The organism is Nocardia sp. NPDC047648 (assembly GCF_040642815.1).
GTDB lineage: Bacteria > Actinomycetota > Actinomycetes > Mycobacteriales > Mycobacteriaceae > Nocardia > Nocardia gamkensis.
Genome location: NZ_JBEYSX010000014.1, coordinates 56,757 through 114,427 on the forward strand (window position 1 = coordinate 56,757; position 57,671 = coordinate 114,427).

A 57,671-nucleotide genomic window follows, 5' to 3' on the forward strand; every position below is an offset into this window, starting at 1 on the left:
GATACAAGGGGCAGGCGGGACATCGAAGCCTCCAGCTCGAACAAGATGGTACCGATCGGTGCCGAACTTGGACGGTACCGATCGGTTCCGTATTGGTCAAGTCGGATGGTACTGATCGGTTCCGTTCTGCTATCGTGACCTCATGGCAACTCAGGCCAAGCAGCGTTTGCTCACCACGGCGGAAGAGCTCTTCTATGCCGAAGGCATTCGAGCCGTCGGCATAGATCGCCTACTCCAGGAGTCCGGCGTGGGCCGCGCGTCCTTCTATCGCCACTTCGCGAGCAAGGACGAACTTGTCGTCGCGGTGCTGGAAGATCGTGACCGCCGGTGGCTGAGCTGGCTGCGGGAATCGGTCGAGGCGAAGACCGGCGATCCGGCCGCCCGCCCGCTGGCGGTCTTCGACGCCCTCGCCGACCGATTCGCCCGCAAGGACTTTCGCGGCTGCGCGTTCATCAACACCATGGTCGAGGTCGCCGATCGCGAGAGCGCCGCCCATCAGGTCGCCGATCGGCACAAGCGGCGGGTGATCGATTACCTGTCCGAACTTCTCACCGAGGCGGGTTGGCCGGATGCTTCGGGAATGGCCGCGCAACTCGCGTTGCTGGTGGACGGAGCGATCGTCACCGCTGTTCGCGAGGGAAATCCGGATGCGGCCTCCCGCGCGCGTGCGATCGCGGAGCGTTTGCTCGCCGCGCGGTAGAACTTCCGATCGCCGCCGGTGCGATGCGGCGACTCGGGCGGCACTGGGCTAACGCTGGACGTCGACCACCAGATGATCCCAGGGACTCCCGTCAGGCCGAATGGAGACTACGCGCGGTGGGTGAGGTTTCGGTCGTGGCCGGGTCGGGATAGGTGCCGAAGAGGCGGTCGGCGGTGCCGGAGCTGGTGACCGTGAACCAGTAGTGCTCGTTCTTGTAGTGGTGATGGCGATGGTTGCGCCACACCGCCCGGTAGAGCGAGCGTTTCGGCTTGTAGTCGGTGTGGATCAGATAGTGCGTCCACTCGTAGCCGAGGCCGAGCAGGGTGATGGTGATCAGGAAGGTCAGTCCCAGGCCCGCGCGGGGGAAGGCGAACGCCGCCAGCGCGATCAACACGACGACCAGCACCGCCAGCGTCTTGGTCGGGATGAAGATCAGCGGAATGTCGCGCGGATCCACGTGATGCTCGCGGTGCTTGCGAGCCAGTTCGCTGTCGAGCGCGATCGGGCCGAGCCGCCGTGGCCGCCAATGCAGCACGGTGACGTGCACGATCCATTCGAAGACCGGGAATACCGCCAGCATCACGGCGGGCACCAGCAGATCGATGGGCTGCCAGTCGCCGACGACGATCCGGGCGATCAGTGCGCCGACCAGCGTGGTTCCGATCATCCACGGGGAAGGGTGCCGGAGGAATTCCTCGAATGCCCGACCCAGGGTGAGTCCGCGGCGCAGCGCCCGCTCGTCCCTGCGCACCCGCGCCCGCGCGTCGACCGATTCCCGGTCGGATGTCTTGGATTTGGTCATGATGGTTCCTAGCTGTGCGTGACCGGCGGTCCACCGAGGACCTCGATCAGAGCGGTGGTCGCCGGCTCGAGCAGCGCTCGAGCGGTGGTGGCGGCCTTCTGCGGCCGGCCCGCGGCGATGGCGGCGGCCAGTTCGCGGTACGCCTCGACATTGCCCACCTCGGCGGACATGATCGGGGCCAGCGCCGCGAGCGCTGGTTCATAGGCGGCGCGCAACATGTTGAACATCAGCCGGAAAACGATCGAGTCGGCCGCGTCCACGACGTGATCCCAGAACTCCATCGCGTGCCGCTGCTGGGCGATCAGGTCCGGTTCGGTGGCGAGCGCCTCGACCGAGCTCTCCAGCAGCGGGCGAATCTCTTCCGCGCCGACTGCGCCCACCCGGCGCGCGGCCAACTCCGCCACCTTCGGCCCGTTGTGCAGGCGAGCCTCCAGAATGCTGCGCGCGACAGCGGGGTCGAGTTCCCCGGCCTGCACCAGCAACCTGGGCAGCACCTCGAGCCCCGCACCACGCCGATAGTCCAGCACGGTCGTCGCGTCTCCTTGCCGCACGGCCACCAGCCCGGCCGCCGCCAGCCGCTGTAGCGCCTCCCGAACCGCGGGCCGGGACACCCCCAGCGCCTCCGCCAACTGCCGCTCACTGGGCAAGGTCGCCCCCGGCGCCAGCTCGCCACTGAGCACATCCGCGGCGATCTGCTCGAACACCTCCGCCGACACCGACCGCTTGACCACAGGTTGCAACGCCATGCGTCTACTGTGCGCCGAGATGGTCAGGAGGTCAAGTGGTCAGACCAATCAGGCGGCGCTACGGCCGGAGCTTCCGCATACCGCCCAGCCGAAGGCGAATACCGACATGACCTGTGCTCCGAGCAGCCCACCGGGTTCGACGAATTCCGCACCGCAGCTCCGAGGGCTGCCCGGTCAGCGGCCGCTCGTGCTGCTCCTCCGAGTCGGTCGATCCCTGCCGCTGACAGCGACTTCCGTCCGGCGGCAGCACGACCGTTCGCGCATGCTGCCCGAAGCCGTCGCGCACCAGCCGGAGACTTCGCCACTCAGGTGTCCGGTCCGGACACCTGAGCCGTCCGGACCGGACGCCATCTTGCGGCCATGACCTGTGTGTTGGGCCTGACCTGCATGTCGGCCCGCAATTCGGCTCGAGTTGGCAAGCTGCGGGAAATTGTACGGTGGGAGAGCGGCCGACCAGTTCCGAGGACGAAGCAGCGGACTGGCACGTCGCAGGCTCTTGCCGAGCTGTAAGTCGAGTAACGGGGAGTACGGGGAGATGCGCGGATGACTGATGAGGACCGAAGTTCCGGAGCAGCGGGAGACCGCAATGAGCTCGACGATATGTTGAGCCGTCAGGTGGCAGCCGAAACAGTCGAGGTTCCGTTATCCCGATTGCGTTTGGGTTTTTCGCCTCGGAAAGACGGTGAGAGCGAAGCTCATGTCAAGGCATTGGCGGAATCAGCGGATCGGTGGCCGCCAATTGTCGTGCACCGCTCTACGATGCGTGTCGTCGACGGGGCTCATCGCCTGCGTGCTGCCAAATGGCGCGGTGACGCGACAATTCGGGTGCGCTTCTTCGAGGGCCACGAGATCGACGCGTTCGTGTTGGCGGTCAAGGGCAACGTAGCCCACGGCCTGCCCTTGACTCGCGCTGAACGTCTCGCGGCGGCAAGTCGGATCATCGAGAGTCACCCGCAATGGTCGGATCGATTGGTTGCCTCGGCAAGCGGCGTCAGCCCGCGGACTGTGGCGACATTACGAAGTTCAACCGGCGACGAGCAGCAGTTGAACGCGCGACACGGCCGCGACGGCAAGATACGGCCGCTGCACAGCGCCGAAGCGAGACTGCGAGCGAAAGAACTCCTGGAGTCGGATGGGAACCGGTCGCTGCGCGAGATCGCCGAACAGGTCGGCCTGTCGCCGGCGACAGTGGCGGACGTGCGCCGCAGGTTGGCGTGCGGCGAGAACGCAGTGCCCGACGGTGCGCGGTCCCGGCGCAGGCCGGGCCCCTCTCGACGAGATCCTGTCGATTACGGCCGTGTTGTAGGACTGCTTCAACGCGATCCGGCTCTGCGGGCGAGTCAACTCGGCCGCACGCTGCTGCCAGTGCTGAGCCTCGACCTGTCCGACCATTCGGCCAGAGACAACGTGCTCGGACGCCTGCCCGCGCACACCGTGATGTTGATCGCGAAGGCAGCAGGCGGCTGGGCGCAAGTGTGGAAAGACCTCGCCGAAGAACTTGCTGCGGACCTTGATCAGGCTCCCCCCGCATTCGAGGCGGACTCCGGAGCCGCCTGAACGTCATCCATCCACAGGCCTGGAAGTGTCACGATGTCAGCGGCACAGATCGACCGCGAACATAGCGATCTGTATTTGCGATTCAGTTCGAATTCCGAGCGGTAGCACGCTCCCGCTGCCGGAATCAACGGACGGCTTGTCGCGCCGCCACCGAGGCGGTTCAGCTCTCGGGATTCACCATGCCGACTCGGCCTTACCTGTCGAAAATCGCCGGTCCATTTCACGACTGTCGAGTGCGTAAAGTTGGAATATTGACAGACACTTTGGGCCATGTAATCGTAAATATCCTGTGCTGTATCGAAACAGTGCAGAAAGCCATTTCTCGAGGATTTAAGGGGGTGTTAATATGAGCCAGAACAAGAACGATCTGCAGGCCACTCAGGAACGTGCCGGCTTCGCTAAATTCATGGAAGCGATGCGCGAGTCCGATCCGGTCTGGCAGGACCGAGTGGTTACAGCCTTCACGTCCAGCGTTTCGACGCGGGACTGGGCGTTGCTGACCGACGAGATGCGCGCTCGAGATTGACGCGCGAGTTGGCACGGGGGTGCATCAGCCATCCCCGTGCCAGCTATCGGACCCTCTTCCCGAACGCCGGGAAACATCGAATTCCAGCAGAGCGAGAGCGAGTAAGAGATGCAGTCGTTCACAGTAAAGCCTGTGCCTGTGGAGATACGCCACGACGACAATTCTGTGATCGCGATTCTCAAGCTGGTAGGTCAGGCCTGCAACATCGACTGTTCGTATTGCTACGAGCGTCGAAAGCCCGACCAGGCAGGTGCCTTGAATCCCGAACAGGTTCAGCACTTTCTCGATCGGCTGGGCTCCAGGAGTGTGCACTGCATCCTGCACGGGGGAGAACCGCTCCTGCTCGGGAAGCGAAGAATGACACCGATTCTGGAAGTATTGAGGGATTGCCCCACCGTGGAGTCGGTGGCGATCCAGACCAATGCCGTCCGACTCGACGCCTCCTGGCTCCAACTCTTCGACGAGTACTGCCCCGACTTGACCTGGGGAGTGAGCTTCGACGGCTTGGGGCCGCAGTCGAAGTACCGCATCGACTACAACGGAAGATCGACCGATGCGGCCACGCTGGCCGGCATCAGGCTGCTCGGCGATACGGGCCATTCCTTCGGCCTGATCTGTGTTGTTACCGCAGCTCATATCGGTGGTGGGCGCGAGTTCGTCGAGTCGGTGAAGGACTTCGAAGGTCTCGCATCGGTCAAGCTACTGCCCTGCTATGACCAGGACGTGGCTGTGCGCCCTCGTGCCACCGTCAGTGGAAAGCTCATGGAGCTGTACGCGAGCGAGGGGGGCGGTAGTGGCGGCCGGCCCGGCTGGACCATCGACCCCGCCGACTACGCGCAGTTCGTCGAGGATGCCCAAGACGCGTGGATCTCCTCAGGTGCATGGCGGTCGTTCTCGTTGGAGCCCACAGTGTCGATAGCCAACAACCTGTCGGGCCTGGAAGGTACGTACACCGACTACTCGTTGACGAAGGACGGGCAGCTCCTGACGCTCTACCCCGGCGGCAGGGTCGCGGGGCATGACCGCGGACACGAGTTCGCCCTCAACGAGACCACGACCGACCAGATCGATGAATTCCTCGAGACGCAGTTGGATCAGGCCGGTGCCGATTGGGCGCCATTCCTCGAAGAATGCAAGGCCTGTTCTGCCTGGGCCGGTTGCCGCGGCAGTGAACTGTTCATGCGCAAAGTCATGCGTGATGCAGGTCTTTCGGAGGAATTCTGTGATGCTCGCCGAAAAATCGTGAGCAGTGTGGACCGGTTGCTTCAGAGGAGCGAAGAATGAGTGAGATCAGCCGCTTTCTTACGGTGGACGACGAGATTCGGCAATTTCGTACGCGGCGGGCCCGATTCGTCCGGAACGGGCTCGAAAGTCTCGGACTCGACCACCCCGTAATTCGTGGGGATGAACTCGCCGACTACGCGATCGCAAACGAAGTTGCCTTCCACCTCAGGGAATCCATCGAGAACTCCCAGGATAGCGAAATCGAGTTGCGCGCGTCCGCCCATGAGCTACTGGAGCACAGCGCGGGGGCCTTGGTCTCGGTGGATTCGGTCAAGGCATTGCAGTGCACAGGGCTCGACGAGGATCAGTGCATGTTCTCCCGAGGAATTGCCATCGCGAGTCCTTCCTCGCAGGAGCGAGAACTGCTGGGGAACGCCATGCGTGTGCTCGAGCGAACCGGGAACCTGCAGTGCTTCCGCGACACAGTCGGCGTCGTAGCGGTTCTCGGCATCGCGACCCCGGGAGCGCCAACGGCTACGTGGGCTACGGGAGGGCTTCCGTATGTAGTGCACCTGCACCTCATGCCACGAGCCGAGCTTGTCGCTCGCGACTTGATTCACGAGGCGACACATGCCTACCTGAACGACTGGCTGGCCTCGAGGGGGCTGCGTCTCGACCCATACACGCCCGCCTTCTGGTCACCGTGGAAGGACACGAAGCGGCCACTGTTCGGGTTTGTTCACTCGATCATGGCCTTCTCGATCGTGACCGCATTCCTGGCGAGCGTGATGGCGGACGATAGCTCGGACTGGTCCTGGCTGCGCCCGTTCCACGGTGCGGAGAGGGATCGGCTGCGCAGTTGTGAGGAGTCCGTCGCATCCGCCGTGTCGATGCTGCCCGACGACCTCGGCAAGCGCGTCGCGGCCGTCTATGCGCTGGCGGTGGAATAGAACATGTCCGTCGTGGTTTCCCCGTGGGGTGAGTTCAAGCCGGAGTACGGCTACGCGTGCGCCGAGTACGGCCCGGACGGCGCCGAGCGTGCCGGCGCGGATGGCTTGGCGAATCTGGCGGGCAGTGAAAGGTTCACTCTCCAGACCAGAGTGAACTGTGGATCCATCGCGAAGCTGGTGACCGCACACTTCGTGACGCGGCTCTGGAGCAGTCGAGATGATCGTGAGCAACTCCGCATCGGTACTTTGCTTCCCGGACTTCCGGGCCCGTTGCGCGACGTCACTGTCGAGAGTTGTTTGACGCATACCACAGGACTGTGGGACTTTCGGTCGCTGATCCCGCTGTTCGGGGAGAGATCGACCTTCGCATACGGAGTGTCGGATGCCTTCGAACTCGCGATCAAGCAGACGCAGCTGGTGCCGGGCTTCGAGCGGCAATACAGCAATACCAACTATCTCTTGCTCGGGGTGGCAGTCGAACGGGTGACCGGTGCCCCGCTCCAAGATCTCGTGGGGGATTGGCTGGGTGCGGACGTCGGTAACTTTGTCACCAATCCACGAGCAGTTGTGCCTGCGCGGGCTCGGGGCTACGAAGTCGGCGCGAACGATGATGTACTCGAATTCGGCTCGTTCGTTGACGGGAGGGGTTCGACCAACTTCTGGGCCAACGCCCAAGAGTTGGCCACGCTCATCGAGCGCATAACGAATGGCTTCAAGATCCGGCCGGTTTATGGAGGCCTAGCGCTGAGCAGCGATATGTTCTATGCCGCCGGCCAGGACGGCGGATTCCAGGCTGGGGCCGTCATCGACGCGAACAACATGCGCTGCCATGTCGCGCTCACGAACAACCCCGCGCTTACCCCGCTGAATATCATGGCCACGCACACGGGGCTCCGGGTCGGCGGGACAGAGACGACGAGCCGCGCGCGTGAGCACGTGGCCGGTGGTCTGCTTGCATTCGAGGGAACGTTCGCCGCCGCTTCTCTCGGTGTTCAGCTGTCTCTCGCGGGAGCGCCTGACGGCGCACTCGTCGTGACGGCGGGCGACCGAGTGCTCGGCAGACTCGAGCGCGAGACCCCCGGCTCATTTTCGGATGGACACCTGGAGATCGTCGAACGAGGCGACACGATCTATCTGTCTATAAACCACGCGAGGGGAATACCGCTCGATCGCGTGTCCCCTTAATGGCAAGCGGGCTGTCGGCTCGGCAGCAATTCAATTCAGTGGAACGGAAGTGAGTGGGCGTGGCGGAAGTTCAGGTCTCCGCAGATTCGATTATGTCGTTGGAGAGGGAGCCTCTTCCGGCTGCCCTGCGTGAGCTGGGAGCCGGTCTGCTCCGCGAGCACTACAACACGATTGATCGCGATCGATTGTTGTCGGTGTACGGGGAGCTGATGGCCAGTCTTTCGCGGACCGAGCATGGCGCCGTCGTCGAGCTGGGGTGCTACAAAGGTGCGATGTCCGCATGGATGCGGGCACTTCTGGACTTTTGTCGGTCGCCGCGCGAAATCCATGTATTCGACTCTTTCGAAGGCCTGCCACGACCATCCGAGATCGATGGTGACCATCTGAAGGAAGGCGATGTCCGAGCGTCTCCAGAAGATGTGCTGGAGCTGCACGGTCGGTTGCAGCTGAGCCCCCCGATCGTTCACCCCGGCTGGTTCCAAGACACGCTTGCGGAATTGCCTGATCAGATAGCTTTTGCTTATATCGATGCAGATTTCTACGAGTCTATGGCGTGTGCGTTGAGAGCGGTGCTTCCACGGCTGGTACCCGGTGCCACAGTGATTATGGACGACTATGCGGACTTGGCCAAGAATCCGCACGCGTGGGCCGAGATGGCGGGGGTGAAGAAAGCCTGGGATGAAGTCACCGCCGGCCGCCTGGAGCTCGATGTGATTCTCGGCTTCGGTGACCTGGCTTTCGGGGTTCATCGTGCCGGGTGGGACTCACCCCTGGACCAAAGGATGGCATAGCCATGGCTCGTAGCCACGTGCTCGTCGTGGGTACCGCCCTCGCCGCGGATTTCGCTAGGGCGCATCCAGAGGTGCGCACATCGGTTCTCTGTCACAAGCCTGCCGAGCCGACGTCGCCAGGCATTTTCCTTCGCGAAATTCATGTTGAGCGTAATAGTGCACCGACGACGTGGCGCGACAGCGCGAGAGAGGTCGATGAGGCATGTCCTGTCGACCGCGTGGTCGCCTTCGGCGAGAACGAGCAGATAATAGCTGCCATCATCGCCGCGGATCTGGAGCTGGACGGCCACCACAGCGTAGATGTCGCTAGGATAGTCGCCGATAAGATCGAGATGCGCAAAAGGCTTTCAGCCACCGGGCTGGGCACCGTGGAGTTCGCGGAGGCCGCGGATCATCGAGCGATCGAACTGTTCGCTCACGGGCAATCGCAGAATCGCTACCTCGTCAAACCGGCTATGGGGACCGGCAGTCGCGGGGTTTCGGAACTTGTAGACCTACGCCAGTGTGCGGCCGCCTTCAACCGGGCACATGACGTGGCCCACCCTATTGCCGGCACGCAGCGTGTGATGGTCGAGCAGTTCAAGCCGGGGCGTCAGTTGAGTGTGGAGTGCATCTCCGAGGCCGGCGAGCATCGCCCAGTGGCAATCACGCAGAAATACACCGATGAGCGGACCTTCGCCGAGGTGGGCCACTGCGTTCCGGCCGACCTGTCGACGGCGGAGGCCGATGCGGTCGTGGCGGGCACAGTCGCCGCGTTACGCGCACTGGGAGTGCGGTACGGCCCGACTCACACCGAGCTTGTTCTCGGGAAAGCCGGCCGAGTCGATCTCATCGAGACGCACACTCGCCTCGGTGGTCATGGAATCCCTGATCTCGTGGCGGACGCAATCGGTATCGACATGTACGACCTCACGTTCGCTCAGGCGGCGGGCACCTCGGTGATTTCGCGCGTACCCGAGGTCCTGCCCCGCGCTGGATCCAGCCGGGCGGTGTGGTTCGGGTACTCGCCTGTTCGGGGGCGTGTCCGCTCTGTCCATAGTGCGGCGCAGTCCGAAGCCCAAGTCGAGGTGCTGGTCAATCGCGGTGATCTGGTTACCGCGGACATGACTCGTTCCTCGCGGGTGGTAGCCGCACGAGCGTCTGGCCCGACTGAGGCGGACGCGACGAGAAAGGCCTCGCAAGCCGTCTCGGAAGTGACGTTGACAATCGAGTGCTCGATGACCGCGCAGCTTTTGGGCTACTGATGTCCAGTTTGACATTCCAGGCGCCCAGGTCGGACACGCGTCGATGCGCGTCCGGTTCGAGTAGCCGACCGAGGCCTGATAGCAGGCCGGTATATCCAATTGGGTCGAATCCGAGGAGGGAGAGGACAGGTGCCGAGTTCGGGGCAAGAGATACACAGTGTCGAGCAAGCATGCGGACCGCCGGAGGCGGCCGAGCTGTTGCATCTCATGGAGAACTTTATCGGAGCCTCAGACGGAGCATATGTGGCCGACGGCCGCAGAGTCGTTTCGGTGCACGAAATTCCGGGTCATACCGGCAAGGAAGCAGCGGCGATCTATGAGCCGAGGGGCCGTATCGAGTGCGCAGAGATTCCTCCGGCAGTGGAAGAGATACTCGATGACATCTTCGGCAGAAACCTTTCATCGATTCAGTACGTCTACCCGGATGCCGTCCGTAACAATGGGTGGTTCTATGTCGAATATGGCGTCGGTCAGTTCGTCAATCCTCACGTCGATTATCATGGACGGATAGGAGACCCCTGGCCAGGTGTACTGGCGACCGTCTCTTTATCGATTCACAATGCCGACGTAGGCGGGCAGTTCTTTGTCGAGTCGAGTGGCGATAGTTCTGTGTGGGAAGAGCCGCATCGCGCGCGGCGCGGGTTGGACTGGAGCACCCCATCTTTCCGCGATCAGCGCCGCGTTCGCTGGACGGCCCAGCACGAGCCAGGTGACATGCTGATCTGGGGTTCTCAAGTCGTTCACGGGACGGTGCCCGTCCAGGCGGGCCGCTCGTGTAAGTTCTTGACGCAATTACTGACTGCAGAAACAGAGGGAACCGATGTCTGACAAGGCGCCACTGTGTATCGTCATCAATGGGCCATCCGCCGCCGGAAAATCGACGCTCACAGCAGCCATTCAGGATCGTATCGAGGAGCCGTTGCTGCGGTTCGGAGTGGACGAACTCTATCGTATGGTTCCAGATCAGTGGGCTGGTGGTGTACCTAACGCACGTTACGCCGACAGAGGTTTCACTTACCAGGATGTACCCGCCGCTCCAGGGGTGCGTCGAATCCATAACGGCGTCGATGCCATATCCATGCTTTATGCGATGAATTCGGCTGTCGTGGGAATGCTCAGCGCCGGCGTAGGCGTGATCGTAGATGGTCAAGCCTTCGAACCCAGCGTCAACCAGGATCTGGAGAATCGCCTCCGTGAGCTGGAGGCCAAGGGAGAAGCGCGGGTTGCGATCATCGAAATCGGCGCGGCCGACGACCAGTTGGCGGACCGGCAGCGACGTCATGCACATCCCGTTGGGCTATCCCTTCATCACAACACTCTTCCTAAGCAAGCCGCTCGGCCCGATCTGATCGTGGATACGACTCGGATGGCATCCGCTGAGGTAGCCGATCTAGTGTGCGGCTGGATCGAGAAGGAATGCTCCCAGCGTTCGTAGGCTTTACTCGGGGTGGGCGTCGGCATACGGCGGAATGATCTAGTTCATGGCGGTCAGTCGGCCCTTGTGAACTGAACGATACTGATTACAGGCGGGGGCGCACATTCCGGTACGGCATCAACTCGACCGAATTGTGCCCACCGCCGAGCAACGGATGGTCCGCGGAAGCAGGTAAACCGCGTCCATTTTTCGGGGGGATCTTTAAATTGTCAGCCATCGGTTACCCATTCATACTCTCGTCGGGAATTGCTAGCTCGCGGCTCGAAAAAGTCACGCGAAGCATATCCCCAGAGGCCAGTGCGCGCGCAAAGCATTACATGATACAGAATGGTTTCACCATCGTCGGCGAAAATAGTCGAAAGCATGTGATGGGGCGCGGGCCGGATACCTTCTGTAAATCAATGACTCCCGACTCTGCGCACCGTTTGGAAAATTTCTACCCCCTTTTGGAGCGCGCTGTGCTGTCGGCCGGATTTGTGCCGATTCTCCTAGCGATCGACTGCATCGACGATGAGGTCAGTATCGCATACTTCGAGTATGTCCACGGTGAAGGCGGAACTGCGCGCGACACCGCGGATTGTCTCAATATCTATGCGGCATTGCAAGAATCGGCTGCGCGGTACGGCGCCGATTCGACGAGGGTATTGATCGATGCCTGCCACAACGAAGTTTCCACCTGGAGCGAAGAACTTCTACAATCATGGGATCCAGTCCACTGGACCGATCCCAAAATCCTGCACTGGGCGGGGGCCGACGCTCGGGCCATGATCGAAGTCGGCCTTCCGGCGCTCCGATCTGTGGCGAGTCTGCTGACTGCACTCTCACCCGAGGGAATATGCGCCCCGGTGCACGCTGATCTGTATGTAGGAAACTATCTACGCACCTCGACGAATCAGGCCGTTATCTTCGATTGGGACGAGGGGTACTGGGGGCTTCCCGGTATGGGATTGCAAATTCTTGTTCGTGAAGCGATGGACAACGGTATCGGTGGCCTCGACTACAAGGACCTCCTCGAGCTTGCGCCGGCTTGGGTCGAGATGGGAATCAGTGAGTCCGACTTGGCTGTCAGAACGCTCGCCAGCGCAGTCATTGAGATCGCCGGCGTCAGGCAATCGTTGACGGAGTGGCAGAGGCCCCGGGCGCGGCATGCCGCATACCTGGCGGCTTGGGCGTGCCGGTACGAGTGGGTCATCAAGAGGGCGCAGCTGTGCTGAGCGGGCCTGCGCTTGGCTCATCGGATGATCGGCACAGTAGGACCAGTTTTGACGCGCCTGCCATATAGCCCGCGCCGCTGCGGGAACCGTGGCGCAGCGGGCGGCGTATGGGCAACCTACTGGTCAGCCTGCAACTCGAGTACGCAGTTGCGGCGATAGTCGGTGAGCAACATCTTGTTCCGGTGATCCATGAGTAGGTCGCGCGGAGCATCAGGCACTTCGAAATCCCCGTCACGCCCACCGGCGGGAGCGAGGCCGCCGCTCCAGGTCCACCGCACCAGCCAGTCCTGCCCCAGGGCGACTACTTGGCTGTCTGCGTCGACGATCAAGACGCAGTCGAATGCTGTGTGGACAACACGAGGCTTGAACAGGCGGTAGCGGTTCCCGGCCGAGTCGAAGAACTCGTTCCTCCGCCACAGCACGGTGCCGGTCGCAGCATCCACAAGTAGAACGGTGTCCATCTCCGGATCCACGATGACTACCCGGTCGTCGAATGCAGCTGCTTGATGCGGATCGTTCAGACCTGTGACGACCCACGCGGCAATGCCGTCGCAGCCGACCCTGGCTACCCACCCGGAAGCGCTGTCGACAACGAGCAACTCATCGTCGCCCAGCCATCGGCCATCATGAGGGTCCGAGACGGTAAACGAGTCATTGCCCAGGCGCACGACGCCGAACTCATTCTCGATCGAGCCGTCTCGAGCAACAACAATGAACCGCGAATTCAAGCTATCCGAGACAACGAGGCGGCCACCATCCGAAATGCGAGCGCTCCGCGGCCACCTCAGCGCCTCGCTTCGCCCGTCGGCACGTTTCAGCTCGCGAAGCTGCCAGCGCAGGCCACCGTCGTCGTCCACCCCGATGACTCGATTGTTGTTCGTGTCCGCGATGACCAGTTCACCGGTCGCTGCCCGATCAATCGAGCGGGGTCTGGAAAGCACCAGCCCGGTGGCAGCGGGCCCGCCCCAGCGCGCTCGCATGCTCCGCAGATCAGTGCCTAGTTCCAGCACAGAGCGTGCTCCCAGATCCGCGACATAGACCTTGTCTTCGGCGCCGAGGGCGTGCCGGGGATCGATGAGATGCGCACCCTGCTCCGTGCCGCCGAAACTGCCCAGCATGCCTCCATCTCGGTCCAACCGCAGCACACGGTGGTTTCCACTGTCCGTTACCAAGTAACGACCATCCGAAGCGGTCAACCCGGTAGGGGTGTTCAATCCGCGCAGGTCCGAAGCCGGTTGCCCGAAATGTCCGGTGACGCACTCGAGCCGGCCATCGGGGATCAGCCGCATGAGCGCATGTCTGCTCGTGTGCACGAACAGGACGGCACCGGAATCCCAACAGATACCGGACGGGACGAAGTGCTCTCCCTCGGGCGGCCGATACAGCCAATGGAAGGACCCGCTCCACGGGGAGAACGAAGCGATTCCGCCACCTATCTGGCGGCCGTCGGCGCCTTCTACCGAGGCAACGCCGAGGATCAGATCCCCATCATCCGAATAGCACAGGGACATGACGGCGGTGTCGGCCGGTGCTCCTACATCTCGCGTAGAACCGTCCTCGCCAACGTGAAGCAATGCCCATGAGCCGCGGTTGTGGGTTCGACCGAACGCGAAGAACTGGCCGTAATCCGGGTGCCACGTCACATCGAAGATGTAGCTCCCAGCTGGGCCCTCGACCTGCAGGCCCGGTCCGGACGCCAAAGGTGTGATCCACTGCCGGGTGACATCTATTGCGAAAACACGGCGGGAATGCGGTTCTTCGAGAAGCCGCCCGAATCGTGGCAACGAGTTGTCGGCAACCCACCCCACGATGGGCTTGCCCACAAAACTTCGCTGTCTCATTCATCGACCTCCGGTGCGCAGGTGCATCTCCAGCGATGCGACGCCGCGGAGCACGAGGTTGGTGCGGAACCGGACAGGAGCGGCGCTCACGGGCTCGAGCCGGGACCAAAGCGGAAGCATTTCCGCGAAGAGGATCTGGGCCTCCAGCCGAGCAAGTGGCGCACCGAGGCAGTAGTGGATTCCGGTGGAGAAGCTGAGGGGGGCGCCCTCGTCTCGCGTGATCGAGAATCGGTCCGGATCACTGAAGTGGGTTGGGTCCCTGTTCGCAGCGCCAAGGAACAGCAGAACCTGCTCGCCCTTACGAACGACCTGTCCAGATACTTCCGCGTCCTCGAGCGCTACGCGGCCGACCAACTGGACCGGTGCGTCCCAGCGGAGCATCTCCTCGACGGCGAGCGGGATGCCACCTGGGTCGCGGTGAAGCAGTTCTACCGAGCTCGGGTGGGTCAGCAGTGCGTGGAAGCCATTGGCTATCAGGTTCGTGCTGGATTCATAGCCTGCGACGAACAAGAGCAGAAGCATCGAGATCAGTTCTGCCTCGGAGAGCTTCCCGCCCGAATCCTGGACTCCGACCAGGTCGCTGATCAGGTCCTCCTCGGGCTTCGCCCGCTTGCTGCGGATGATGGAGGTGAAGTACTCCTCGACCGATTCGGTCGCCCGGTAGATCTCGTCCAGATTCTGTGAACGCGGTAGCGGGGTATCGAACGCCTGGATGATCCTGCGAATGTGCGGAATCACGTAGTAGTGACCATCGCGTGGAATCCCCAACAACTCGCTGATGACGAGCGCCGGAAGCGGTACAGCCAAATCGGACACCACGTCGAACTTGCCGGTGAGACCTCGCAACAGCTCGTCTACGATGGCTGTTATTCGTGGCCGAAGATTCTCGACGACCCTGCGTGTGAATACATTCGAGACAAGCCCGCGCAAGCGGGAGTGCTCCGGCGGATTCAGCTCCAACATGACAGGAGCGCGCTGCGCGATTCGCGGATATCGCTGTTCGAAGGTCTCGTACTGTTCCGCGGTGGTGAAATCAGCGGGGGTCGTGGCGGGCGCATGTCCGAATCGCCGATTCTTGAGGATGACCTCACAGTCGAGGAAGCGTGTCGCGACAAGCGATCCCATCGCACTGCGGTGCAGGCCAGGCTTGGCCAAGAGCTCGGCATACGACGGGTACGGGTCCTGGCGTCCGCGCTCGGTGGACAGCAAGACAGCGAGTGCGCTATCGAGCGGGTCGAGATCGAACGAGTCGAGGTTCACCATCGCTGCGCTCCCATCTCGTGCAGACTGGTTCTGTCACTGACGACCGGCCGCGTGTGCGACCCCGCCGGCAACCGCCGATCGACGATCTGCATCAGCACCCCGCCTCGATCATCACCGTCGCGGCCAACGACTCGAGCACGCGGCGACCTCCGTCTGGCCAGGAGCACACCAGGTAGTCCCATCCGGCCTCCTGCCAAGCCGCGACGCTGCGACGGACGTCGTCCATGGGTTCGGTAACAGACAGCGTGGAGGCCCGAAGGATCTCCGACGGACTCCTGCCTGCGGCCGTGGCGAGCTCGTCGAGGCGACGCATATACGGCTGCAACGAGGTGGGCGTTCCGTAGGCGTGCCATCCGTCGGCGTGCCAGGCCGTGATGGGGAGTGTGCGCCGTGGCCCGGTGCCGCCGATCCAAAGCGGTGGCCGTGGCACCTGCACAGGTTCGGGAAGCAGGCGGGCTTCGCTGAGCGACGCGCCGACACCGTCGTACGATACCCGCGCTCCGGAGAACAGCCGATTGAGAACCTCGATGGTGTCCGCGAGTAACTCGAATCTTTCAGCGACGCACGGGAACGGTATACCCAACGACTTGTGCTCATCGGCGTTCCATGCGGCGCCAAGCGCCAAGTTCAGGCGACCGCCCGACGCATGGTCCACCGTCATCGCCTGTGCGGCGAGCAGTGCGGGTTGGCGATAGGTGACGGCGGTCACGAGCAGTCCGAGTCTGATTCGATCAGTCACGCCGGACAACGCGGCCAATGTCGTCATTCCCTCGAAGGTCGCGTCTACGTGTTCCTCCGGATTCGAGGCGAGGTGATCGAATCCCCAGGCACAGTCGAATCCGAGTTCCTCGGCAAACCTCACCCGCGACACTACTTCGCTCCACGGCATGTTCTTCTGGGCGATATCGATCCCGAAACGCATTCCGTCCTCGTCTCACACAATCCACGCCCGCCGTCAGGCGCGTGCCAGCTACTCCACGGCGAATATCAACCATTCGATGCCGATTACCGCTTCCCCACATCGCCATCCCGCTGGTTGCCGGCGGGGAGTCTCACAGCGACGCCAGTGCGGGGGCCGACGAAATGCGTATTAGCCGGGACGCGTTCGGCAATGCGGGAACGCTCCCGATTCACCTCGCAGAAGAGAATCACTAGCCGGGCGAATCGGCAGCGTGCATCGCAGAAGACCCCCTGGGTGAGCGGGATGGCCCCGTCCTCGTCCCAATCAGACCAAATCCGCAGTCCGACAGTCAACGTAGTTGCGGTCAGCCCTTTCGCGGCAGCGGTCGGGTGGCGCGTAAGGCTGGTCGCGAGGACGAGCCTTCGTGCTGTCCGGTTGTCGGAACCTGCCGTCCCCCATGTCGGCTGTTCAACCGCTGGTGGTCAGCAGTTGAACAGCTGACGTAGCTGTCGGGTCGGGCATCAGCTAACCGTCCATCTCGCGGCCACTCGGGTTCGACACCTGTGCGACGCAGGCGGCGAGCGCGGACCGGCTTCGCGATCGGTACGGTCCAGGCAATATTCAACGATTCAATTCTTACTTCGTTGACATCGAGCACGCTGCTATGTAATTTTCTGGTAGCACTGGGGAGGCTGAGAGTATATGTTCCGCCAATCGGCGCCACTTTTCCTTCACGAACTCGTTGCCAACGCTGCCGCACAGAACCCGGATAAAGTCGCGGTCGCGGATCGGAACGGTTCATGGACGTATGCGGAGTTGCACAGCCACGCTGTGGAGTACGCGACACACATCGCTGCGGCGGGCGTGCGTGCCGGTGACCGGGTTCTGATCCGCGCTATCGCCGAGCGCTGGGTGATCGCGGCGATCTATGCTTGCTCCCGTATCGGCGCGATGGCCGTACCGCTCAATCCCGATCTGCGACCGGCGCAATGGGAGCAGATCAATCGGGACGCGGAGCCGGCACTCGTGATGAGTGAGCCCTTGCCGACGGCAGGCGTGGCGACGGCATGGAAGCCTGCGTCGCCGGAGAACTTCGATTCCGACGCGGTTGCGCTGCTCCTGTATACCTCCGGCAGCACTGCCGCGCCGAAGGCTGTGGTGTGCGCGCACCGCTCGATACTGTTCGCGACGTCTGCGATCGCCTCCCGCCTGAATTATCGGTCGGACGATGTGGTGCTGTGCAGGCTCCCGCTCTCGTTCGACTACGGCCTCTATCAAACCTTTCTGACAGCCCTCTGCGGCGCGACGCTGGTCCTGTCCGGACCCGGCGACGACGCCGGTCTGCTGGGGATCATGCGCCGCCATGGCGTGACCGTTGCTCCAGTGGTGCCATCCCTCGCGACGATGCTGGCGCGGCTCGCGGTTCGGGGCACGGTGCCCACCATTCGTCTGTTCACCAATACGGGTCAGGAACTGACGCCGCCACAAATCGCTGCGTTGCGCCGGGCCTTTCCGTCCGCAGCCGTTCAACTGATGTACGGCACCACCGAGTGCAAACGGATCACGATCGGGCAGCCCGACGAAGACCTGGCCCTGCCCGGCTCGGTGGGATCGCCGCTACCCGGCACCAGTGTCCGTGTCGTCGACAACGACGCGCGTCCGGTGCCACCGGGGGTGGAGGGCCAGATCACGGTTGCCGGACCACATTTGATGAACGGCTATTGGCGGGACGAGGAGTTGACCGCACGGATCTACCAGAAGGACGCCGTCACCGGCGAACGGGTGCTCCACACCGGTGACTACGGGCACATGGATGAGGGTGGCAACCTGTTCTTCCACGGTCGCCGCGATGAGTTGTTCAAACACCATGGCGTACGCACGAGTGTTGCTGAGATCGAGGCGGCGGCATCCGCGGTGCCGGATGTCGATGAAGCCGCAGTGCTGCCACCGCGCGGTGATGACGAAGCGGTCCTGTTCGCGGTCACCGTTCTGGAGCCTTCTGAAGTCCTGCGTCGGCTGCGCGATCGGCTGGACCCGCTCAAGGTGCCGACGCGCTGCCGGACATTGTCGCGACTGCCGCTCGGGCCGAGGGGCAAAATCGATCGAACGGCGTTGGCCGCCTTGGTAGATGGTGCGAAAGCGCATGCCTCTCATGCCTGATATCGCCAGCCTGACCAGGCAGTATGGGAGCCCGCTCTATATTTACCAACTCGACGCGGTAGCACGGGCTCTCGCGGATTTGCGGGCCGCCCTGCCAACGCAATCGGTCGTCTATTACTCGCTCAAAGCCAATCCGCACGTGATGGTGGCCCGGGAATTGCGGAGGTCCGGCTGCCGAGCCGAGATCAGTTCGCCAGGTGAGCTGGCCGCTGCCCGGGATGCCGGCTTCCGCGGCGAGGACTGTCTTTACACCGGGCCGGGCAAAACCGACTCCGAGATCGATTACGCGATCGCCGAAGGGGTGCGACGCTTCTCCGTCGAATCCGCCGGCGAACTCGATCGCATCGGTCGGGCGGCGCTGGCGCACCACACCGAAGCAACGGTCTTGTTGCGTGTCAACGGCAGCTCTGTCGGAGCGAGCGGGCTTCGGATGACAGGGGCCGAGTCCCAGTTCGGGGTGGATGAGAAGCAGGTGATCGCAGATCCCGGACGCTTCATGAATGTGCCAGGAGCCCGCCTGGTGGGATTGCATCTGTTCCCTCTCAGCAACGCGCGTGACGAGAGCAGCCTGATCGCAGCCTTTCGCGAGAACATCGCCCTTGCCGCACGGTTGCGCGACCGGGCGGGACTGCCGCTGCTCGTCGTCGATCTGGGTGGCGGATTCGCCACGCCGTACGCCCGGCCGGGGCGTCGGCCAGGGTATCCCGGTCTGCGCAAAGCCTTGGACGCCGCGTTGGACGAAGGTTTGCCCGGATGGCGCCATCACGGACTCGAGATAGCCTTCGAGTCCGGCCGGTACCTGGTCGGCGACAGCGGTCGTTTGGTCACCACCGTCCAGGAGATCAAAACGAGCGGAAACAGCACATTCGTGGTGCTGGACTCCGGGATCAACCATCTCGGCGGGATGACCGGGTTGGGCAGGCTGGCTCGGCCGTCGGCCACCCCGGACCATGCCGGTGCTGAGACCGCGACAGTGACACTGGTCGGGCCGCTCTGCACCCCCGCCGATGTACTCGGTCGCGATGTCGAAGTACCCGCCGTAACTCCGGGCGATCTGCTGGTCGTGCCCAATGTGGGTGCGTACGGGTTGAGTGCAAGCCTCGTGGCGTTCCTGGGGCGGCCGGCACCCACAGAGATCGTCCTGGCGCACGACAAGGTGGTGGAAGTGAGGCGGATGCGCCTGACTTATGAAAGCTTTCCCGTAGAGGAGGCGTCGTGACGAAAGCCGCTGCGCTCGCCGCCGAGCTGGCTCCGGTGCTCGCCCAGCACGCTGCGAAGGCTGACGCCGACGCCGAATTCCCCCGAGACAGTGTCGAGGCGCTCCGCGAGGCGGGCCTTTTCGGACTGCTGGTCCCGACCGAGTACGGCGGAATGGGAGGGGACCTCGGAGACATGGTCGAGGCGGCGGCCCTGCTGGCCGGCGGTTGCCTGTCCACCGCCATGATCTGGGCGATGCACTGCCAGCAGGTCGACACCGTCGTCCGCCACGCAGGTGGCGCGCTGCGGGCGGTTCTCCTTCGCCGCATCGCCGTGGACGGGTACTACCTCGCCTCGGTGACCACCGAACCCGGCAAGGGCGCACACCTGTTGACCGCGAGTTCCGCGATTGTCAGCGAGGACCAGCAGCTATTGGTGCGGCGCGACGCGCCCGTGGTGACCGGCGGTGAGTTCGCCGACGGCTTCTTGGTCACCATGCGCGCGAGCGCCGACGAACCACCCAACCGGGTCAGCCTCGTGTATCTGGACCGCAGCCAGGTCGAGGCTCGAACGGTGCGTGACTGGAACGCGATGGGCATGCGCGGCACGCGTAGCGTCGCAATGGTGCTCTCTGGCACCGCCTCCGCCGACCAGTTGATCGGGGCCGCGGGCGGGTTCCGAGCGGTGGCTGTGGACAGCATGATCCCGGCCGGCCATCTCGCCTGGTCGGCGTGCTGGCTGGGGGCGGCTCGGGCAGCCCTGAACTCCATGGCTTCGCTCATCAGATCCTCGGACCGTCCGGCGAGCATCGACATCGACAGCGATCTCGTCCGGCACCGACTAGCCCGCGCTCGCGTCGAACTCGAGCTGTGCGGTGCCTATCTGCTGCACATTCGGAACGAGGTGATGCATCGAAGGCGCGCCGAGCGAGGGATGGATGAGTATGCCTTTCAGATCAAACTCGATACGCTCAAAGTGGCCTCCTCGGAGTTGACGTTCTCGGCAGTGGACCGCCTGGTCCAGCTCGGCGGCGCGATGACCGGCTATCAGCGCGACGCACCGGTGCCGCTGGAGCGGCATTTCCGTGACTTGCGGTCGGCCAGTCTCAACTACTCGAACGACCGTCTACTTACCGCGATCGGCACGCTGACCTTGCTGGATGGAGCCGGATCCCTTGCAGCCGGTATCGAATCCGGCCCAGGTCTCTTTCACCCGGAGTCGGCCGAGAGGGCTTGAGACCAGGAAATATACCGAGTGGCGTAACCGCTACGGCCCGTTCAATCACGGTAACAAAGGAGTTCGCATGAGTCGGCAGCTGTGGGCCGAACCGTTCGAGAAGATTTTGCGCACCTATCTACCTCTCCTGCCGGTGGACACAGAGGTGACTCCGGATATGAACCTCGCTGATCACGGCCTGGACTCGATGGCCACCGTGAGGCTGCTGCTCGACCTCGAGGAGAGCTTCGCTGTCATGATCCCCGACCATCTGCTCTCCGTGAGCACCTTCGCGACGCCTGCCGGACTTTGGGCGGCCATTGATAGCCTGCGGGACGACAACGCGATCCAGTGATGGTCGACCGGCGCAGCTGCGGTCCCCAATGACGTAGCACGGTCTCGGCGTGTGAATAGCACAGCGTTTCCACCGGCAGGGACCGAACTTCCCTGCGCGCATCCACCCAAAGACCGTGAAATGCGGTCCTCACCAATGACATCGCGGCCAAACGTCACGGATCATGCTGCGCGCCAGCGCCCAGGACCTCGAAGAACTTGGCGCGGTAGTTCGATCCCGGCGGCCTAGCGGGGAACCGGTCGACTCTGATCCCCGCCGGGTGGCAATCGATGCATACCTGGTGCGCCCGCTGCGCGGAAACCGCAAAGGCCTGCGGCTGGTCATCGTGGCCCGCCCCCATATTCGTCAGTGGGCCTTGAGAATTGCGCCCGCTGTCCGGTGACCAGGGCACCACGAGTCGCGTAACGAGATGTGGTTCGCACGGTCTTGGGCGAGCCGGGCGGGAACTCCGCTTGCACATTTCAATGCGTACGCCAAACCACGCTGTATCTCTGAGCGCATCGGCGCGTGTGCATTTCCGTCACCCCTGGTCCTGCTCTATCGGCGGGATGTACGAGCACCTGCTTGCGGTTTTACGTTTATCCGTACTCATCGGCTCAGACAGCTGTCATCGGTACATATATGGCCGGCGTTGCCGACGCAGTGCGATTTGTGCGTGAATGTCATCAGGGCCATGTCCGGTCCGGACGGTTATTTCACGCCGTTGTCCTTCGGTTATCTCTGCTCGGTGCGTCGTGGAGATTGCCAGAGCCTCGGTGCGTGCCTAGAGTCGAACGTGAGGGGTTGTTCGCGAGAATTCCTTTCCGCTCAGTAGTCGATGGGAGGTTGGCTATCGGTGTGGATCGTGCTGCCGGCCCGCCTGATTCACTTTATGGCGGCTCCGCGGGAGATGCCGTCGATATCGGGTCGATGAGTTGAAACGAGTGCGTGCTCACGATCCGACAAGCGCGTGGGCACTGGGGGGAATTCCGAAGTGTCGCCATGTTCTCAGGTGAGTTTTCGGATCGCCCGCCGGGGCGTGAAGAAAAGATCCCTTTCCACGACAGCTTCGGAAGGAGGTGAAATCTAATGCAGATCGACTTCGAGAAAGTGAACATCGAGTTCATCGATGATCTCGACCTTGACGACATCGTCGGAGGCCGGGCAGTGCCTTGCGCTGGTTTCTAGTGACGTCCATGTGTTCGTTACGTGCGGCCAGGGGCCCCAGACATGTCTGGGGCCCCTGGTGGTCCCGTTCGGTCGCCGAAGATTCGTTGACTCGAGGTCGTGTATGAAGTTTCCCGTTCTCGCCGGTCAGGCGGACTTGCTAATGTGGCAGGAGAAGGCGGAGCATTCCAGCAGCCCTTTCGGATTCGCGATGAAGTTCCCGCCTCACGTACGACCGGAGCATATCGTCTCGGGAATACAAGCGATTGTACGTGGATTCGCGGCATTGCGGCTACGATTCTCTGGGTCGGCGTCACAGGGGTATCTCCAAGAGATTGATCCGTACGACCGGCATCAGCTGTCCGTCGAATTCCACGATGTGTCGGACGCTACGGCCGATAGGCAAGCGCGCTACGCAAGAAGCATTCTCTACAAAGATACCGTCGAGTGGGATTGGGACCGTCGCGGGGTCTATAATTTCGTAGTCGTCAAAGGTTCGGTCTCCAAATATCAGCTCGTGTTCTCGTTGCAGCATGTCGCAATCGACCGGCTTTCGATCGTGCTGGTGTTGAACGCCCTCCGATCGTCCGTGCTCACCGCCGCGCAAGGCGAAGACCCGGTGATGCCTCCCGACAGGTACGAAGCCGCAGTCGGCGGGGTGCTCTTGACACCTGCGGCCGAAACGGCGGCAAGACGTCACTGGGAACGTGAATTCGATTTACCCGGCGACGCATTCGGCGGGCACCTGGCCGTTCCTCCTGCGCGCCCGCGAACGCACAAGGCGATCCTCGCCGGTGAACCATATGTCGAGCTCAAGCGGACCGCCGCGTCCGGGGCATGGGGCCCCTCCGCGATGTTTCTCGATCGTCTGGTTTCCGCCTGGCGGGGGCACCAGCCGCGGACAACTCTGATCGATGTCGTCTACACGATCCGTTCGGAAGGACTGGCGAACCAAGTCGGCATGTTTTCGACAATTCGTCCAATTATCATCGACTTCGGTGTACGGACTTGGCGAGACAGGATAGCCGGTCAGCTGATTCGTACGGCCGCGCACCAGCAGATCGACAGCCGGGAGCTGCGCAACCTCGAGCTACGACAAGGCATACCGAAGCGCCCCTTTCCGGTGTTCAACTACATCGATGCCTCCAGGCCCAGCAGCCGGAGCAGGCAAGCCGATGTCGTACCCACGGAGAGATTCAATGCGCCGTATGCCCTGGCAAGGCCGATATCTCTGCAGATCAGCGACACCGGGGAGGCTTTCAACATCACTTTGGAGACGAACTCCGCTGCATTCTCCGTCGAAGAGTCGGCGCACCTCTTCAGTCAATTGGCGGGGCAATGACACAGGACATAGCTTCGGAGAAGGATGAAGAAAGCCCGGGTAGACCCCGGTTCCGCAAGCCTTCCCTCGACCGGTACGGCCGCTCCAGCACTTTCGGAGCGGTAGCGTTCCGAGCCGGGCGTGATCCGAACAGGCTAGGTTTCGCCCTCCGGGCCGTCGAGTCCTGCGATGTGCCCTTCTATCCCCAGATGACGGCAGCGGACTGCGGTCCCGCGTGTCTGCGCATGGTCCTTGCCAGCCGTGGCGTTCACATACCCGCTCAGCAACTTCGAGAAGAAGCGGGCAGCGGTCGAAACGGGGTGTCCGCATCGAGGTTGCTGGAGCTCGGCCGGCGACACGGCCTGGACGGCCGCGGAGTGCGCACCAACCTGTCCGGGCTCGCGCATCTGGCGTCCGGTTCTATCCTGTTCTGGCGATTCAACCATTTTGTCGTGCTGGTAAAGGCCACCCGGGCGCACGTTGTGATCATCGACCCGGCGGTCGGACGTCGAGTTATCAGCTGGAGCGAGGCGGATGTCGACTTCACCGGCTTGGCTTTGGAGTTCACAGGCCATACAACAACCGACCGACCTGAAACTGAACCCGCGGGTAAGAGCAGTAGCAGAGCCCTGGCGAAAGCATTTCTTCCTCGAACTCCCAAGTGGCTGGGAGCCCTGGCCGCCTCCGCTTTGCTCCTTGCCTATGCTTTGACCTTTCCTTTTGTTCTGGCACGCATCGTCACGGCTGGTGCCGATACAGCGCAGGGCGGCATTTCAGGCCAGCTGCGATGGGCTGCCATGCTGACTTGCGCGGCTGCTTCTTTCGGAATACTGCACTTCACGCGCTCGCGGTTGATCGTCTCGATACAGAGCCTTCTCGAAGAACGTGCGGCACATCAACTGATGGGACGGCTCAGCCGACTGCCGCTGGAATTCTTTCACGCCCGGCACCCGGGTGATCTGGCGCAGCGGGTCCGGTCCACTGCGCGGCTCAGGCAGATCGTCTCGGTTACCACGGTCGGCGCCGTATTCGACGCCCTGCTGGTCATCGGATACGTGCTGGTCATCGGCTACCGAGAATTCTGGCTATCGCTCGCGATAGTCATCGGCATCGTTTGCTTCGCACTCGTGACGACACTGTCGTGGCAGCGACACCGGCAGCTGGCCTCGGACGTGCTCGAAGCTCGCACCAAGTCGTCCAACGACCTTCACGAGATCCTCACCAATATGACGACCGTGAAGTCGTTGGGTGCCGAAACCATCGCGCATGCCCGATGGCTGAATTCGTTCGCGAACGAACTCACTCACGGGACGAGGCAGCGGCGGCATGCGGGTATGGTCTCGTCGTTCACGGCGACCATACAGTTTGCTGCACCATTGTTGGTCCTGCTCATAGGGGTTTCCGTTGCCGTGCGCAGCGATGCGGGTTTGTCCGCTGCGGTCTCGTTGGGGGCCTTGAGTTCAGGGTTGTTCGCCTCGCTGTCGAACCTGTCGCTGGCATCGGCTGCACTCGTGGAGCTGCTGCCCGACCTGTCTCGGATCGATGACGTGCTGACCAGCCCTGTCGAGCGGGGCGGGCTGCGAGGCATGGCGCAAGAAGATCGGCCACCATGCGTCCGGCTGGAAGGCGTCTCGTACACCTATGCCGGTGCGACCGCGGCATCGGTCCAGGAGGCGACGGCAGAGATTTCCTCCGGTCGGCTGCTGCCGATCATCGGATCATCCGGATCCGGGAAGTCTACGTTGGGAATGCTGATCGGCGGTCTGCTGAGTCCGACAGCGGGGCGGATATTGATCGATGGGATCGATCTGGCCGAAATCGACCCGATCGCGTACCGCAGCCACATCGGCTATGTCGACCAGAACAGTACCTTGATGTCAGGGAGCATTCTGGACAATATCAGATTCAGCTGCCCGGACGCTTCGCTCGACGAGGTGAGGTCTGCCGCACGTATAGCTGAGATCGATGATTTCATTTGCACCCTGCCGATGAAATACGAGACTCTGCTAGGTGCCGGTGGCGCCGGTATTTCCGGCGGGCAGCGGCAGCGGATAGCTCTGGCGAGAGCGCTGGTAAAAAAGCCTTCCCTACTGATTCTGGACGAGTCCACCAGTGCCGTCGACCCCGACACCGAAAGCGCGATCCTCCGCAATATTCAGGATCTCGGAATCACGACGATACTTCTCGGTCACCGGGCGGCGCTGACGGTCGGCGCCTCGAGAATCCTGAGGATGACGGACGGCGTCGGCGAATTGATGGATCTTCCCGGAAATTCTTCGCCCCAGCAAAATATGCCGAATCGGCCGTAACGGAGTCGGCGGCGCGATGCGGAATTCTGAAAGGTTGTGTCCTATGAGTGTGCTCTCGGGCGATCTGGCCGTTGAACTCGAATGGTGCATGTTGAAGCGGCTGTGTGCCACGCCTATCTCTGATGCCACGGAAGGGTGGATAGAAGATTGGCTCTCCCCGCTTATCTCGGGACGAGCCGACAGCATGACCCTTGTAAATATGGCGATCAGGCAGAAGATGGCCGGAGCGCTTGCCACACTGATTGAACTAACCGATAAAAAAGACTTGTTCTATCCGCAAGTCAGGGAATTTCTCAGAACCAACTTGAACGCCAATCGCGTCCGGAATCGCGTGTTGACCTCGAAGGCAATGGAGGTCGCCGGAAAATTGCAGGAGGGAGGCCTTCCGGCGTTGGCGACCAAAGGTGTTGTGCTGCAGTATCTGGTCTACAACGGCGACGGTTCGCGACGGTTGTCGGATATCGACTTCATGATTCATCCACAAAACAAGCATGCCGCCACGTCGGCATTGCTGGATCTAGGATTCGAATTCGGAACCTATGACCGCTACAATCATCGAATCAACCCGCTCAGCAGGGAAAACGAGCTGATCTATCGGATGTACCCCGATCATTTGCCTCATGCGGTAAAGATGCGAGATGACGCTTTGGTGCCATTTGTCATGATTGATGTCGCATTTAGTCTCACCTGGTTCCAGTCGCCCTGGCAGGTTGATATGGGCCGTGCGCTGGCTGATCCGATGACGGTACTTCCTGAAGAGAATTTTGCCTGCGCTCAAGGCTTTCAGGGAACGATCAGTTCACTCTCCAGCCCCTTTCTTTGGCTATTTACCGTTCTTCACCTCTTCCGGGAGACATGGATTGCGCGGGACGCCCTTCAGGGTGGGTCTACACTGGCGCAGTATCGAGATGTCATCCAGCTGTGGAAAATTATGACACCCGAGTCGAAGTCCGAAGCTCGCCGTATCATGAAGGACAGTCGAACAGTGTTTCCTGTCCAGTGGATTTATGAGCACACTGATAAAATGTTCGGGACCACGATATGCGATGAGCTGGACATCGGTGATCCGCTCCCCCAACATCTTCTTGATACCGGCCTCGGCCCGAGCGATACGGTCCTGACCTGGTGTGACACTCTGGAGCACCGGCTATTTTCTGGCCGGGCAGCAGAGTTTGTTCCCAGTGGAACAATTCGGCTCGAAGATCTCGCGTGGTGATCCCGTCGGCGACCTGCCTGCGTGTGGTGCTGCGCGGCCACGGGGATGCGAGGTGGGCAGCGTGAGGTCAAGGATTGGCGTATTCGAAAGAGAATAGCGGCGAATCGCGCCGCTATCGCAAATCCGGCGGCGAGGTATGGCATGTGCTGGGCGTCGGAGGTGTCCCGGTCGGGCTATTACGCCCGGTTCGGGCGTGGTCTCAGCGACCGCGACACCACCGACTCCAGCCTCTATCCAGCTTGTTCAGGCGTCAACCGTATGAGCACCCTGACCACCGGTGCTCTATCCATCATCCAGGCACCGTCACCCGCCGACCGGAGCGGCAATGTCATTGCCCGGTGGCCACGAAAACACGGAGGCTTCGGTATGGTCACACGCACCTCGGTGGCCACGGAGGATCGAGCTTCTCGCAGGGGGGTGGGGATCCCTCGGCAATGTAACTTGCCGTCGGGGTTTGTACTTCTGGTTGTAGTGCGGGGAAATTCAGGAGAGCGATCGGGCCGGTAAGGGTCATTGCTATCAACATGATGATCCCAAAGGGGCGTCCAATATTCCTTCTCATGTACAACTCCTGTCACTCGATTTATCTTCTACTCGTGCGAGTAATGTTGAAACGGCCTCATCATGGGGCTGTGGGTTGGGTTCGGATGGCTGCGCTCACGGCTGAGTCTTTGCCGGATATTCGGGTTCGCGGAGAAGCTGAGCTGGTCGCGCCTCTAGTTCTGCTCTGGCAGATGCGCGGAGGAATGCGGTGGCGATGGTGCTCACTGCGGAGTCGGCATGATGGATTGCGGTGGTCAGCCGGGTGCTTCGATAGAGTAGGCCAGGGTCTCGGCGGGCGGCCGCCCATTCCGCGGCGTCGTCTTCGATGCGCTGTCGCCAGATGAGTTGTGACCGATTCTCGGTGATCCAGCCGCGCAGCCGATCCCACTCCAGCAGTGCGTCGTGCACGAGGTAGGCATGCTGGGACTCCAAGGTGATCAGCCGCGCATCCACCAAGCGGTGAACAAGCTCGGGACCGGTGCTGGTGCGAGCGGCGATGCGGGCGAGTTCCTTGGTCGGTGTCCGGCAGCGGGTGACGGTGCTGTCGCGATGGACGGTCACCAATGCGAGCAGAATGTGGCGCGTATCGCGCTGTTCTGCCGGCGTCGCCGCCTCCCAGATCTGTTCGGCTATTCGACCAACCACTCCGGCCACGCCTCCGACGCGATGATAGGCCGCGAGTTCCAGTCGACTTCCGTACTGACAGGCCCACATCGATCGCATGGTCGCCGACAGCACAGGTAGGACGCCGGCGTTGATGGTAGGCCGGTCGCTGCCCGGTCGGCCTCCTTCGAGTTCGGTGACAAGTAGTTCCGCCACAGCGGGATCGACTGCGATTCCGCGTGTGCGTGGTGGCCCGACGATGGCCGACATCAGCTCCTGACGACGTGGGTGGTTCAGTGTGAAGCTGTTGTGCTGTACGGCATGCGCAAGCCACGGACATTGCAAACAGTTGACGAGCTGGTCGGAACGCACCGCAACGAGGACCGACGCGAATGTCGACACCTGCTTCAACCAGATCAGGAACGCCTCGCGGTCCGTGGCATCGACCTCGGGCTGGTACAAATGTTCGAATTGGTCGACGATCAGCAGCAGCCGACGGTCACCGGCCCAACGCCGCACGGCATCGAGATCAGCACCCGATCCGCCGAAACTATCCGTGGCACGGAATATGCGCTTCAGTGAACCGAGAGGATTGTGATCGGCCGCAGTGACCGCGACCGCCCACTGCGTCGATTCCGCGCTCAGAGCGGGAATCACACCCCCACGTAGCAGCGCGGTCTTGCCGATACCAGAAGCGCCGGTCAGCACGATGAGATCGGCGTCGCGTTGCGAACATGCCGATGTTCGGATCATTTTCAGGATGGACGCAATGGCGCGCTGTCGCCCGAAGAAGGCGGGATCGTGCCGTTCGAAGAACCCATCGGCATCCGGATACGGCGGCTCGGTCGCCGTACCGGATGCGGTGACCGGAGCAGTGCGCGCCGCTGCCCACAACGACCTCCAGGCGCGTAGATGCACTGTCTCGGTCGTTGTTCCGGCGCGGCGGCGTGCCCGCGCGCCCAAGACGTTCAGCACCGGAACCAGTGATTCGAACCGCGCCGGTACGTTGCGTCCGTTCATCCAGTCGCTGATCCTCTGGGCTGTTGCGTGTGCTGAACGGGTCTCGCCGTCGGCATCGCGCACCTGCTGCTGGGCGAGTGTGGCGACATGCCGCAACGAGGGAGCGCCCGCGTCGCGATGCAAGGCGGATAGTCGTCGTGCGAATTCCTCGCGCGCGGACGTGCCATGGGTGGCGTACTTGGCTATGGCGGATGATGCCGGCTTCATGTGTTCCCCCGAAGAGTGTGACGACCGCGTCGTCGTTGACGACTGGATCGGTTGTGTCTCTACAACAGGCTTAGACGACGGCGGGGTTGATTCAGTTCCACCGAAGGGCGGATGTTTTCGCTCCCGCCAGCACTGCGCCCCGAGGGTGCGGAGCTGCGACCAGCCGGTCGCCATCGCGGTGCGCCGCTACGAACCTGCACCGTTCTCTGTCCGGTCCGGACGGCATTTGCCTCCGTATGACCTGCGCGGTCGTTGTCTGCGACACGATCCCGCAGTTGCGGTGGCCGTCGGCTGTGCCCTAGCGTTCCGGGCGCAATATCGAGTGGGTCGGCTATCGAACGGACGCGCAACGTCGTTGCATTCGATCACCGCGGCCCTCGACATCGAAGTAGACGGCCGTACCGCAGCACCCGTCCACCAGACGCGACCGACCTCCCCGCACCGGTCAGTTGATTGTGGATAAGCCCACCACATCGCGAACCGAATCCGTATGGAGGTGGGACATCAGGTCGGGTCGGATCCCTGGATGGCGGAGAGCCAGATCGTCGTGGTGGCGGCGACGGTAGCGGCGGCGACGAAAGCGGGCAGGCCGCCGTCGTCGATATAGACCCATAAGAGAGCGGCGATGGGCGCGGCGACGGTGGATTGGGCATCGAGCAGGAGGCGGCGGCGCAGGCGCATGGCCATCGCGGTGTGGGCGACAGCATCTCGGTCGGGGCGGCTGGGGTTGTCGATCAGGCGGCCGGGAGGTTCGGCGTTGCGGATCCGGCCGGAGGGGTAGAGGCGCTGCTCGCCGAGATGAATCGTGCGGCCGGTGAGCTTCGCCTCGGCTCCGGGGAGGGTGGCCAGCGTCGGGTCGAAATACACTGGAAGCCAGTACGGACGGTCGGTTCCTTCGATTTGTAACCACGACCGGTTGGTCAGGCGGTGCTGTTGCCGGATGCGTGTGACTCGTACGGTCTGCGCTGAGCCGGAACGCCGGAACGGCAGCAGGCCGAATGCCATGACGAGCCGGTATCCCGTGTACGAGATGATGCCGAGCATGACGGCCGCGATCCCCGCCACCTGATCCAACGTGCCGAACGGCGCCCAAGCGGCACAGACCGCGAGGGCGCCGAACGTCACCGTGACCGGATAGGCCAGCGGGTGGCCCGGTCCAGAACTCACTTCAGGAAGCCGACCTTGGTGTAGTCGCGCGAGGCGAGGCCGAACGCACCGTAGTTCGCCAGGTCGGTCCGGGCCGCGTAGGTGCCCGCCGCCTGGTGCAGCGGGATGGAGTAGCCCTCTTCGAAGATCATCCGATCGCATTCGTTGGCCAGCTGAATGGCCTTGTCCGGGTCGAGCTCGGAAAGTGTCCGGTCGATCAGCGCGTTGAGTTCGGGGGTACCGATCCGCGCCTTGTTGCCCTGGAGGTTGTTCGGATCGTAGTAGTAGATCTGCCGCAGTCCGCTCAGCGGGAGAACGCTGCCGTTCCAGCTGAATTGGGCCAGATCGAAGTTGCCGGGGTCGATGACATTGGTGAACAGACCGGTGCCCGGCACGGTCTGGATGCTCAGCTTCACTCCGACCCTCGCGAGGTTCTGCTGCACGATCTGCGCGGTCTGCACCCACTGATCCTGCTGATACATCACGTCGCGGAGTTCGAGCTTGCGACCGTCCTTCTCGCGGACATCGCCGTTGAGTTTCCACCCGAGGGCATCCAACATGCGGGCCGCCTCGTCCGGGTCGTAGGCGATGGGCGCCGCGTTGTCCTGGTAGCCCTTCTGCCCCGACACGAAGACGTGGTTGTTCAGCGGCTTGGGATCGTCGACGACGCCGTGCTGCGAGGCGGTGACCACGCCCTGCCGGTCGATCGCCTTGGAGATGGCGATTCGCAGCTGCGGATCGGCGAGCAGGGAACCGGGTGCCCCGTTGAACGTGATGTGCGACCAGGTCGGCTCGGGCGTGCGCCGGATGACCACGTTCGCGGCATTACGCGCCGCGCTGACGTTCTCGATGCCGGACATGTACGCGATATCGAGTTCGTTGTTCTGGATCGCGGGCAGCCAGGCCGAATGGTCGAGCACGCTGAAGGTGACGGAATCGAGCTTCGGCGTATCGCCCCACCACTTGGGATTGCGCCCGAGCACGATGCGATTCTGGCTGCGGTCGATGGAGGTGACCACGAAGGGGCCCGCGCTTTGCGGCAGCCCGTTCCTGGCCGCGTTGGTGAAGGCGTCGGGGGTCGCGGTGACCGACTTCGGGTACAGCGGGCTGAACAGCCCTTGCCATTCGCCATACGGTTGGTCGAAGGTCACCACGGCTTGCCGGTCATCGATGCCGCGCTCGACCTTGCCGACCCGTTCGAAACCACCGGTGGCCGAGACGAGGAACGCGTTGTCCTTACCGCTGAGCGCATTCGCCTGAGACCGGAGATCCTCCCAGGTGATCGGCGAGCCATCGGACCAGACGGCCTTCGGATTGATGGTGTACTCCACCTGCTGCGGGCTGTTGCCGGTCAGCTTGATATCGGTGAAGAAGTTGTGGTCGACGCTCAGCTGCCCCGCCGCGTCGCTGACGAAGGCGGCGGGCATCGTCGCCTCGGCTATGGAGAAGACAGTTTCCGTTCCGCCGTCTACGTGCAGATAGTTGAAAGTCTCCGGAAAATTGGAGAGTGCCAGCCGCAGGTTGCCCCCGTCGCGCAGTTCGCTCGGGTCCCTCGGGTTGATGTCGTTGGTGCTGCCGACCGTGCTGGAGCCCGGGGCCACTCCGTTGTCGTCGCCACAACCGGTGACTGCCAGCCCTACGACGGCCAGCGATAAGGCCAGCCGGGCACACGCAGAGGTAATCCGCATGGTGATCCTTCCTGCTCGTTGCGTCCTACGGAAACGACCTCACTTCTCGAAGCCCACCCGGAGGTAGTCCGTGGAAGCCAGCCCGAAGGCGCCGAAGTTGGCCAGGCCCGCACGGACCGCTACGTTGCCGGCCGATTGCGCGACGGGCACCGAATGACCCAGCTCGAAGATCATCCGGTCGGCCTTGTTCGCAAGCTCGATCGCCTTCTCGGGGTCGAGTTCGGAGATGGTCTGCTCGATCAGCGCGTTCAGTTCGGGTGACCCGATCCGTCCCTTGTTGCTGAGCGTATTCGCCGGGTCGTAGGCGTAGATCTGGGGCAGCGCGCCGAGCGGGAAAATGCTGCGTTGCCAGCTGAACTGAGCGATGTCGAAGTTGCCCGGGTCGATGACATCGGTGAACAGGCCGTTGCCCGGGAAGGTCTGGATTTCGAGTTTCACCCCGACCCGAGCCAGATTCTGCTGCATGATCTGCGCCATCTGCACCCAAGTGTCCTGCTGGAACATCACATCCCGGATCACCAGCTTCCGCCCGTCCTTCTCGCGGACGTCGCCGTTGAGCTTCCAACCGAGTTCGTCCAGCATGCGGGCCGCCTCGTCGGGGTTGTAGGCGATCACCGCGGAGTTGTCCTGGTAGCCCTTCTGCCCGTCGAGGTAGATGTGGTTGTTCAGCGGCTTGGGATTCTCCACGATCCCGTTCTGCAGCGCCGTGACGACGCCCTGCCGGTCGATCGCCTTCGCGATTGCGACGCGCAGGCGGGGATCCGCGAGAATCGACCCCTGCGCTCCGTTGAACGTGATGTGCGAATTGGACGGACGCGAAGCGCGACGCACGATGATGCCCGGTGAGTTGGTCGCGGACTTGACCTCCTCGATGCCCGAGATATCGATGGCGTCGAGTTCATTGTTCTGCAAGGCGTTGAGACGGGCCGAATAGTCCAGCACGCTGTAGGTGACGGTGTCGAGTTTCGGCGTCTCGCCCCACCATTTCGGGTTGCGACTGAGCACGATGCGTTGCTGCGCCCGGTCGACGGAGGTGATCACGAACGGTCCCGCCGACTTGACGAGCCCGTTGCGGTCACGCTCGTTGAACGCCTGCGGCGTCTCGGTCGATTCCTTCGGCATCAGCTGGCTGAACAGGCCCCGCCAATCCGCGTAGTGCTGTCCGAAGGTGGCGATCGCCTGTCGGTCGTCGACGCCGCGCTCGACGCCGGCCAGCCGGCTGTAGCCCTGGGTCGCGGAGACCCGGTATTCCGTGTTGCGGCCGCTCAGCGCCTCCGCTTGGGACCGCAGGTCCTCCCAGGTGATCGGGCTGCCGTCGGACCAGACCGCCTTGGGGTTGATGGTGTAGACAACTCGCTGCGGGTTGGTCTCGGTCAGCGTGATGTCGGTGAAGAAATTGTGGTCGACCGACAATTCGCCTGCGGCGTTGGAGGTGATCGGCCCCGGCAATGTCCAGTCGACCACTTCGGAGAGGTCGTAGTCGCTGTCGACGTGGTGCGAATTGAACGTGGCGGGGAAATTGGTGATGGCCAGACGCAGGTTGCCGCCGTCGCGCAGTGCGCTCGGCTCCTGGGGATTGATGTCGTTGGTCGAACCCAGCGCGTTGGAACCCGACTTCACCCCGCTGTCGCCCGAGCCGCAGCCGACCAGTAGCGCGAGCGCCGTGCCCACGGTGAGCGCCCGGACGATCACGGTCCGTGTCCGCCGCCGGCGGTTGCGGGTTGGCTGTACTGGTCTCATTTCACGAATCCGATCTCGGTGTAGTCGTAGGACGCCAGACCGGGGGAGCCGATATTGGCGAGGTCCGCGCGGGCGCCGAAACTGCCGTCGGACTGGGTCAGCGGCAGGGAATGTCCTTCTTCGAACACTTTCCGGTCGACCTCGTTGGCCAGTTCGATCGCCTTCTTCGGGTCGAGTTCGGTCAGCGTGCGCTCGATCAGGGTGTTGAGTTCGGGCGAACCGATGCGACCGTAGTTGCCCTGCAGATCGTTCGGGTCGTAGTAGTAGATCTGCCGGATGGAACTCATCGCGAAGGCGTCCCCGGAGAAGATGAACTGTGCGGCGTCGAAATCACCGGGAATGATGACGTCGGTGAAATAACCGGCACCGGGCTTGGTGTCGATGGTCAGCCGCACGCCGATGCGGGCCAGATTCTGCTGGATGATCTGCGCGATCTGGACCCAGAGCGGGTCGTTGTACATCACGTCGCGAATTTCCAGTTTGCGGCCGTCCTTCTCACGGACGTCGCCGTTGAGCTTCCAGCCGAGCGCGTCGAGTTCCTGTGCCGCTTGGTCCGGGTCGTACGCCACCGGCACCGAATTGTCCTGATACCCGTCTTGTCCCTGGAGGAAGATGTGGTTGTTCAACGGCTTCGGATTCTCGACCAGACCGTTCTGGGTCGCGGTCGCGATGCCCTGCCGGTCGATGGCCTTCGCGATCGCCACGCGCAGGCGCGCGTCGGCGAGAATGGAGCCGGGCGCGCCGTTGAAGGTGATGTGGCGCCAGCGGTTACCCGGGGCGCGGCGAATGACCAGCCCGCTGGTGTTGCGGACCGTCTTGACCTCATCGATCGAGGCGAGCCGGACGAGGTCGAGTTCGTTGTTCTGCAGGGCGCTCGCCCAAGCCGCGTGATCCAGCACGCTGTAGGTGATGGTGTCCAGTTTCGGCGTCGCACCCCACCACTTGGGATTACGGCCGAGCACGATCCGGCCCTGGACGCGGTCGGTGGATCGGACGACGAACGGGCCCGCGCTGGAGCCGAGACTGTCCACGAGTCCCTTGTTGAACGATTCCGGGTCCGCCGTAACGGATTTCGGGAAAAGCGAGGCGTTGCCCGCGAGCTGTCCGCGCCATTCGCCATAGGGATGGTTGAAGGTGAGGACCGCCTGCCGGTCGTCCACACCGCGCTCGACCTTGTCGACGAACTCGAAGCCGTTGGTGATCGCGATCAAGAAGCGCTTGTCCCGCCCGCTGAGCGCGTGTGCTTGCGCGGCGATGTCCTCCCAGGTGATCGGCGTTCCGTCGGACCAGACCGCCGCGGGGTTGATGGTGTAGGTGACCTGTTGCGGATCGGTGCCGGTCAGCGCGACATCGGTGAAGTAGTTCCTGTTCACGGTGAGGTTGCCCGCCGCGTCGACGTCGAACGCGCGCGGCATGAGCGGGCGCTCGATGTCGGCGATCTCGCCGTCGTTCCCGTCATTGGACAGGGTGTTCCAGTTCGCCGGGAAGCTGGTCGTCGCCAGGCGCAGATTGCCGCCCTCGCGCACCTCGTCGCGGTTCTTGGGATTGATGTCGCTGGTGGTGCCGAGCGCGTCGGACAGTCCCGCGGCCGAATCGTCGGTGCCGGTCGCGCAGCCCGCGGCGATCAGCGCGAACGCCGCCAAGCCCGCGGTCCACCGCATTCGGTCGAAACGGATCCGCATCGCGCTCTCCTGACTATCGGCTGACTGCTGGAACCGGCACCGCGTCGATCAGCGCCCTGGTGTACTCGTGCCGAGGATCAGCGAATATCTGCTCCGCCGGGCCGTATTCCACGATCTTGCCGCGATACATGACGGCGACGTCGTGGGCCAGATTCCGCACCACCGACAGGTCGTGTGAGACGAACAGGTAGGACAGGCCGCGCTCGGTCTGCAGATCGCGCAACAGGTTGAGCACGCCCGCCTGGATCGAGACGTCCAGCGAGGAGACCGGCTCGTCCAACACCAGCAGCTCCGGGTCCAGCGCGAGTGCGCGGGCGATGCTGATGCGCTGTTTCTGGCCGCCGGAGAAGTCCGCGGGATAGCGGTCGGCATGGTCCGGGCGCAGCCCGACCTGCTCGAGCAGTTGCGGGACCCGGCGGACGATTTCGGCCCGCGGTCGCCCGTCGATGCGCAACGGCTCGGCGATCGCGTCGAAGATCGGCAGGCGCGGGTCCAGCGAGGCGGTGGGGTCCTGGAAGACGATCTGCATCTTCCGGCGGATCTCCCGCTTGCGGGCCTTGCTCAGCGACGCGACATCGTTGCCCATGATCTCGATGGCGCCCGACTGCGGCGGTATCAGATCGAGAATCTGCGTGAGCGTAGTGGATTTGCCGGAGCCGGACTCCCCGACCAGCGCCAAGGTGCGTCCGCCGCGGACCTCGAAGCTGATGCCGTCGACTGCCCTGACCTCCCCGGTGCGGCGGCGCAGTACCACACCCGAGGTGATCGGGAAGATTTTCACCAGATCCTTGACGCGCAAGACCACATCGGATTCCACCTCCGCCACGGCGTCCGGCTCGGCGATCTCGCGGCGGTAGGCCTCGAACAAGTCGTCGGCGCCGACCTCCGCGGTGCGGATGCAGGCGGCGGTATGCCCGGGTTCGACGGCCTCCAGCGGGGGTTCCGCGGCTCTGCATTCGTCGATCGCCACCGGGCAGCGCGGTGCGAACGAGCAGCCGGGCGGCAGGGCGTGCATAGCGGGCGGCGCGCCGACGATCGGGATCAGCGGCTGCCTCGGCGGACCGTCCATGCGCGGAATCGAACCGAGCAGGCCGACGGTGTACGGCATTCGCGGCGCGCTGAACAGGTCCGCCGCGGTGGCGGTCTCGACGATCCTGCCCGCGTACATGACGGCGACGCGGTCGGCCAGGGTCGCGGCGATGCCCATGTCGTGGGTGATCATGATGACGCCCGCGCCGGTGATGTCGCGCGCCTTGCGCAGCAGATTCAAGATCTGCTTCTGCACCGTCACGTCCAGCGCGGTGGTCGGCTCGTCGCAGATGATCAGCGCCGGATCGTTCGCGATCGCCATCGCGATGACCACGCGCTGGCGCTGGCCACCGGAGAACTCGTGCGGAAACGCCCTGGCCCGCACCTCCGGATCCGGGATGCCGACCAGGTCGAGCAACTCCACCGCCCGCTTCGCGGCTTCGCGCCTGCCCATCTTGCCGTGCGCCAAGAGGGCTTCGGCGATCTGATCGCCCACCCGGTACACCGGCGTGAGCGCCGACAACGGGTCCTGGAACACCATGCTGATGGAACTGCCGCGCAGCCTGGACAATTCGCGATCACCGAGCCCGAGCAGTTCGCGTCCGCGGAACCGGATGGAACCGGTGATCCGCGCCTGCTCCGGCAGCAATCCCATCACCGCCAGCGAGGACACCGACTTCCCCGAGCCGGATTCACCGACGATGGCGAGCACCTCGCCGTCGGACACCGTGTAAGTGACGCCGCGGACCGCGTCGATCCGGCCCTCCTCGCTGGGGAAGGACACCCGCAGATCGGTGATCTCCAGCAGCGGCGCGGTCGAGGCCGCCTTCTCGATTTCTCCTGCGCTGGTCATGCTTTCGCCTTCTTCTTCGACCGAGCCCGCTTCGCGCCGGGATCGAACGCGTCGCGCAGTCCGTCACCGACGAGGTTGGCGCACAGCACGGTGATGATCAGCAGACCACCCGCGAACAGGAACAGCCAGGGATAGGTCAACGCTGATTTCGTGCCGGCGGCGATCAGCGAGCCGAGCGACACATCCGGCGGCTGCACGCCGAAACCGAGGAAGCTCAGCCCCGTTTCGGCCATGATCGCCGAGCCGACGGTGAGGGTGGTGTCGATGATCAGGATCGAGGCGATGTTCGGGATGACGTGACTGAGGATCACCGTGCGGGTGGGCGCCCCCATGTACCGAGCGGCCCGGACGAATTCGCGATCACGCAGGCTCAAGGTCAGGCCGCGCACGATCCTTGCCGAAATCATCCAGCCGAAGCAGGACAGCAGCACGATCAGCAGCAGGATGGAACCGCTGCCCTTGGTGCGCGGCGCGAACAGCGCGATGATGATGAAACTCGGGACCACCAGCAGCAGGTCGACCAGCCACATGATCGCGCGATCGGTCCAGCCGCCGAGTAATCCGGCCAGCGAACCGGCGGTGGCCGCGATCGTGGTGGACAACAGCGCGACGCACAGGCCGATGACCAGCGATTTCTGCAATCCACGCAGAGTCTGCGCGAGCACGTCCTGACCGATCTGGGTGGTGCCGAACGGATGTTTCGCGCTCGGTGGTTTCAGCAGGGCGGTGTAGTCCAGTTGCTGGTAGTCGTAGGCCAGCAAGGGCGGCAGCGCGAAACTCGCGACGAACAGCGCGATGAGGACCAAGCCACCCGCGACGGCGGGCTTGTTACGCAGGAAGCGCCGCAGGACCAGCCTGCGCCGTCCGGTCGCGGTGACCTCCGGTGCGCCCTGGACGATGATTTCGGCTTCGGTCATCCCACACGCACCCTGGGGTCGAGAATCGCGTACACGATGTCGGAGAGCAGACCCGACACCAGCACGACCAGGCCGGCGAACGCGGTCACCGTCACCACGACGTACAGATCCTGCGCGTTGATCGAGTCGACCAGCCACTCCCCGACACCGTGCCAGCCGAAGATCTTCTCGGTGAACGTCGCGCCGGTGATCAGGGCACCGAGACTGTAGGCGAACAGTGTGGCCATCGGGATCAGCGCCGTGCGCAGGCCGTGCTTGTACAGCGCCTTGCTTCGGGTGAGGCCCTTGGCGCGAGCGGTGCGGATGAAATCGCTCTGCAGCACGTCGAGCATGGCGTTGCGCTGATAGCGGCTGTAGCCCGCCATGGCGCCGAGGGCCAGCGCGGTGGTGGGCAGGATCAGGTGCTGGACGCGGTCGAGCAGTTGCGGCCCGAACCCTTCGATCTTGTTCGCCGACGTCTCGCCGGTATAGAGGAAGATCTGCGACCCGGTGAGCGAGTTGATCTCCAGCGCACCGTATTTCAGCAGCGTCGCGAGTAGGAACACCGGTGTGCTCAACACCAGCAGCGACACCACCGTGGTGAAGTAGTCGCTGAACTTGTACTGCCGGATCGCGCCCGCGGCGCCGATCAGTACGCCCAGCACCGTGCCGACCAGGGAGCCGACGATCAGCAGGCGCAGACTCACCGCGACCCGCCGCGGCAGTTCCCGGCTGACCGGCTGACCGGCCAGCGTGGTGCCGAAGTCGCCGTGCGGAATGCCCGCGAGCCAGGTGATATAGCGCTGCGGGATCGGGTCGTTGAGATGCAACTCCTCGGCCTTGGCGTCGATCACTGCCTGTGGCGGGCGCGGGTTGCGTTGTTCGAGACTGTCCAGCGGCCGGAACGTCAGTGACGCCAGGCTGAACGTCAGGAACGAAGCCAGCAGCAACAGCACGACATAGTTGAGCGCGCGTCGTAGCAGGAAGCCGGTCATCAGTCCTCTGGTCTTTCGGCTGGACGGGCCAGCGTCGGTATTAGTCCCCGATCATAAGGACGTGGTCGGCGGCGCGCGTGCCACCCGACATCCGGGCATGTCCGAGGCTCGGCCGGACACCGGCCCGCAGGACCGGGCGGGCGTCGTCCGGCAGGATGGAATGGGTGATGCCCCTGCACCTGCCCAAGCCGAAGATGGTCGCCACCGATGTGGACGGCACGCTCATCGATCACGACGAGCGGGTCACCGCGCGGACCAAGGCAGCGGTAGGCGCCCTGATCGCTGACGGTGTGCCGTTCGTCCTGGCCACGGGGCGTCCGCCACGCTGGATCGATCCCGTGGTGCAGGGCCTGGGTTACGCCCCGCTGTGCGTGTGCGGCAACGGTGCGGTGATCTACGACAGCGCCGCCGACCGGGTGCTGGCCAGCATGACATTGGACGTGCCGACGCTCGCCTGGCTCGCCGAGGTCGCCGAGCGGGCGCTGCCGGGCTGCGGTCTGGCGGCCGAGCGCGTCGGCGAGCGCGCGCACGACGCGGTGACGCCGCAATTCGTCAGCTCGCCGCAGTACGAGCACGCCTGGCTCAACCCGGACGACACCTCGGTCGCCCGGGAGGAGGTCATCGACGCGCCCGCCATCAAGATGCTGATCCGGCTACCCGGCGCGCGCAGCTCGGACATGCGCACCGTGCTCGCTCCGCTGATCGGTGAGCGAGCCGACATCACCTACTCGACCGAGCACGGGCTCATCGAACTGTCCGCGCCGGGCATCACCAAGGCCGCCGGGCTGGCGGTGGTCGCGCAGCGGCTCGGCGTGGACGAGTCCACCATCGTCGCGTTCGGCGACATGCCCAACGACGTCCCCATGCTCACCATGGCGGGCCACGGCGTCGCGATGCGCAACGCCCACCCCGAGGCCATCGCCGCCGCCGACGAGATCGCCGAATCGAACTCCGACGACGGAGTCGCGCGAATTCTCGAACGCTGGTGGATGTAGCGGTGGTACACAGCCGGAGCCCGCGCCGTGGCACGGGCTCCGAATCAGTGTGACCTGCTGAGTGGTTCGCGATCAGTCCTCGGGCGAGGGATATGGGCATGCGCCTTGGGCAGGGTCGGCAACCGCGGGTGCCGGACCGTGTGGCGCCGGATGACGGCTGGATGACGGCCACCTGCTGAAGTTCCGCCGGGGACGGACCGATCGGGGCGCGAGCGCCTGACTCTGTCGGAGCCGGGGTGAGCGGGATCCCCGCTCAAGGAGCGATCGGCGGAGCGGGCACGGCAGCCGGGGCGTCAGCTCGGAGCGGGGCACTGCCTGGAGCTTGGGTGGCTGGGGCTTGGGCACCGCCTTGGGGCGGAGCATTGCCCGGAGTATGGGCGGCTGGAGCTTGGGGCGGGACGCTACCCGGAGTCTGAGCGCCCGGGGCTTGAGCGGCCGGAGCTTTTGCACCGCTTTGGGCCGGGGCATTGCTCGGGGCTTGAGCGGCTGGGGCTTGGGCATCGCTTTGGGCCGGGGCATTGCCCGGGGCTTGGGCGGCTGGGGCTTGGGCATCGCTGTGGGCCGGGGCATTGCCTGGAGCTTGGGCGGCCGGAGTTTGGGGTGGGGCGCTACCCGGAGCCTGAGCGGCCGGAGCCTGGGCGACATCCTGACCCGGAGCGCTGCCCGGAACCGATGTGGCCGGAGCAGGCGCGTTGGGCGGAATCGGCGCGCTCACCTGGGCCGCGACCGGGTTGCGGTGGGTTTCCTCCCGGTAGGTGTCGTTGTAGGTCTTCCACACCGTCGTGACGATGCCGGTGAGCTGGTTGAGGATCAGCGAGCCGCGTTCGAAGTCGGCGCGCAGGCCGTCCGGGACCGGGTAGGCGTTTTGCAGCGGGAGTCCGAGGACACCCGTGTCGGCGCCGAGTTGCAGGAAGCGATCCAGGATGGTGCCGTGCACCTCGACGACCTGTCCGTCGGCCGCGGTGTAGACGTAACCGTTGGCGAATTTGGCGTACTGCCTGCCCTCCGCGGCGGGCAGCACGTCCGAGCGGACGGCGCCGAGCGGGCCGTTCGGTCCGCCGGACCGAGACCAGTGCCTGGCGATGATGTTCTCCTGCACCATGTTCAGCAGCTTCGTGGTCAGCGCGGCGAGGTTCGCCACATCGGATTCGCCGGATGCCGGGGGGCGACTGCCCTGCCCGCCTGACGCACCCGGCGTACCGGCGGCGATGTCGCGGATCCGATCCATCAGCGCGTACGCGGCGTCGCCGGGGCAGGTGGTGTTGCCGACGTCGCGGTGCGCGAAGACGACCGGCAACTGGACCGCCTCACCCTGGGCATACGGGGTGTAGGAGGTGCCCTCGGAGACCATCGTGGTGTTGCCCTTGGGATCGAGTCCGGCGATCTTGGTGCGCCAGCCCACGAAGACGCCGATCGCCTCGATCGCCGCTTCGCTCGGTTGCTCGGATTCGTAATTGCCCATCAGCGCGACGCCGGAGGTGTTCTCGTTGAACCCGCCCGCGTGCGCACCCTGTACCGGGCGGTCCAGGCCGCCGAAGCGCCCTTCGAAGACCTGGCCGTACTTGTCGACCAACGCGTTGTAGCCGATGTCGCACCAGCCCAACGTTTTCGCGTGATAGGTGTAGATCGCGCGGACGATTCCGGCCGACTCGGACTTGCTGTAGTCGTTGCGGCCCGCTGTGTGGTGCACGGTGACACCGCCGAGGCCGTCGTCGTAGGTCGGCTCGTCGCAGCGGATCGATTCGTCGGCGCCCCACTGGGCTCGGGTGATCACGCTCGGTCCGCCGCCAGGCAGCGTCGCGGCGACGCTGTGCAGCGAGCCGTCGGCAACGCCCCGACCCGGATCGATGAGCACGGCGGTCAGGTCCGCGGCTCGGGGGCCCGGGTCGTCGGAACGCGGGGCGGGTTGTTGCGCCGCGTCGTCAGCGCTGGGGGCGGGCTGCGCCACCGGCTGAATCGGGCCTGCCGCAGCCTGCTTTCGAGTGATCAGGACCTGCACCGCGTTCGTCTCGCCGACGTAGATCGGCTCGGTGCCGTCGGTCGCACCCGGGCCGGAGCGGTCGGTGCGGTGTGTGTCGACCGGTTCGGTGTCGTACCAGGGCCCCCACCTGCCGTCGGGCTGCCGAGCCCGGATCGTGGCCGCGGTGTCGGCCAACTGCGGGGCGGTGAGAGCGACCATGCTGAACGGAGTGTCGCGGGAGAGTTCTTTCACCTGTGCCCCCACTTGGCTCATCAGCTCGGGGGTCACGGCGCCGGGAGACAGCGCGGGGGTGTCGGGAGTGGTGCCCGGCTGGAGCCGGTCGGGTTCCGCGATGAAGCGCACACTGCCTTGGGAAATGGGCTGAGCTGGGGAATTCGGGCTCTCCGGCGAACGATTCGGCGTGAATTCCGGGCCGGAGGTTTGGCCGGAATTCGAGCTGGGTAGTCGTATGCCTCCCGTTAGCTGCGCGTCCGGTGGTAGCGGGCCATCCGGAATCGGAATGGACTCCGCGATCGGAAGCATGCGCAGATCGGAAAGATGCAGATCAGGCAGGCTCAAACCGGTGAGTTCGCGCAGCGGCAGCACGATATCCGGCGCCTGGGTGAGGGCGACCTCGGCGAGTTCGGCCGTTACGGCGGCCGGTTCGCTGTTGGTGGTGGTGCGGTAGTCGGTCGAATCGCCGAACGTCAGCGTGCCCAGTGGGGCAGCTACCGCGAGGGTGGTGACAACTGGGAGCACGTAGGAACGTTTCGGTTTGCGGTACCGCACGAGCGTCTCCAATCAGGTCGAACCGGTGATCATGAGTGATTCAGGGTTGCTTCCTGATGTAGCAATGATCACAATAGCCACATTTGTCACATAACTAAACCTCTGGTTGAGGATTATGTGATTGCCTGAATGTAGCTCGTTGATTGCTATCGCATCTACAGAACGTGCCGAAAAGATGGAGATCGACCGTCTGAGGAAACCATGGGAGTGAACGGATGCCTCGTAATATGAGCACACCGAGAGCGGAACAATGCTGGTAAATGGCATTTTCTCGGAGCGATCGCGCGTCGCGCGCCCGCATCGGCGACAGCTGCGCCCTCACTCGCCATCGATCGTGTTGCTAATCGGCTTCGGAATGATCGCTGGAACACTCTTCGTGCACTCCGGCGGTCCGCTCGACGCTCCATATCGCCCTCTGGCAGGACCTGGGCACGGGCGCGGCATGAGCCAGGTGGGCGCGTTCGAGAACGCGCGAGCGGGGTGGGCGGCCGAACGCATCCTCGAGCACTACTACCCAGGCGCGACGCTCACCACCATCGCGCCCACCGCCGTTCGGGTTCGTCTCATGACGCGCGACGACTCGGCTCTCGACGCCTTCGCGGACGCCGGCCTGCGCGTGGCGGGCAGGGAGGTGGCGCCCGGTCAGGTCGCGCACCTGACGCCGCAGCCGGGTGGCCGAGCGAGCGTGGTCGTTACGGCGGGCTGCGACGGTGACGTGCTGTGGCAGGCGGCGACCGACGACCCCTGGATCCATCCCGTCGACTCCCGACCGAACCGCCCTGCGGCGGAACATCTCACGCTGTGCGGGGGTTCGGCGTATCGCGGTGCGCTCGGCGTCGCCCTCGAGGACGGCGCGGCCCGCACGATCAACCAGGTGGACGTCGAGGACTACCTACTCGGCGTTGTCCCGGCGGAGGTGCAGCCCAACTGGGCGGACAAGGGCGCGGCGGAGGCCTTGCGCGCCCAGGCGATCGCGGCGCGCTCCTATGCCCTTGCCGAGCAGCGCTATCCGTACGCGCAGACCTGCGACACCACCGCTTGCCAGCGGTATCCCGGGACTGCGCAGGAGGATCCGAGGACGGCTGCCGCCGTCTCGGCTACGGCCGGTGCGGTCCTGCTGCGCGACGGCCGAATCCTGCGCACGGAGTACTCCGCCGCGCCCGATGGCGGGGAACCCGCCGACATCCAGACCCTCGAGGTCGGCCCCGCGCCCGGCGAGTCGACCACCACCGCGCCACCCGAGGATCCGCGCAAACAGGCGGCGGTCACCGAGTCGGCGATCGATGCCGAGTATCGCCGTATCGGTGGCGCGACCAGCACGATCGGTACGCCGCTCGGGCCGGAGATGATCCTGCCGCGTCGCGCGGGCACCTACCGGCTCTACACCAACGGCGTCATCATCGTGACGCCCACTTTGGGCGCGCAGGTCGTGGACTACTCACGCATGTTGCAGGCGGTTCCGGAAGCGGGTGAGCCGTCACCAATCCCGTCCGGGGCGTCGCCTTCTCCTGGCGCTGCCGCATCCGGTGGGGCCGGTGTCATCTCGCCTGGCGCGGCTCAGGCCGGCGCTATCGCCCCTGCCGGTGTGGATCAGCCCGCCACGGCGTCACGTGGCGCTCAGCCCGGCGCTGTCTCGCCGCACGGTGCGCAGCCCGGTGCTATCCCACCCGGCGACAGGTCTATGTCTTCCGCAATCGCACCCCGTGATCCGGCCCGGTCCGATGCCGCCGCCCCCGGTGATGAAATCCCTCCGACAGCCACCGCGCCCGGCGGTGCGGCTCAGGGGGATGTTGCTGTGCCTGGGGGTGCGGCTCAGGGGGACGTTGGTGTGCCTGGGGGTGCGGCTCAGGGGGGTGTTGCTGTGCCTGGGGGTGCGGCTCAGGCGGATGTTGCTGTGCCTGAGGGTGCGGCTCAGGGGGATGTTGCTGTGCCTGGGGGTGCGGCTTAGGAGGACGTTGGTGTGCCTGAGGGTGCGGCTCAGGAGGACGTTGGCGTGCATGGCGGTGCAGCTCAAGGGGACGTTGCTTTTTCTCGCCGTGCGGCTCAGGCGGACGATGGCTTGCCTGACAGTGCGGCGCACCCCCGGGTTGCCCAATCCGGTGCCATAGCACCCGGCGGTGGGACACCGTTTGGTGCTACCTCCGCGCAGGGCGCTGGGGCTTAGCCGCAACCCCTCGCGATGCTCACTATCGAGGCGTGCCGCCCAGCGGCTCGGCCGACTTGGCAGTAGTCCGGCCAGTTGCCGGCGGGAGGTGCCGTCGAGTGCCGCCCGCAGCGCCTGGGGTCGATCATGTGCTCGAGCAGCAGGTTGTCGGTCAGCGAGGCCCTGTTCGGTGAGCGGGAGGCGGACGGCCCTGCGGTCTTCCGCGGCTCGGTGAATTCCTGCGGCTGTGCGCTGACATCGCCGTGCTCGACGCGCACCGGCGCATGGTTTGCGCACGACCAGTCCCTCGGCCTCCAACCTGTGGATTGGGCGGTGACCGGTTGGCGCCTGACTGGTTGGCGGCTGACTGCCGATGGGGTGCGTGGTGATCGGGCGCAAGCGCACCCCGCTCCGGTGCCCGGCATGGCGATCGCGGTAAGCGGAACCCTGCTCCGCCGGACGGTGCCCTCGAGGTCCCGGCTCGTTTTGCGCCGCCGCCAGTGCTGGTCGCCCGCCGGAGCCTGCGCCGAGCCGGAAAATTCGCCCGAATATCGGGGTTGACCTTGACGTAACGTCAACTTGCAAGCTGGTTACACCGACGAGAGAAGGAGGGAGGACAAGTCGTGGTCGCCAAGGAATGGTCCATCCAAGATCTGGCGAAGGCGGCCGGTACCACCAGCCGCACGCTGCGCCACTACGGGCAGTTGGGGCTGCTGCCGCCCAGCCGGATCGGCGCCAACGGGTATCGGTACTACGACCAAACCTCCCTCGTGCGGTTGCAACGCATCCTGCTGCTGCGCGAACTCGGCCTCGGGCTTCCGGTCATCGCCGAAGTCCTTGCCGGAGAGCAGGACACCGCCGCCGCGCTGCGCACGCACCTGGACCTGCTTCGGCAGGAACAGGATCGGATCCGGCGGCTGATCGAGTCGGTGCACACCACGCTGCACAAGACGGAAAGAGGTGAACAACTCGTGGCACAAGAAGTTTTCGACGGCTTCGACCACACGAAGTACAAGGACGAGGTGATCGAACGCTGGGGCAAGGACGCCTACGAGAGCGGTGACCGCTGGTGGCGCTCGATGTCCGACGCGGACAAGAAGACCTTCCAGCAGACCCATCTCGACATCGCCGCCGACTACGGCCGCGCGCACGCCGACGGGCTCGCTCCCGGCAGCGACGAGGTGCAGGCCATCGTCCAACGCCACTACGACTGGATCGGCATCGGCTGGCAGGGTCGTCCGGTGGTGAAGGAGGCGTTCGTCAACCTGGGCGAGATGTACGTGGCCGATCCGCGTTTCGCGGTCAACTACGACGTGCACGGTGCGGGCACCGCGGAGTTCGTGCGCGACGCGATGAAGGTCTACGCCGAGCAGCGGCTGTAGAACACGACCTTCCGACGGCCGGTACGCATGCGCGCGTGCCGGCCGCCGTCCGTCCGGTTGTGAACGCCGCCCATTCCACTGTGCGAGAGCCGCTTTTGGGTCGATTTCGTCGGGAGCGGGCGGCGCTTAGTGGGCTGCCTCTCGTCTTCCTGCGGTGCAGGAAATCTTGCCAGGGGGTACCCGCGCTGCTGGTGGTGGTCCTGGGTCGCGACCGCCCCACTGACGCGCGGCCTGCGCGCGGTGCGACTCGGGACCACGTCGACAGGCCCACTAGGCCAGGTCGTCGCGCCCGAGCGCGTGCATCAGCTGGTCTTCGGTGATCGGGGGAACCGGGAGGGGATGGGCGGCCTCCGCGCGCAAGCCGTCGAGCACCAGGCCGAGGTGGCGGCGCCAGGCTTCGGGGGCGATGTGGCTGGTCGCCTCGACGATTCTGGTGTGCGACCAGGTGATGAAGGCGATGTCCTCCAGGACCCAGTCGTCCCGCAGGACCCCGGCTTCCTGGGCGCGGGTGATGATCCGGCGCATCAAGCCGTGGCCGTATTCCTGCGCCTGCGCGACGGCGCGGCTGGGGGCCGCCCGCACGGCTAGTTCGCTGAGCAGGCGATCGGCGGCTTGCAAAGCGCAGACCTGCTCGACCAGATAGACGAACGACTCCCAAGGGTCGTCGATGGCCAGCGCGACTTCGGCGATGCGGCCGCCCGCTTCGATGCGGTCCTCCACCGCCGCCGCGATGAGGTCGTCGCGGGTGGGGAAGCGGTTGTAGAGCGTGCCGATGGCGACCCCGGCGCGGGCGGCGATCTCTTTCAGCGGTGCGTCGAGGCCGCGTTCCTCGAAGACGGCGCGGGCGGCGGTCACGAGCGCGTCCCGGTTGCGCTGGGCATCGCTGCGTAACGGCTTGTCCACGGGCCGATCCTACAAATCGGCCGTGGCGGATAAGTTGAGCATAGGTTCAAGTTAGGTTACCGTCGACATCGAACTTGAACCATGTCTCAACTTAATTCTGGAGTGGAAATGACCAAGACCATCGCGATCTTCGGGTACGGCCCCGGCCTGGGCGTCGGCACCGGCCGCCGATTCGGACGCGACGGGTTCCGTGTAGCCGTAATCGGGCGCGATCCCGAGAAGGCACGCCGGCATGCCGAGGACCTGGCGGCCGAGGGCATCGAGGCCGCCGCCTTCCCCGCGGACGTGACCGTCGCCGAGCACGTCACGGGCGTGATCGAGAAGATCGAGGCGACTTTCGGGCCGATCGACGTGGCGATGCACGGCGCGGCGGGCAACATGAGCGACCGGCTGCCCTCGACGCTGGAGGTGGACATCCCCTCCCTCGATGCGCCGCTCGCGCTCAAGCTGCACTCACCGATTCTGATGACGCGGGCACTCGCGCCGAAAATGGTGGAAAGAGGCGACGGAGCGCTGCTGTTCTCCTCGGGCTCGTCCGAGCATTTCGTGGCGCCCTACCTCGCCAACTTCGGCATCGCGCTGGCCGCGCAGCGGGGCTACTTGCGCCAGCTCGAGGTGGAACTGCGCGGCACCGGCGTCTACGTGGGGTTGCTCAACATCGGCGCACTGATCGATGGCAGCAGAGCCGCGCAGATCGTCGACGAGCACCCGGAGCTGATTCCCGACGGCCTCGAAATCGTGCGGATCAGCGGCGAAGAACTCGGCGACCACTACTGGCGGCTGTACACCGAGCGGGACAAGGTCGAGTTGGACGTTGGTTTCCCGGCCTGAGCGCGGTCGGGCGCATTCGGACGCGGGCGGCTCCCGGCCATCTCCGCACGGATCCATCCGAGGTGCTCGCGGGCAGCGCGTCGATCACCGAGGAACGCGGTCCCTCGGTGACTGCGCTGCGCAGAAGGGAGTCCTCTTCGTCGCGCACCGGCTCGTGGTGGCCCACGTCACGGAGCATCGCGAACCGAGCATGATCGCCGGCCAGGGGAGTAAACAGCCCGGCGGTTGCCCGTGCGGTCCATTCCGGCAAACATCCGGCGAAATCGGGAGGTCGGGGGCGTGAAATCGAGTGTCGCGAACGGTGCCGCTCAGCGCACTTCCTACTCCGCCCGGACGCGGCCGGGACTTCCGATACTCTGGGCTCCCGTGACCGTCGCATCGTCCCCGGGTAACTCCGTCCATTCCGCCTCACAGTTCGATCTGATCGTCGTCGGCTCCGGATTCTTCGGGCTGACCGTTGCCGAACGCGCCGCCACCGTGCTGGGTAAACGGGTTCTGGTGATCGAACGGCGACACCACCTCGGTGGTAACGCGTACTCCGAGCCGGATCCGGAAACCGGGATCGAGATCCACAAGTACGGCGCGCACCTGTTCCACACGTCGAACAAGCGGGTGTGGGACTACGTCACCCAGTTCACCGAGTTCACCGGCTACCAGCACCGCGTCTTCGCGATGCACAAGGGGCAGGCCTACCAGTTCCCGATGGGCCTCGGCCTGGTCTCCCAGTTCTTCGGTCGCTACTTCTCGCCGGAGGAGGCGCGCAAGCTGATCGCCGAGCAGGCCTCGGAGATCGAGACCAAGGACGCGCAGAACCTCGAGGAGAAGGCCATCTCGCTGATCGGCCGACCGCTCTACGAGGCGTTCGTGCGCGACTACACCGCCAAGCAGTGGCAGACCGACCCGAAGGAGCTGCCCGCGGGCAACATCACCCGGCTCCCGGTTCGCTACACCTTCGACAACCGCTACTTCAACGACACCTACGAGGGCCTGCCCCGCGAGGGCTACACGAAGTGGCTGGAGAACATGGCCGCCTCCGAGCTGATCGAGGTGCGGCTGAACACCGACTGGTTCGAGGTGCGCGAGCAGTTGCGCGCCGAGAACCCGGACGCACCGGTCGTCTACACCGGCCCGCTGGACCGCTACTTCGACTACAGCGAAGGCGAACTCGGCTGGCGCACCATCGATTTCGAGACCGAGGTGCTGCCGGTCGGTGACTTCCAGGGCACTTCGGTGATGAACTACAACGACGCGGACGTGCCTTACACCCGCATCATCGAGCCGCGCCACTTCCACCCCGAGCGCGAATATCCCGCCGACAAGACGGTGATCATGCGGGAGTACTCCCGGTTCGCGCAGACCGGTGACGAGCCGTACTACCCGATCAACACCCCGGAGGACCGGTCGAAGCTGCTGGCCTACCGGGAGCTGGCCAAGCAGGAGACCGCCGCCGCGAAGGTCGTCTTCGGCGGCCGCCTCGGCACCTACCAGTACCTGGATATGCACATGGCGATCGGCAGCGCGCTGAGCATGTTCGACAACGTGCTGCACCCGCACCTGGCGGACGGTGCGCCGCTGGTCGACCAGGAGGCTTAGGAGACCGATGACCTCCCAATCCATTTTGGAAGACATGACCACCGAGACCCGCGCGAAGTCGCTGCTGCAACGCATCATCCTGCCCCGGCCGGGTGAGCCGCTGGACGTGCGCACGCTCTATGTCGAGGAGTCGCAGACCAACGCCCGGCGCGCGCACGCGACCACCCGCACGTCGCTGTCGATCGGCGCGGAGTCCGAAGTCTCGTTCTGCACCTACTTCAACGCGCTGCCCGCGAGCTACTGGCGGCGCTGGAGCATCCTGTCGTCGGTGGTGCTGCGGCTGGAACTGGCCGGGCACGGCCGGGTGGACGTGTACCGCTCCAAGGCCGACGGCTCGCGAATCCACGTGCAGGGCAGGGAATTCGCGGTGGCGACCGGCGCCGATTCGGTGGTCGTCGAGTTCGAGACCGAGCTGGCCCCGTTCGAGGACGGCGGCTGGATCTGGTTCGACATCACCACCGACACGGCGGTCACGCTGCTGTCCGGCGGCTGGTACGCGCCGATCGAGGCGCCCGGCGAGGGAAGCATCGCGGTCGGCATGCCCACCTTCAACCGGCCCACCGACGCGGTGAAGACCCTCGCCGCCCTCGGCTCGGATCCGCTGGTGCTGGAGAAGATCGCGGCCGTCATCATCCCGGATCAGGGCACCAGGAAGGTCGTCGAGGAGCCCGGTTTCGCGGAATCCGCTGCGGCGCTCGGGAATCGCCTGTCCATTCACGATCAGCCCAATCTCGGCGGCTCCGGCGGATACAGCCGGGTCATGTACGAGGCGCTGAAGACCACCGATGCCGAGTACATCGTCTACATGGACGACGACATCGAGATCGAGCCGGACTCGATCCTGCGCGCGTTGGCCTTCGCCCGTTTCGCCGAGTCACCCATGCTGGTCGGCGGCCAGATGCTCAACCTGCAGGAGCGCTCACACCTGCACACGATGGGCGAGGTGGTCGACCGCGGCATCTTCATGTGGACCGCGGCGCCGAACGTCGAGTACGACCACGATTTCTCGAAGTACCCGCTCAAGGACCGGGACAATTCGAAGCTGCTGCACCGGCGTATCGACGTCGACTTCAACGGCTGGTGGACCTGCGTCATCCCGCGCGAAGTCGCCGAGAAGATCGGTCAGCCGCTTCCGCTGTTCCTCAAGTGGGACGACGTCGAATACGGGCTGCGCGCCCGCGTCGCGGGCCACCCCACCGTCACCCTGCCCGGCGCGGCGGTGTGGCACATGGCCTGGAGCGACAAGGACGACGCCATCGACTGGCAGGCGTACTTCCACCTGCGCAATCGCCTGGTCGTCGCCTCGCTGCACCTGCCGGGCAACGGGCGGGGCATGGTCGTGAACACGATCAAGGCCACCCTGAAACACCTGCTCTGCCTGGAGTACTCGACGGTCGCGATCCAGAACCTCGCCATCCGCGACTTCCTGGCCGGTCCCGAGCGGCTGTTCCAGCTGCTGCCCAGTGCGCTGGGCGCGGTGCACGAGCTGCGCAAGCAGTACCCGGACGCGGTGATCCTGCCCTCGTCCACCGAACTGCCGCTGGCCAGCCACATGGGTGTCGGGGCGGTGGGCGAGCCCGCCAACCCGATCGCCAAGGTGGTCCGCTTGGCCAAGGGCCTGGTGCACAACTTCCGTCCCGCGCACTCCGAACACCATGAGACCCCGCAGCTGAACGTGCCGACGCTGGACGCGCGCTGGTTCCTGCTCTCGCAGGTCGACGGCGTCACCGTCACCACGGCCGACGGCCGCGGCGTCGTCTACCGCAAGCGCGATCCGCGCCAGGCGCTCGGCCTGTTCAAGGAGGCCATGCGCCTGCGCAAGGAGCTGGCCGCCCGCTTCCCGGAGATGCAGCAGCGTTACCGCGCCGCCCACCCGCAGCTGACCAGCACCCCGGCCTGGGAGAAGGTCTTCGGGATCGACACGAAGGACGGACAGCAGTGAGTCTCGGAGCGAGCGCCGCCGACGACGCGGCCGTGCAGCCGCCGTTGCACAGCGCCAACGGGCACGGCGGCCCGGTGTCCGCGCGACCGGCCAGGGCCGAGCAGGCGCCGCCGGAAGTCGCGATCATCAACGCCGTGCAGGCCACCCTCGGCAGCAAGCCGGCCGTGGTGTCCGCGGCCCGCAGCATGTCGCACTTCGGCGAGCACGCGCTCGGCTGGGTCGGCATCGCCGCCGCGGGATGGCTGGTCGACAAACCGCGGCGCAGACAGTGGGCTGGGGTCGCGGTCGGCGCGGTCGGCGCGCACGCGGCCTCGATCGTCATCAAGCGCGTTGTTCGCCGACCGCGCCCGAACGATCCGTCGGTGCAGGTCAACGTGGGGACGCCGAGCAAATTGAGCTTTCCGTCCTCGCACGCGACCTCCACGACGGCGGCGGCCGTGTTGCTCGGCAGATTGACCGGGCTACCCTTGCCTGCGGTGCTCGTCCCCCCGATGCTGCTTTCCCGGGTGGTCCTCGGGGTGCACTACCCCTCCGACGTGCTCGCCGGTTCCGCGCTCGGCGCCGCGTCCGCCGCCGCCCTGCTCGCCGCCGAAAAGAGACTCGACAGTGACCGCACAAGAAAGAGCCTTGGTTGACATGAGTGAAGAGCCGACCGGCGCCGACCTCGCCGAGGCGGTGGTCAAGGGCCCGCCCAAGACGCTGGCCGGCGGTCTGTTCAAGGCAGTCCGTCCGCGGCAGTGGGTCAAGAACGTCCTGGTGCTCGCCGCACCGCTGGCCGCGGGGACGGCCACCGATGTGGACGTGCTCGCGCATGTCGGCATCGCGTTCGTGGTGTTTTGCATGGCGGCCTCGGGCATCTACCTGGTGAACGACGCGCTCGACGTGGAGGCCGACCGGGCGCACCCGACCAAGCGGTTCCGGCCGATCGCCGCGGGCATCGTCCCGGTGAACCTGGCCTATCTGCTGTCGGCCATGCTGCTGGCCGGGTCGATCGCGGGATCGTTCCTCGCCTCGTGGGATCTGGCCGTGGTGATGGCGGTCTACATCGGCATCCAGCTGGCCTACTGCTTCGGCCTCAAGCATCAGGCCGTGCTGGACATCTGCATCGTGTCGTCCGGGTTCCTGCTGCGCGCGGTGGCCGGTGGCGCGGCGGCCGACATCGCACTGTCGCAGTGGTTCCTGTTGATCATGGCCTTCGGCTCGCTGTTCATGGCCGCGGGCAAGCGCTACGCGGAACTGCAGATCGCGCTGGGCACCGGCGCCAAGATCCGCAAGTCGCTGGAGTACTACACGCCCACCTACCTGCGCTTCATCTGGACGCTGGCCGCGACGGCGGTCGTGGTGTTCTACGGGCTGTGGGCGTTCCAGCAGGACGGCATCAAAGACACCAACTGGTTCGCGATCTCGATGGTCCCGTTTACCATCGCAATCCTGCGTTACGCGGTCGACGTCGATGGTGGCGAGGCCGGGGAGCCGGAAGAGATCGCGCTGGGGGACCGCATCCTGCAGTTCCTCGCAATCGCCTGGATCGGAGCGGTAGGTGTCGCTGTCTATCTCACCTGACGAGATGCTGGTAGCGGAGCGAACGGAACACGCGGCGGAGCGGCAAGCCGATGAGCAGACCCGCTCCGCGTCGCGGTTCACGCGCCTATCCGAAGCCACGTTCGTCGGTGGGATCGCGCTCACCGTTGTTCTTTTCGCGGTCGGAGGCTGGCAGCGACGGTGGATCGCCGACGACGGCCTCATCGTATTGCGGACCGTCCGCAACTTGCTGGCAGGCAACGGCCCCGTCTTCAACGAGGGCGAACGCGTCGAAACCAACACCAGCACCGCGTGGACCTACCTGGTCTGGTTCTTCAGCTGGCTGACCCAGGCGCGGCTCGAGTACGTGGTGCTCGGTGTCGCGCTCACGGTGTCGCTGGCCGCGGTCGTGTTCGCCATGCTCGGATCGGCGCGGCTGTGGGGCGGCGCGGGTACCGGGCTGTTGCTGCCCGCGGGCGTGCTGGTCTACATCGCGCTGCCTCCGGCCCGCGACTACGTCACCTCCGGCCTGGAAAGCGGCTTGGTGATCTGCTGGATCGGCCTGCTGTGGTGGCAGCTGATGCGCTGGAGCCAGGCGAAGTCGGTGCGTTTGCCCGGCCTGCTCGGACTGGTCTTCCTCGCCGGGCTCGCCCCGCTGATCCGTCCCGAGATGACCCTGGTCGGCGCGCTGGCGCTGCTGATGATCTTCTTCGCCCCCATGCCGGAGAGCAAGCTGCGGCCGATCGTGTTGCGCGCGGTGATCGTCGCGGTGGCCGGGCTGGTTCCGCTGGGTTACCAGATCTGGCGGATGGGCTACTACGGTCTGCCCTACCCCAACACCGCCGTCGCCAAGGACGCGGGCGGAGCCAAGTGGGGGCAGGGCTTCACCTACCTCTGGGACCTCGTCGGTCCGTACTTCCTGTGGGCGCCGCTGCTGGTGCTGCTGCTCGCCGGTGTGCTCGCCGCGCGCACGCGCACGCGGACACCCCGGACCGCCGACGCCGGTTCGTCGGCCGCGCGGGGTTGGTCGATCCAGCGGGTCCGGAAGTGGCTGCGCTCCCCGGGAGCGGTGGTCACCGCGGTCCTCGTCAGCGGTTTCCTGCTGACCCTGTACGCGCTGCGAGTCGGCGGCGACTTCATGCACGGCCGGATGCTGCTGCCGCAGCTGTTCCTGCTGCTGCTCCCGGTCGCGGTCATCCCGATCCGCGCGCCCCGGGGCGGGGTGCGCGCGGCGACTGCCGCCGATTGGTCCTTCGCGGTGATCGCCGTGGCATTCGCCGGCGTCGCGGGTTGGGCGCTGTTCGCCGCCAACACCACCGCGATCAAGACCGGCACCAAGATCACCTCGACCGGCATCGTCGACGAGCGCGTCTACTACGTGCTCAACACCGGGCACGACCACCCGATACTCGCCGAGGACTACCTGGACTATCCGCGTATCCGCGCCATGGTCGACGACATCACCGCGAGCCCGAACGGCGGCCTGCTGCTGAACTCGCCCTCGTTCATGTTCTGGTACGTCGCTCCGCCGCCGCAGCCCATTCCGGACGGCGGCGCCGGGCACACGGTCTACTTCCTGAACCTCGGGATGACCAGCATGAACGTCCCCTTGGACGTGCGTGTGATCGATCCGATGGGCCTGGCCTACCCGCTGGCGGCGCACACCGACCGTCTCACCGACGGCCGGATCGGGCACGACAAGAGCCTGTACCCGGACTGGGTCATCGTGGACGCGGGCATGGTGGACAGGAAACCGTGGATGCCCTGGTATCTGGACGAGAAGTGGGTGACCCAGGCGCGGACCGCGATGTCCTGCCCGGACACCCAAGCACTGCTGATCTCCTCGCGCGACCCGCTCACCTTCGAGCGGTTCCGGCACAACCTGCGTAACTCGCTGCGTTTCGCGAAGTACCGCATCGACCGGGTGCCGAAGTACGAGATCCAGCGGTGCGGACTGGCCGATCCGTTCCCGCAACCGGTCGCGCCGCGCTGAATCCGTGGCACGCACCGGGCCCGGTCATGCACGCCGACCAGGGCCTTGTGCGAGTCCGATAAAGTGGCGTACGCCGCTTTATCTCTTTTTGGTAACGCCACCGTGTCGATACCGATATACGCTACGACCGTATGCCCGGCCGTGGCGTCCATCGGTTGAGGGCATCGGCGGGTTACCGTGTGGACGGCTTGCCGCTGTCGCTGTGAAACGAAAGGTTCAAACTGATGCGAGGCGTGATCGGGCGTCGTCTTAATACTCGAAGAGCAGGGTCCTGGCTCAAGCGGTCCGTGCTGGTGTCGCTGGCGGTTCTGCTACCGCTCGGGGTGTCGGTGGCAGGCCCTGCCGCCCCGGCGTCCGCCGCGTTCAACCCGGACGGTTTCGACTTCTGGGTCGATTCGGAGATGGGGCCGATCAAGTCGCGCGTCTTCCGCGCCGCCGACGGCAACACTGGGCGCGTGGTCTACGCGCTGGACGGTATGCGGGCGCGCACCGACCTGAGCGGCTGGGAGATCGATACCGAGGTCGTTCGCGAGCTGACCAAGTGGAACATCAACGTGGTCATGCCGGTCGGTGGACCGTCCAGCTTCTACGCGGACTGGAACGGTCCGAGCGATTTCTTCGGCCTGGGCAGCGCGGGCTCGTCGTCCACCGGTTCGGCGAACTCCGGCTCCGGCCTGCTGACCGGTTCCGCGGGCGGACCGGGCAAGACCAGCACCTACAAGTGGGAAACCTTCCTCACCAACAACCTGCGCTGGGCGCTGCGCGACCGGCTCGGCTTCAACCCGAACGGCAACGGCGTATTCGGCCTGTCCATGGGCGGCAGCGCCGCGCTCACCCTGGCGGCCTACCACCCCGACCAGTTCCGTTACGCCGGCTCGTACTCCGGCTATCTGAACATCTCCGCGCCGGGCATGCGTGAGGCGCTGCGCGTGGCGATGCTGGACGCGGGCGGCTACAACATCGACGCGATGGCGCCGCCGTGGGGCCCGCAGTGGCTGCGGATGGACCCGTTCGTGTTCGCGCCGCGCCTGAAGGCGAACAACACCCGCCTGTGGGTATCCGCCGGTAGCGGTCTGCCGAGTGGGGCCGACGGCTTGAGCTTCAACACCGTCAACGCGATGGGGCTGGAAGCGCTGGCTTTGGCCAACACCCGCGCGTTCCAGGTCCGCATGCTCACCCTGGGCGCGAACAACGTCACCTACGACTTCCCGGCCGTCGGTGTGCACAACTGGAACTACTGGGCCGACGAGGTCTACCGGATGATCCCCGACCTGTCCGCCAACATCGGGTAGCTCGGCAATCGCGACGAAAGACCGCTCCGCGCCAACGGCACGGAGCGGTCTTTCGGCGTTTACCGGGTCGTCCGGGGGTAATTCGGCAACGAATACTAAGAAAACGGGCTTCGGTAGTTGTGGTCTGGATCACCATCCAGCAACATGAAGGCATTCGTTCCCGATTGATACTTCCACGACATGTGCCGAGTTCGATTCGTCCAGTTCTCGGTGGACGTTGCGACTCGGCGCCGGATGATGACTCGGTATTGATCGCTGAAAGTTTGCTGAACGAGGCCGCTCGAGGGAAAGGTCGAATGTGATGCGTAGTGCGCGCGGGAAGCGCGGGCCCGGGGGGTCTCGAACATCCGGTTCGTGGTTGCGACGGTCCGCCCTCGGCGTCGCCGTGGCGCTGCTGTTGCCGCTCGGCACGACCATCGCGGGCACCGGCGCAACGGCATCGGCGGCCTTCGACCCCGCGGCCTTCGACTTCTGGGTCGATTCCGGCATGGGCCCGATCAAGTCCCGGATCCTGCGGGCGGCGGACGGCAACACCAATCGCGTCGTCTACGTGCTCGACGGCATGCGGGCGCCGGAATCGCTGAACGGCTGGGAGATCGAGACGAACATCCCGCAAGTCCTGGCGAG

The 57,671-nt window shown here is 64.7% G+C and carries 45 protein-coding genes (2 of these 45 cut by a window edge); 29 read left to right on the plus strand and 16 right to left on the minus strand.

Annotated elements, in window-relative coordinates:
- Positions 1-23, minus strand: partial view of a carboxymuconolactone decarboxylase family protein gene (locus tag ABZ803_RS26375; RefSeq protein WP_357043221.1) — the beginning only. It extends 730 nt beyond the left edge of the window; 23 of the gene's 753 nt are visible here — the first part of the coding sequence; the start codon lies at positions 21-23; its stop codon lies beyond the left edge, outside the window.
- Between the two features lie 119 nt (positions 24-142).
- Here ABZ803_RS26375 and ABZ803_RS26380 point away from each other — a divergent pair, with 119 nt between their 5' ends.
- Complete coding sequence (locus ABZ803_RS26380; protein ID WP_357043223.1) at positions 143-700, plus strand: TetR/AcrR family transcriptional regulator; 558 nt, start codon at positions 143-145, stop codon at positions 698-700.
- Positions 701-791: 91 nt separating this feature from the next.
- On the opposite strand, the gene ABZ803_RS26385 is transcribed toward ABZ803_RS26380, so the two are convergent.
- Together ABZ803_RS26385 and ABZ803_RS26390 are read right to left on the minus strand one after the other, a co-directional pair.
- Complete coding sequence (locus ABZ803_RS26385; RefSeq protein ID WP_357043225.1) at positions 792-1,502, minus strand: sterol desaturase family protein; 711 nt, start codon at positions 1,500-1,502, stop codon at positions 792-794.
- An 8-nt stretch (positions 1,503-1,510) separates the two neighbouring features.
- Positions 1,511-2,248: a FadR/GntR family transcriptional regulator gene (locus ABZ803_RS26390; protein ID WP_357043227.1), complete on the minus strand. Its 738-nt coding sequence runs from the start codon at positions 2,246-2,248 to the stop codon at positions 1,511-1,513.
- A gap of 543 nt (positions 2,249-2,791) precedes the next feature.
- On the opposite strand from ABZ803_RS26390, the gene ABZ803_RS26395 reads away from it, so the two are divergent.
- From ABZ803_RS26395 to ABZ803_RS26440, 10 genes are all read left to right on the plus strand, one after another.
- A complete protein-coding gene (locus ABZ803_RS26395) occupies positions 2,792-3,805 on the plus strand; it encodes a ParB N-terminal domain-containing protein (RefSeq protein WP_357043229.1) in 1,014 nt (337 codons plus the stop codon).
- Positions 3,806-4,151: 346 nt separating this feature from the next.
- Positions 4,152-4,331, plus strand: a complete 180-nt coding sequence (locus tag ABZ803_RS26400) for a hypothetical protein (protein WP_357043231.1) — start codon at positions 4,152-4,154, stop codon at positions 4,329-4,331.
- A gap of 132 nt (positions 4,332-4,463) precedes the next feature.
- Positions 4,464-5,615, plus strand: a complete 1,152-nt coding sequence (locus tag ABZ803_RS26405) for a radical SAM protein (RefSeq protein WP_357043233.1) — start codon at positions 4,464-4,466, stop codon at positions 5,613-5,615.
- Positions 5,612-6,505, plus strand: a complete 894-nt coding sequence (locus ABZ803_RS26410; protein WP_357043235.1) for an HEXXH motif-containing putative peptide modification protein — start codon at positions 5,612-5,614, stop codon at positions 6,503-6,505. Before ABZ803_RS26405 ends, ABZ803_RS26410 begins: the two co-directional genes overlap by 4 nt.
- A 3-nt stretch (positions 6,506-6,508) precedes the next feature.
- Complete coding sequence (locus ABZ803_RS26415) at positions 6,509-7,690, plus strand: serine hydrolase domain-containing protein (RefSeq protein WP_357043237.1); 1,182 nt, start codon at positions 6,509-6,511, stop codon at positions 7,688-7,690.
- A gap of 59 nt (positions 7,691-7,749) precedes the next feature.
- Complete coding sequence (locus tag ABZ803_RS26420) at positions 7,750-8,481, plus strand: TylF/MycF/NovP-related O-methyltransferase (RefSeq protein WP_357043239.1); 732 nt, start codon at positions 7,750-7,752, stop codon at positions 8,479-8,481.
- A 71-nt stretch (positions 8,482-8,552) separates the two neighbouring features.
- Positions 8,553-9,725, plus strand: coding sequence for an ATP-grasp domain-containing protein (locus tag ABZ803_RS26425; protein WP_357043241.1), 1,173 nt, complete (start codon positions 8,553-8,555; stop codon positions 9,723-9,725).
- A gap of 243 nt (positions 9,726-9,968) precedes the next feature.
- Positions 9,969-10,553 carry a hypothetical protein gene (locus ABZ803_RS26430; protein WP_357043242.1) on the plus strand — a complete coding sequence of 195 codons (585 nt, stop codon included), beginning with the start codon at positions 9,969-9,971 and terminating at the stop codon, positions 10,551-10,553.
- Entirely contained in the window at positions 10,546-11,160 is a 615-nt protein-coding gene (locus ABZ803_RS26435; RefSeq protein ID WP_357043244.1) for a hypothetical protein, read from the plus strand. The genes ABZ803_RS26430 and ABZ803_RS26435 overlap by 8 nt, the downstream gene beginning before the upstream one ends.
- A gap of 206 nt (positions 11,161-11,366) precedes the next feature.
- Positions 11,367-12,374: a hypothetical protein gene (locus tag ABZ803_RS26440; RefSeq protein ID WP_357043246.1), complete on the plus strand. Its 1,008-nt coding sequence runs from the start codon at positions 11,367-11,369 to the stop codon at positions 12,372-12,374.
- A gap of 116 nt (positions 12,375-12,490) precedes the next feature.
- Here the strand turns inward: ABZ803_RS26440 and ABZ803_RS26445 are convergent, their stop codons facing one another.
- From ABZ803_RS26445 to ABZ803_RS26455, 3 genes are all read right to left on the minus strand, one after another.
- The gene (locus tag ABZ803_RS26445) at positions 12,491-14,197 is read right to left on the minus strand and encodes an NHL repeat-containing protein (protein WP_357043248.1); all 1,707 of its coding nucleotides are present in this window, start codon (positions 14,195-14,197) and stop codon (positions 12,491-12,493) included.
- Between the two features lie 18 nt (positions 14,198-14,215).
- Positions 14,216-15,478, minus strand: a complete 1,263-nt coding sequence (locus tag ABZ803_RS26450; RefSeq protein WP_357043250.1) for a cytochrome P450 — start codon at positions 15,476-15,478, stop codon at positions 14,216-14,218.
- Positions 15,479-15,569: 91 nt separating this feature from the next.
- Positions 15,570-16,400 carry an LLM class flavin-dependent oxidoreductase gene (locus ABZ803_RS26455; RefSeq protein WP_357043252.1) on the minus strand — a complete coding sequence of 277 codons (831 nt, stop codon included), beginning with the start codon at positions 16,398-16,400 and terminating at the stop codon, positions 15,570-15,572.
- Between the two features lie 681 nt (positions 16,401-17,081).
- Between ABZ803_RS26455 and ABZ803_RS26460 the strand changes: the two genes are divergently transcribed.
- From ABZ803_RS26460 to ABZ803_RS26490, 7 genes are all read left to right on the plus strand, one after another.
- Positions 17,082-18,539, plus strand: coding sequence for an AMP-binding protein (locus tag ABZ803_RS26460; protein WP_357043254.1), 1,458 nt, complete (start codon positions 17,082-17,084; stop codon positions 18,537-18,539).
- Positions 18,532-19,758 (plus strand): type III PLP-dependent enzyme, encoded by a 1,227-nt coding sequence (locus ABZ803_RS26465; RefSeq protein ID WP_357043256.1) that lies wholly within the window; start codon positions 18,532-18,534, stop codon positions 19,756-19,758. Before ABZ803_RS26460 ends, ABZ803_RS26465 begins: the two co-directional genes overlap by 8 nt.
- 35 nt (positions 19,759-19,793) lie before the next feature.
- On the plus strand, positions 19,794-20,972 hold the full coding sequence (locus ABZ803_RS26470; protein ID WP_357043258.1) for an acyl-CoA dehydrogenase family protein: 1,179 nt from the start codon (positions 19,794-19,796) through the stop codon (positions 20,970-20,972).
- A gap of 67 nt (positions 20,973-21,039) precedes the next feature.
- Positions 21,040-21,306 carry a phosphopantetheine-binding protein gene (locus ABZ803_RS26475; RefSeq protein ID WP_357043260.1) on the plus strand — a complete coding sequence of 89 codons (267 nt, stop codon included), beginning with the start codon at positions 21,040-21,042 and terminating at the stop codon, positions 21,304-21,306.
- A gap of 1,270 nt (positions 21,307-22,576) precedes the next feature.
- A complete protein-coding gene (locus ABZ803_RS26480) occupies positions 22,577-23,794 on the plus strand; it encodes a hypothetical protein (RefSeq protein ID WP_357043262.1) in 1,218 nt (405 codons plus the stop codon).
- Complete coding sequence (locus ABZ803_RS26485; protein ID WP_357043264.1) at positions 23,791-26,082, plus strand: peptidase domain-containing ABC transporter; 2,292 nt, start codon at positions 23,791-23,793, stop codon at positions 26,080-26,082. Before ABZ803_RS26480 ends, ABZ803_RS26485 begins: the two co-directional genes overlap by 4 nt.
- Positions 26,083-26,125: 43 nt before the next feature.
- Complete coding sequence (locus tag ABZ803_RS26490) at positions 26,126-27,298, plus strand: nucleotidyltransferase family protein (protein ID WP_357043266.1); 1,173 nt, start codon at positions 26,126-26,128, stop codon at positions 27,296-27,298.
- A 657-nt stretch (positions 27,299-27,955) separates the two neighbouring features.
- On the opposite strand, the gene ABZ803_RS26495 is transcribed toward ABZ803_RS26490, so the two are convergent.
- From ABZ803_RS26495 to ABZ803_RS26530, 8 genes are all read right to left on the minus strand, one after another.
- Positions 27,956-29,671, minus strand: a complete 1,716-nt coding sequence (locus ABZ803_RS26495) for a hypothetical protein (protein WP_357043268.1) — start codon at positions 29,669-29,671, stop codon at positions 27,956-27,958.
- 504 nt (positions 29,672-30,175) lie between these two features.
- Positions 30,176-30,838, minus strand: coding sequence for a hypothetical protein (locus tag ABZ803_RS26500; RefSeq protein ID WP_357043270.1), 663 nt, complete (start codon positions 30,836-30,838; stop codon positions 30,176-30,178).
- The gene (locus ABZ803_RS26505) at positions 30,835-32,505 is read right to left on the minus strand and encodes an ABC transporter family substrate-binding protein (protein ID WP_357043272.1); all 1,671 of its coding nucleotides are present in this window, start codon (positions 32,503-32,505) and stop codon (positions 30,835-30,837) included. The genes ABZ803_RS26500 and ABZ803_RS26505 overlap by 4 nt, the downstream gene beginning before the upstream one ends.
- A gap of 39 nt (positions 32,506-32,544) precedes the next feature.
- The gene (locus tag ABZ803_RS26510; RefSeq protein WP_357043274.1) at positions 32,545-34,245 is read right to left on the minus strand and encodes an ABC transporter family substrate-binding protein; all 1,701 of its coding nucleotides are present in this window, start codon (positions 34,243-34,245) and stop codon (positions 32,545-32,547) included.
- The gene (locus tag ABZ803_RS26515) at positions 34,242-35,927 is read right to left on the minus strand and encodes an ABC transporter family substrate-binding protein (RefSeq protein ID WP_357043276.1); all 1,686 of its coding nucleotides are present in this window, start codon (positions 35,925-35,927) and stop codon (positions 34,242-34,244) included. Before ABZ803_RS26515 ends, ABZ803_RS26510 begins: the two co-directional genes overlap by 4 nt.
- A gap of 13 nt (positions 35,928-35,940) precedes the next feature.
- On the minus strand, positions 35,941-37,809 hold the full coding sequence (locus ABZ803_RS26520) for an ABC transporter ATP-binding protein (protein WP_357043278.1): 1,869 nt from the start codon (positions 37,807-37,809) through the stop codon (positions 35,941-35,943).
- A complete protein-coding gene (locus ABZ803_RS26525; RefSeq protein WP_357043280.1) occupies positions 37,806-38,726 on the minus strand; it encodes an ABC transporter permease in 921 nt (306 codons plus the stop codon). Before ABZ803_RS26525 ends, ABZ803_RS26520 begins: the two co-directional genes overlap by 4 nt.
- Complete coding sequence (locus tag ABZ803_RS26530) at positions 38,723-39,700, minus strand: ABC transporter permease (RefSeq protein WP_040864240.1); 978 nt, start codon at positions 39,698-39,700, stop codon at positions 38,723-38,725. Before ABZ803_RS26530 ends, ABZ803_RS26525 begins: the two co-directional genes overlap by 4 nt.
- A gap of 167 nt (positions 39,701-39,867) precedes the next feature.
- Between ABZ803_RS26530 and ABZ803_RS26535 the strand changes: the two genes are divergently transcribed.
- Positions 39,868-40,695: a Cof-type HAD-IIB family hydrolase gene (locus ABZ803_RS26535; RefSeq protein ID WP_040864323.1), complete on the plus strand. Its 828-nt coding sequence runs from the start codon at positions 39,868-39,870 to the stop codon at positions 40,693-40,695.
- Between the two features lie 253 nt (positions 40,696-40,948).
- Here the strand turns inward: ABZ803_RS26535 and ABZ803_RS26540 are convergent, their stop codons facing one another.
- On the minus strand, positions 40,949-43,414 hold the full coding sequence (locus ABZ803_RS26540) for an N-acetylmuramoyl-L-alanine amidase (RefSeq protein ID WP_357043283.1): 2,466 nt from the start codon (positions 43,412-43,414) through the stop codon (positions 40,949-40,951).
- A 472-nt stretch (positions 43,415-43,886) separates the two neighbouring features.
- Here ABZ803_RS26540 and ABZ803_RS26545 point away from each other — a divergent pair, with 472 nt between their 5' ends.
- Positions 43,887-45,392 carry a SpoIID/LytB domain-containing protein gene (locus tag ABZ803_RS26545; protein WP_357043285.1) on the plus strand — a complete coding sequence of 502 codons (1,506 nt, stop codon included), beginning with the start codon at positions 43,887-43,889 and terminating at the stop codon, positions 45,390-45,392.
- An 818-nt stretch (positions 45,393-46,210) separates the two neighbouring features.
- Positions 46,211-46,969, plus strand: coding sequence for a MerR family transcriptional regulator (locus ABZ803_RS26550; protein WP_357043287.1), 759 nt, complete (start codon positions 46,211-46,213; stop codon positions 46,967-46,969).
- Positions 46,970-47,239: 270 nt separating this feature from the next.
- Here ABZ803_RS26550 and ABZ803_RS26555 read toward each other — a convergent pair whose 3' ends face one another.
- Complete coding sequence (locus ABZ803_RS26555; RefSeq protein ID WP_357043289.1) at positions 47,240-47,872, minus strand: helix-turn-helix domain-containing protein; 633 nt, start codon at positions 47,870-47,872, stop codon at positions 47,240-47,242.
- Positions 47,873-47,980: 108 nt separating this feature from the next.
- Between ABZ803_RS26555 and ABZ803_RS26560 the strand changes: the two genes are divergently transcribed.
- From ABZ803_RS26560 to ABZ803_RS26595, 8 genes are all read left to right on the plus strand, one after another.
- On the plus strand, positions 47,981-48,703 hold the full coding sequence (locus tag ABZ803_RS26560) for an SDR family oxidoreductase (RefSeq protein ID WP_357043291.1): 723 nt from the start codon (positions 47,981-47,983) through the stop codon (positions 48,701-48,703).
- Positions 48,704-49,069: 366 nt separating this feature from the next.
- The gene (gene glf / locus ABZ803_RS26565; protein ID WP_062967159.1) at positions 49,070-50,296 is read left to right on the plus strand and encodes a UDP-galactopyranose mutase; all 1,227 of its coding nucleotides are present in this window, start codon (positions 49,070-49,072) and stop codon (positions 50,294-50,296) included.
- Between the two features lie 7 nt (positions 50,297-50,303).
- On the plus strand, positions 50,304-52,238 hold the full coding sequence (locus tag ABZ803_RS26570; protein WP_357043293.1) for a glycosyltransferase: 1,935 nt from the start codon (positions 50,304-50,306) through the stop codon (positions 52,236-52,238).
- A gap of 74 nt (positions 52,239-52,312) precedes the next feature.
- Positions 52,313-52,873, plus strand: coding sequence for a phosphatase PAP2 family protein (locus ABZ803_RS26575; RefSeq protein WP_051174779.1), 561 nt, complete (start codon positions 52,313-52,315; stop codon positions 52,871-52,873).
- Between the two features lies 1 nt (position 52,874).
- Entirely contained in the window at positions 52,875-53,801 is a 927-nt protein-coding gene (locus tag ABZ803_RS26580) for a decaprenyl-phosphate phosphoribosyltransferase (protein WP_357043295.1), read from the plus strand.
- A gap of 4 nt (positions 53,802-53,805) precedes the next feature.
- A complete protein-coding gene (zomB, locus tag ABZ803_RS26585; RefSeq protein ID WP_357043452.1) occupies positions 53,806-55,752 on the plus strand; it encodes a flagellar motor control protein ZomB in 1,947 nt (648 codons plus the stop codon).
- Between the two features lie 224 nt (positions 55,753-55,976).
- Positions 55,977-57,044 (plus strand): alpha/beta hydrolase family protein, encoded by a 1,068-nt coding sequence (locus tag ABZ803_RS26590; protein WP_051174760.1) that lies wholly within the window; start codon positions 55,977-55,979, stop codon positions 57,042-57,044.
- Between the two features lie 301 nt (positions 57,045-57,345).
- Positions 57,346-57,671, plus strand: partial view of an alpha/beta hydrolase family protein gene (locus tag ABZ803_RS26595; protein WP_357043298.1) — the 5' portion only. Its footprint extends 736 nt past the window's final position; the window shows 326 of its 1,062 coding nt (coding positions 1-326); it begins with the start codon at positions 57,346-57,348; its stop codon lies beyond the right edge, outside the window.

Excerpts from the sequence above, each read along its gene's own strand:
- ABZ803_RS26380 (WP_357043223.1), top strand. The coding sequence starts at position 143 with ATGGCAACTCAGGCCAAGCAGCGTTTGCTCACCACGGCGGAAGAGCTC.
- ABZ803_RS26385 (WP_357043225.1), bottom strand. The coding sequence starts at position 1,502 with ATGACCAAATCCAAGACATCCGACCGGGAATCGGTCGACGCGCGGGCG.
- ABZ803_RS26390 (WP_357043227.1), bottom strand. The coding sequence starts at position 2,248 with ATGGCGTTGCAACCTGTGGTCAAGCGGTCGGTGTCGGCGGAGGTGTTC.
- ABZ803_RS26395 (WP_357043229.1), top strand. The coding sequence starts at position 2,792 with ATGACTGATGAGGACCGAAGTTCCGGAGCAGCGGGAGACCGCAATGAG.
- ABZ803_RS26400 (WP_357043231.1), top strand. The coding sequence starts at position 4,152 with ATGAGCCAGAACAAGAACGATCTGCAGGCCACTCAGGAACGTGCCGGC.
- ABZ803_RS26410 (WP_357043235.1), top strand. The coding sequence starts at position 5,612 with ATGAGTGAGATCAGCCGCTTTCTTACGGTGGACGACGAGATTCGGCAA.
- ABZ803_RS26415 (WP_357043237.1), top strand. The coding sequence starts at position 6,509 with ATGTCCGTCGTGGTTTCCCCGTGGGGTGAGTTCAAGCCGGAGTACGGC.
- ABZ803_RS26435 (WP_357043244.1), top strand. The coding sequence starts at position 10,546 with ATGTCTGACAAGGCGCCACTGTGTATCGTCATCAATGGGCCATCCGCC.
- ABZ803_RS26450 (WP_357043250.1), bottom strand. The coding sequence starts at position 15,478 with ATGGTGAACCTCGACTCGTTCGATCTCGACCCGCTCGATAGCGCACTC.
- ABZ803_RS26455 (WP_357043252.1), bottom strand. The coding sequence starts at position 16,400 with ATGCGTTTCGGGATCGATATCGCCCAGAAGAACATGCCGTGGAGCGAA.
- ABZ803_RS26460 (WP_357043254.1), top strand. The coding sequence starts at position 17,082 with ATGTTCCGCCAATCGGCGCCACTTTTCCTTCACGAACTCGTTGCCAAC.
- ABZ803_RS26465 (WP_357043256.1), top strand. The coding sequence starts at position 18,532 with ATGCCTGATATCGCCAGCCTGACCAGGCAGTATGGGAGCCCGCTCTAT.
- ABZ803_RS26475 (WP_357043260.1), top strand. The coding sequence starts at position 21,040 with ATGAGTCGGCAGCTGTGGGCCGAACCGTTCGAGAAGATTTTGCGCACC.
- ABZ803_RS26480 (WP_357043262.1), top strand. The coding sequence starts at position 22,577 with ATGAAGTTTCCCGTTCTCGCCGGTCAGGCGGACTTGCTAATGTGGCAG.
- ABZ803_RS26485 (WP_357043264.1), top strand. The coding sequence starts at position 23,791 with ATGACACAGGACATAGCTTCGGAGAAGGATGAAGAAAGCCCGGGTAGA.
- ABZ803_RS26490 (WP_357043266.1), top strand. The coding sequence starts at position 26,126 with ATGAGTGTGCTCTCGGGCGATCTGGCCGTTGAACTCGAATGGTGCATG.
- ABZ803_RS26495 (WP_357043268.1), bottom strand. The coding sequence starts at position 29,671 with ATGAAGCCGGCATCATCCGCCATAGCCAAGTACGCCACCCATGGCACG.
- ABZ803_RS26505 (WP_357043272.1), bottom strand. The coding sequence starts at position 32,505 with ATGCGGATTACCTCTGCGTGTGCCCGGCTGGCCTTATCGCTGGCCGTC.
- ABZ803_RS26510 (WP_357043274.1), bottom strand. The coding sequence starts at position 34,245 with ATGAGACCAGTACAGCCAACCCGCAACCGCCGGCGGCGGACACGGACC.
- ABZ803_RS26515 (WP_357043276.1), bottom strand. The coding sequence starts at position 35,927 with ATGCGGATCCGTTTCGACCGAATGCGGTGGACCGCGGGCTTGGCGGCG.
- ABZ803_RS26520 (WP_357043278.1), bottom strand. The coding sequence starts at position 37,809 with ATGACCAGCGCAGGAGAAATCGAGAAGGCGGCCTCGACCGCGCCGCTG.
- ABZ803_RS26525 (WP_357043280.1), bottom strand. The coding sequence starts at position 38,726 with ATGACCGAAGCCGAAATCATCGTCCAGGGCGCACCGGAGGTCACCGCG.
- ABZ803_RS26530 (WP_040864240.1), bottom strand. The coding sequence starts at position 39,700 with ATGACCGGCTTCCTGCTACGACGCGCGCTCAACTATGTCGTGCTGTTG.
- ABZ803_RS26535 (WP_040864323.1), top strand. The coding sequence starts at position 39,868 with ATGCCCCTGCACCTGCCCAAGCCGAAGATGGTCGCCACCGATGTGGAC.
- ABZ803_RS26545 (WP_357043285.1), top strand. The coding sequence starts at position 43,887 with ATGAGCCAGGTGGGCGCGTTCGAGAACGCGCGAGCGGGGTGGGCGGCC.
- ABZ803_RS26560 (WP_357043291.1), top strand. The coding sequence starts at position 47,981 with ATGACCAAGACCATCGCGATCTTCGGGTACGGCCCCGGCCTGGGCGTC.
- ABZ803_RS26570 (WP_357043293.1), top strand. The coding sequence starts at position 50,304 with ATGACCTCCCAATCCATTTTGGAAGACATGACCACCGAGACCCGCGCG.
- ABZ803_RS26580 (WP_357043295.1), top strand. The coding sequence starts at position 52,875 with ATGAGTGAAGAGCCGACCGGCGCCGACCTCGCCGAGGCGGTGGTCAAG.
- zomB (WP_357043452.1), top strand. The coding sequence starts at position 53,806 with ATGCTGGTAGCGGAGCGAACGGAACACGCGGCGGAGCGGCAAGCCGAT.
- ABZ803_RS26590 (WP_051174760.1), top strand. The coding sequence starts at position 55,977 with ATGCGAGGCGTGATCGGGCGTCGTCTTAATACTCGAAGAGCAGGGTCC.